At 63.1% G+C, this 55,234-nt stretch carries 56 protein-coding genes, 1 tRNA gene, 2 rRNA genes and 1 pseudogene (2 of these 60 cut by a window edge); 31 read left to right on the top strand and 29 right to left on the bottom strand.

Going from position 1 to position 55,234, the window contains the following annotated elements; genetic code table 11:
- The 5 genes from LB541_RS18875 to phnE (LB541_RS18855) all read left to right on the top strand — a co-directional run.
- On the top strand, nt 1–394 hold the 3' portion of the coding sequence (locus LB541_RS18875) for a DapH/DapD/GlmU-related protein (protein WP_140672222.1). Its footprint begins 224 nt before the window's first position; only the last 394 of its 618 coding nucleotides appear in the window; its start codon lies off the left edge, out of view; its stop codon occupies nt 392–394.
- A 259-nt stretch (nt 395–653) separates the two neighbouring features.
- Entirely contained in the window at nt 654–1,502 is an 849-nt protein-coding gene (gene phnC / locus LB541_RS18870) for a phosphonate ABC transporter ATP-binding protein (RefSeq protein WP_140500368.1), read from the top strand.
- A gap of 91 nt (nt 1,503–1,593) precedes the next feature.
- Nucleotides 1,594–2,502, top strand: a complete 909-nt coding sequence (gene phnD / locus LB541_RS18865; protein WP_140500369.1) for a phosphonate ABC transporter substrate-binding protein — start codon at nt 1,594–1,596, stop codon at nt 2,500–2,502.
- A gap of 58 nt (nt 2,503–2,560) precedes the next feature.
- Entirely contained in the window at nt 2,561–3,517 is a 957-nt protein-coding gene (phnE, locus tag LB541_RS18860; RefSeq protein ID WP_140558348.1) for a phosphonate ABC transporter, permease protein PhnE, read from the top strand.
- A 2-nt stretch (nt 3,518–3,519) separates the two neighbouring features.
- Nucleotides 3,520–4,878 carry a phosphonate ABC transporter, permease protein PhnE gene (gene phnE / locus LB541_RS18855; RefSeq protein ID WP_224619288.1) on the top strand — a complete coding sequence of 453 codons (1,359 nt, stop codon included), beginning with the start codon at nt 3,520–3,522 and terminating at the stop codon, nt 4,876–4,878.
- A 220-nt stretch (nt 4,879–5,098) separates the two neighbouring features.
- On the opposite strand, the gene LB541_RS18850 is transcribed toward phnE (LB541_RS18855), so the two are convergent.
- The 3 genes from LB541_RS18850 to LB541_RS18840 are packed head-to-tail and all read right to left on the bottom strand — an operon-like array spanning nt 5,099 to nt 8,288.
- Nucleotides 5,099–5,950 carry a sugar phosphate isomerase/epimerase family protein gene (locus tag LB541_RS18850; RefSeq protein WP_140676621.1) on the bottom strand — a complete coding sequence of 284 codons (852 nt, stop codon included), beginning with the start codon at nt 5,948–5,950 and terminating at the stop codon, nt 5,099–5,101.
- A 39-nt stretch (nt 5,951–5,989) separates the two neighbouring features.
- Nucleotides 5,990–7,177: a Gfo/Idh/MocA family protein gene (locus tag LB541_RS18845; protein ID WP_140500376.1), complete on the bottom strand. Its 1,188-nt coding sequence runs from the start codon at nt 7,175–7,177 to the stop codon at nt 5,990–5,992.
- A gap of 55 nt (nt 7,178–7,232) precedes the next feature.
- Entirely contained in the window at nt 7,233–8,288 is a 1,056-nt protein-coding gene (locus LB541_RS18840) for a sugar phosphate isomerase/epimerase family protein (protein WP_140513799.1), read from the bottom strand.
- Nucleotides 8,289–8,687: 399 nt separating this feature from the next.
- Here LB541_RS18840 and LB541_RS18835 point away from each other — a divergent pair, with 399 nt between their 5' ends.
- From LB541_RS18835 to LB541_RS18815, 5 genes are read left to right on the top strand one after another with little or no spacing between them, the layout of a single operon-like run.
- A complete protein-coding gene (locus tag LB541_RS18835) occupies nt 8,688–9,575 on the top strand; it encodes a sugar phosphate isomerase/epimerase family protein (RefSeq protein ID WP_140500380.1) in 888 nt (295 codons plus the stop codon).
- Nucleotides 9,576–9,631: 56 nt separating this feature from the next.
- Nucleotides 9,632–10,801, top strand: a complete 1,170-nt coding sequence (locus LB541_RS18830) for a mandelate racemase/muconate lactonizing enzyme family protein (RefSeq protein ID WP_140500381.1) — start codon at nt 9,632–9,634, stop codon at nt 10,799–10,801.
- Between the two features lie 2 nt (nt 10,802–10,803).
- On the top strand, nt 10,804–11,520 hold the full coding sequence (locus LB541_RS18825; RefSeq protein WP_140513801.1) for a FadR/GntR family transcriptional regulator: 717 nt from the start codon (nt 10,804–10,806) through the stop codon (nt 11,518–11,520).
- A 5-nt stretch (nt 11,521–11,525) separates the two neighbouring features.
- Nucleotides 11,526–12,506: a hydroxyacid dehydrogenase gene (locus LB541_RS18820; RefSeq protein WP_140560224.1), complete on the top strand. Its 981-nt coding sequence runs from the start codon at nt 11,526–11,528 to the stop codon at nt 12,504–12,506.
- 41 nt (nt 12,507–12,547) lie between these two features.
- Complete coding sequence (locus LB541_RS18815; RefSeq protein ID WP_140500387.1) at nt 12,548–12,937, top strand: hypothetical protein; 390 nt, start codon at nt 12,548–12,550, stop codon at nt 12,935–12,937.
- A gap of 18 nt (nt 12,938–12,955) precedes the next feature.
- On the opposite strand, the gene LB541_RS18810 is transcribed toward LB541_RS18815, so the two are convergent.
- On the bottom strand, nt 12,956–14,251 hold the full coding sequence (locus LB541_RS18810; RefSeq protein ID WP_140558341.1) for an amidase: 1,296 nt from the start codon (nt 14,249–14,251) through the stop codon (nt 12,956–12,958).
- Between the two features lie 120 nt (nt 14,252–14,371).
- Between LB541_RS18810 and LB541_RS18805 the strand changes: the two genes are divergently transcribed.
- Nucleotides 14,372–14,719 (top strand): GFA family protein, encoded by a 348-nt coding sequence (locus LB541_RS18805; protein ID WP_140513804.1) that lies wholly within the window; start codon nt 14,372–14,374, stop codon nt 14,717–14,719.
- Between the two features lie 120 nt (nt 14,720–14,839).
- Here the strand turns inward: LB541_RS18805 and LB541_RS18800 are convergent, their stop codons facing one another.
- The gene (locus LB541_RS18800) at nt 14,840–16,054 is read right to left on the bottom strand and encodes an MFS transporter (RefSeq protein ID WP_140664932.1); all 1,215 of its coding nucleotides are present in this window, start codon (nt 16,052–16,054) and stop codon (nt 14,840–14,842) included.
- Between the two features lie 91 nt (nt 16,055–16,145).
- Here LB541_RS18800 and LB541_RS18795 point away from each other — a divergent pair, with 91 nt between their 5' ends.
- The 3 genes and pseudogenes from LB541_RS18795 (at nt 16,146) to LB541_RS18785 (ending at nt 18,744) form a co-directional block, all read left to right on the top strand.
- Nucleotides 16,146–17,132 (top strand): AraC family transcriptional regulator, encoded by a 987-nt coding sequence (locus tag LB541_RS18795; protein ID WP_140500395.1) that lies wholly within the window; start codon nt 16,146–16,148, stop codon nt 17,130–17,132.
- Between the two features lie 106 nt (nt 17,133–17,238).
- Nucleotides 17,239–18,166 (top strand): annotated as a pseudogene (locus tag LB541_RS18790) (AraC family transcriptional regulator).
- A 146-nt stretch (nt 18,167–18,312) separates the two neighbouring features.
- A complete protein-coding gene (locus LB541_RS18785) occupies nt 18,313–18,744 on the top strand; it encodes a DUF4437 domain-containing protein (protein ID WP_224619286.1) in 432 nt (143 codons plus the stop codon).
- Nucleotides 18,745–19,071: 327 nt separating this feature from the next.
- Here LB541_RS18785 and LB541_RS18780 read toward each other — a convergent pair whose 3' ends face one another.
- The 7 genes from LB541_RS18780 to LB541_RS18750 all read right to left on the bottom strand — a co-directional run bounded on the left by LB541_RS18780 (nt 19,072) and on the right by LB541_RS18750 (nt 25,780).
- Nucleotides 19,072–20,157 carry an ABC transporter ATP-binding protein gene (locus LB541_RS18780; RefSeq protein WP_140513807.1) on the bottom strand — a complete coding sequence of 362 codons (1,086 nt, stop codon included), beginning with the start codon at nt 20,155–20,157 and terminating at the stop codon, nt 19,072–19,074.
- Nucleotides 20,157–21,260: an ABC transporter ATP-binding protein gene (locus tag LB541_RS18775; protein ID WP_140500402.1), complete on the bottom strand. Its 1,104-nt coding sequence runs from the start codon at nt 21,258–21,260 to the stop codon at nt 20,157–20,159. Before LB541_RS18775 ends, LB541_RS18780 begins: the two co-directional genes overlap by 1 nt.
- Nucleotides 21,257–21,490 carry a hypothetical protein gene (locus LB541_RS18770; RefSeq protein ID WP_140513808.1) on the bottom strand — a complete coding sequence of 78 codons (234 nt, stop codon included), beginning with the start codon at nt 21,488–21,490 and terminating at the stop codon, nt 21,257–21,259. Before LB541_RS18770 ends, LB541_RS18775 begins: the two co-directional genes overlap by 4 nt.
- On the bottom strand, nt 21,487–22,446 hold the full coding sequence (locus LB541_RS18765; protein ID WP_140500406.1) for a carbohydrate ABC transporter permease: 960 nt from the start codon (nt 22,444–22,446) through the stop codon (nt 21,487–21,489). Before LB541_RS18765 ends, LB541_RS18770 begins: the two co-directional genes overlap by 4 nt.
- Nucleotide 22,447: 1 nt before the next feature.
- Entirely contained in the window at nt 22,448–23,353 is a 906-nt protein-coding gene (locus LB541_RS18760; RefSeq protein ID WP_140500408.1) for a carbohydrate ABC transporter permease, read from the bottom strand.
- A 69-nt stretch (nt 23,354–23,422) separates the two neighbouring features.
- On the bottom strand, nt 23,423–24,739 hold the full coding sequence (locus LB541_RS18755; protein ID WP_140500410.1) for an ABC transporter substrate-binding protein: 1,317 nt from the start codon (nt 24,737–24,739) through the stop codon (nt 23,423–23,425).
- Between the two features lie 357 nt (nt 24,740–25,096).
- On the bottom strand, nt 25,097–25,780 hold the full coding sequence (locus LB541_RS18750) for a TetR/AcrR family transcriptional regulator (protein WP_224619284.1): 684 nt from the start codon (nt 25,778–25,780) through the stop codon (nt 25,097–25,099).
- A 121-nt stretch (nt 25,781–25,901) separates the two neighbouring features.
- Between LB541_RS18750 and LB541_RS18745 the strand changes: the two genes are divergently transcribed.
- The 4 genes from LB541_RS18745 to LB541_RS18730 are packed head-to-tail and all read left to right on the top strand — an operon-like array spanning nt 25,902 to nt 28,940.
- Nucleotides 25,902–27,098 (top strand): Tm-1-like ATP-binding domain-containing protein, encoded by a 1,197-nt coding sequence (locus tag LB541_RS18745; RefSeq protein WP_224619281.1) that lies wholly within the window; start codon nt 25,902–25,904, stop codon nt 27,096–27,098.
- A 10-nt stretch (nt 27,099–27,108) separates the two neighbouring features.
- Nucleotides 27,109–27,978: a phosphoenolpyruvate hydrolase family protein gene (locus LB541_RS18740; protein WP_140500416.1), complete on the top strand. Its 870-nt coding sequence runs from the start codon at nt 27,109–27,111 to the stop codon at nt 27,976–27,978.
- Nucleotides 27,979–27,980: 2 nt separating this feature from the next.
- Nucleotides 27,981–28,415, top strand: coding sequence for a cupin domain-containing protein (locus LB541_RS18735; protein ID WP_140522601.1), 435 nt, complete (start codon nt 27,981–27,983; stop codon nt 28,413–28,415).
- Between the two features lie 51 nt (nt 28,416–28,466).
- On the top strand, nt 28,467–28,940 hold the full coding sequence (locus LB541_RS18730) for a hypothetical protein (RefSeq protein WP_140500419.1): 474 nt from the start codon (nt 28,467–28,469) through the stop codon (nt 28,938–28,940).
- 123 nt (nt 28,941–29,063) lie between these two features.
- Here the strand turns inward: LB541_RS18730 and LB541_RS18725 are convergent, their stop codons facing one another.
- Nucleotides 29,064–30,251, bottom strand: coding sequence for a M24 family metallopeptidase (locus LB541_RS18725; RefSeq protein WP_140522602.1), 1,188 nt, complete (start codon nt 30,249–30,251; stop codon nt 29,064–29,066).
- Between the two features lie 367 nt (nt 30,252–30,618).
- Between LB541_RS18725 and LB541_RS18720 the strand changes: the two genes are divergently transcribed.
- From LB541_RS18720 to LB541_RS18695, 6 genes are all read left to right on the top strand, one after another.
- Entirely contained in the window at nt 30,619–32,229 is a 1,611-nt protein-coding gene (locus tag LB541_RS18720) for an ABC transporter substrate-binding protein (protein WP_140729262.1), read from the top strand.
- A gap of 258 nt (nt 32,230–32,487) precedes the next feature.
- Nucleotides 32,488–33,474 carry an ABC transporter permease gene (locus tag LB541_RS18715; RefSeq protein WP_140729263.1) on the top strand — a complete coding sequence of 329 codons (987 nt, stop codon included), beginning with the start codon at nt 32,488–32,490 and terminating at the stop codon, nt 33,472–33,474.
- On the top strand, nt 33,471–34,301 hold the full coding sequence (locus LB541_RS18710; protein ID WP_140560213.1) for an ABC transporter permease: 831 nt from the start codon (nt 33,471–33,473) through the stop codon (nt 34,299–34,301). Before LB541_RS18715 ends, LB541_RS18710 begins: the two co-directional genes overlap by 4 nt.
- Nucleotides 34,298–35,299: an ABC transporter ATP-binding protein gene (locus LB541_RS18705; RefSeq protein ID WP_318012623.1), complete on the top strand. Its 1,002-nt coding sequence runs from the start codon at nt 34,298–34,300 to the stop codon at nt 35,297–35,299. Before LB541_RS18710 ends, LB541_RS18705 begins: the two co-directional genes overlap by 4 nt.
- The gene (locus LB541_RS18700; RefSeq protein ID WP_224619279.1) at nt 35,296–36,087 is read left to right on the top strand and encodes an ATP-binding cassette domain-containing protein; all 792 of its coding nucleotides are present in this window, start codon (nt 35,296–35,298) and stop codon (nt 36,085–36,087) included. Before LB541_RS18705 ends, LB541_RS18700 begins: the two co-directional genes overlap by 4 nt.
- Nucleotides 36,084–36,590 carry an L-2-amino-thiazoline-4-carboxylic acid hydrolase gene (locus LB541_RS18695; protein ID WP_140500433.1) on the top strand — a complete coding sequence of 169 codons (507 nt, stop codon included), beginning with the start codon at nt 36,084–36,086 and terminating at the stop codon, nt 36,588–36,590. The genes LB541_RS18700 and LB541_RS18695 overlap by 4 nt, the downstream gene beginning before the upstream one ends.
- A 12-nt stretch (nt 36,591–36,602) precedes the next feature.
- Here the strand turns inward: LB541_RS18695 and LB541_RS18690 are convergent, their stop codons facing one another.
- From LB541_RS18690 to LB541_RS18670, 5 genes are all read right to left on the bottom strand, one after another.
- The gene (locus LB541_RS18690) at nt 36,603–37,349 is read right to left on the bottom strand and encodes an ATP-binding cassette domain-containing protein (protein ID WP_140672200.1); all 747 of its coding nucleotides are present in this window, start codon (nt 37,347–37,349) and stop codon (nt 36,603–36,605) included.
- Nucleotides 37,342–38,403 (bottom strand): ABC transporter permease subunit, encoded by a 1,062-nt coding sequence (locus LB541_RS18685; RefSeq protein ID WP_140500436.1) that lies wholly within the window; start codon nt 38,401–38,403, stop codon nt 37,342–37,344. The genes LB541_RS18690 and LB541_RS18685 overlap by 8 nt, the downstream gene beginning before the upstream one ends.
- 99 nt (nt 38,404–38,502) lie before the next feature.
- Nucleotides 38,503–39,480, bottom strand: a complete 978-nt coding sequence (locus tag LB541_RS18680) for an ABC transporter substrate-binding protein (RefSeq protein WP_140500438.1) — start codon at nt 39,478–39,480, stop codon at nt 38,503–38,505.
- 138 nt (nt 39,481–39,618) lie between these two features.
- On the bottom strand, nt 39,619–39,795 hold the full coding sequence (locus tag LB541_RS18675; RefSeq protein ID WP_181181933.1) for a hypothetical protein: 177 nt from the start codon (nt 39,793–39,795) through the stop codon (nt 39,619–39,621).
- Nucleotides 39,796–39,909: 114 nt separating this feature from the next.
- Nucleotides 39,910–40,815, bottom strand: coding sequence for a sugar-binding transcriptional regulator (locus LB541_RS18670; RefSeq protein ID WP_224619277.1), 906 nt, complete (start codon nt 40,813–40,815; stop codon nt 39,910–39,912).
- Nucleotides 40,816–41,100: 285 nt separating this feature from the next.
- Between LB541_RS18670 and LB541_RS18665 the strand changes: the two genes are divergently transcribed.
- Nucleotides 41,101–42,009, top strand: a complete 909-nt coding sequence (locus LB541_RS18665) for a tagatose-bisphosphate aldolase (RefSeq protein ID WP_140558312.1) — start codon at nt 41,101–41,103, stop codon at nt 42,007–42,009.
- Nucleotides 42,010–42,044: 35 nt separating this feature from the next.
- The gene (locus LB541_RS18660) at nt 42,045–43,499 is read left to right on the top strand and encodes an ROK family protein (RefSeq protein WP_224619275.1); all 1,455 of its coding nucleotides are present in this window, start codon (nt 42,045–42,047) and stop codon (nt 43,497–43,499) included.
- Between the two features lie 40 nt (nt 43,500–43,539).
- On the opposite strand, the gene LB541_RS18655 is transcribed toward LB541_RS18660, so the two are convergent.
- The gene (locus LB541_RS18655; RefSeq protein ID WP_224619273.1) at nt 43,540–44,151 is read right to left on the bottom strand and encodes an NAD(P)-dependent oxidoreductase; all 612 of its coding nucleotides are present in this window, start codon (nt 44,149–44,151) and stop codon (nt 43,540–43,542) included.
- Between the two features lie 36 nt (nt 44,152–44,187).
- On the bottom strand, nt 44,188–44,826 hold the full coding sequence (locus LB541_RS18650) for a DsbA family protein (protein ID WP_140558307.1): 639 nt from the start codon (nt 44,824–44,826) through the stop codon (nt 44,188–44,190).
- A gap of 134 nt (nt 44,827–44,960) precedes the next feature.
- Between LB541_RS18650 and LB541_RS18645 the strand changes: the two genes are divergently transcribed.
- On the top strand, nt 44,961–45,878 hold the full coding sequence (locus LB541_RS18645) for a LysR family transcriptional regulator (protein WP_224619271.1): 918 nt from the start codon (nt 44,961–44,963) through the stop codon (nt 45,876–45,878).
- 87 nt (nt 45,879–45,965) lie between these two features.
- Here the strand turns inward: LB541_RS18645 and LB541_RS18640 are convergent, their stop codons facing one another.
- From LB541_RS18640 to LB541_RS18625, 4 genes are all read right to left on the bottom strand, one after another.
- Nucleotides 45,966–46,262 (bottom strand): DUF982 domain-containing protein, encoded by a 297-nt coding sequence (locus LB541_RS18640; RefSeq protein WP_140558304.1) that lies wholly within the window; start codon nt 46,260–46,262, stop codon nt 45,966–45,968.
- Nucleotides 46,263–46,600: 338 nt separating this feature from the next.
- Entirely contained in the window at nt 46,601–46,912 is a 312-nt protein-coding gene (locus LB541_RS18635) for a hypothetical protein (RefSeq protein ID WP_224518917.1), read from the bottom strand.
- A gap of 72 nt (nt 46,913–46,984) precedes the next feature.
- Nucleotides 46,985–48,616, bottom strand: a complete 1,632-nt coding sequence (gene groL / locus LB541_RS18630) for a chaperonin GroEL (RefSeq protein WP_224619269.1) — start codon at nt 48,614–48,616, stop codon at nt 46,985–46,987.
- A gap of 57 nt (nt 48,617–48,673) precedes the next feature.
- Nucleotides 48,674–48,988: a co-chaperone GroES gene (locus LB541_RS18625; protein WP_140513826.1), complete on the bottom strand. Its 315-nt coding sequence runs from the start codon at nt 48,986–48,988 to the stop codon at nt 48,674–48,676.
- Between the two features lie 336 nt (nt 48,989–49,324).
- Here LB541_RS18625 and LB541_RS18620 point away from each other — a divergent pair, with 336 nt between their 5' ends.
- Both LB541_RS18620 and LB541_RS18615 read left to right on the top strand, forming a co-directional pair.
- Nucleotides 49,325–49,666, top strand: a complete 342-nt coding sequence (locus LB541_RS18620; RefSeq protein ID WP_224619267.1) for a hypothetical protein — start codon at nt 49,325–49,327, stop codon at nt 49,664–49,666.
- A 24-nt stretch (nt 49,667–49,690) separates the two neighbouring features.
- Complete coding sequence (locus LB541_RS18615; protein WP_140500453.1) at nt 49,691–49,969, top strand: usg protein; 279 nt, start codon at nt 49,691–49,693, stop codon at nt 49,967–49,969.
- 137 nt (nt 49,970–50,106) lie between these two features.
- Here the strand turns inward: LB541_RS18615 and LB541_RS18610 are convergent, their stop codons facing one another.
- Together LB541_RS18610 and LB541_RS18605 are read right to left on the bottom strand one after the other, a co-directional pair.
- Complete coding sequence (locus tag LB541_RS18610) at nt 50,107–50,529, bottom strand: DUF982 domain-containing protein (RefSeq protein ID WP_224619266.1); 423 nt, start codon at nt 50,527–50,529, stop codon at nt 50,107–50,109.
- Entirely contained in the window at nt 50,516–50,665 is a 150-nt protein-coding gene (locus LB541_RS18605; RefSeq protein ID WP_181165362.1) for a hypothetical protein, read from the bottom strand. Before LB541_RS18605 ends, LB541_RS18610 begins: the two co-directional genes overlap by 14 nt.
- Before the next feature lie 26 nt (nt 50,666–50,691).
- Between LB541_RS18605 and LB541_RS18600 the strand changes: the two genes are divergently transcribed.
- Nucleotides 50,692–51,174, top strand: coding sequence for an Hsp20 family protein (locus tag LB541_RS18600; protein WP_140500457.1), 483 nt, complete (start codon nt 50,692–50,694; stop codon nt 51,172–51,174).
- 78 nt (nt 51,175–51,252) lie between these two features.
- Complete coding sequence (locus LB541_RS18595) at nt 51,253–51,759, top strand: Hsp20/alpha crystallin family protein (protein ID WP_140685837.1); 507 nt, start codon at nt 51,253–51,255, stop codon at nt 51,757–51,759.
- Nucleotides 51,760–52,088: 329 nt separating this feature from the next.
- Here the strand turns inward: LB541_RS18595 and LB541_RS18590 are convergent.
- From LB541_RS18590 to LB541_RS18580, 3 genes are all read right to left on the bottom strand, one after another.
- Nucleotides 52,089–52,165 (bottom strand) — tRNA-Met (locus tag LB541_RS18590).
- Nucleotides 52,166–52,397: 232 nt separating this feature from the next.
- Nucleotides 52,398–52,512: ribosomal RNA gene (gene rrf / locus LB541_RS18585) — 5S ribosomal RNA — on the bottom strand.
- Nucleotides 52,513–52,784: 272 nt separating this feature from the next.
- A 23S ribosomal RNA gene (locus tag LB541_RS18580) occupies nt 52,785–55,234 on the bottom strand (it continues 361 nt past the right edge of the window).

Below are 55,234 nucleotides of genomic sequence, written 5' to 3'. Positions count from 1 at the left end.
CTGGCGACCGACGCTGCACCATTTCACCTACCGCGCATCGGACTATTGGGACGATGCCGAACACGAGAGCGAATTTTTCGCTGAGCGCCGCGCCAGGCGCGTCACAATCGGCCACGACACATGGCTTGGCCATGGCTCGACAGTCCTGCCCGGCATCACCGTCGGCGATGGCGCCGCCGTCGGCGCTGGAGCGGTGGTATCGAAGGATGTCGCTCCCTACACCATCGTCGCCGGCGTGCCGGCAAAGCCGATCCGCGAGCGCTTCGACCGCCGCACTGCCGAGCGCTACCAGGCGCTTGCCTGGTGGGATTGGGACCATGCGAGGCTGCGCGCCGCACTCGACGATTTCCGTCAGCTCGAGGCCGAAGCTTTCCTGGAAAAATACGGTGGATGACGGTGGTGAATGGAATAGGGCTGCTCACTATTCGCATCCCTTACATAGAGTTCGGGCAGGGGGCTGTCTTCTCAAGCCGCCTGCCTTCCGCAGTTTCAGGGACGTGGAGCATTTCGAGGAACTGATGGTCCTGGCCTGATCGCGCGCGACGCGGCTGTGGGTGGTAACAAAACTGACATCAATCCGACACCGCAGGTTCATGGCGCTGCGCTAGCGAGGGTCAACAGGACCTTCAACCGCGACTGGACGGGAACGCACCATGTCAGCCACGCTCGAAATCCGCGGCGTCACCCGACGATTTGGCAAGAACACCGCCGTCAACGATGTCAGCATCTCGATCCCGCAGGGTCAGATGGTCGGCGTCATCGGCCGTTCCGGCGCCGGCAAGTCGACCCTTCTGCGTATGATCAACCGCCTCATCGATCCCAGCCATGGATCGATTTTCTTCGACGGCGCCGAGGTCTCGCAATTGCGCGGTTCGCCGCTCAGGCGCTGGCAGCGCGACTGCGCCATGATCTTCCAGCAATTCAACCTTGTTCCGCGCCTCGACGTGCTGACCAATGTGCTGCTCGGCCGGCTGAACCATCGTCCGACCCTGTCGAACCTTTTCGGCATGTTCTCGCGAACCGAATGTGCGCAGGCGGTCGCCGCCCTCGAGCGGCTCGATATCGCCCGTACCGCGCTGCAGCCCGCAGGCACCTTGTCGGGCGGCCAGCAGCAGCGTGTCGCCATTGCCCGCGCCATGATGCAGCAGCCCCGGGTGATCCTGGCCGACGAACCGATCGCTTCGCTCGACCCGCTCAACGCCAAGGTGGTGATGGATTCGCTGCAGGACATCAATTTGCGCGAAGGCATCACCGTGGTCACCAACCTGCACACGCTGGACACCGCCCGTACCTATTGCAACCGCATCATCGGCATGGCCGCGGGCAAGGTCGTGTTCGACGGGCCGCCGGAGGAGCTTAACCGCGAGGCCGTCCGTCTCGTCTATGGCGCCGACAGCAATGGCGGCGAGATATCCGAGGCCATCACCTCGACCAGCGTTGCCTTCAAGCAAAAGATCGCCGCATCCGCCGGACCGCTCGAACCCGCATTCCCGGGTTACTGAGAGCGACCTGGATCGCCAGCCCGCGTCAGGGCACCCGTCAAAATCACCAACGCCGCCGGCGCGGGGCCGGAACCTACAGGAGAGAAATCAGATGTTCAGGAAAATGGTTTTCAGCGCCGTTTCGGTGCTTGCAATGGCCACCGGCGCGGCGCATGCCGCCGATATGAAGGAATTCCGCGTCGGCATCCTCGGCGGCGAGAACGAAACCGACCGGCTGCGCAACTACCAGTGCCTGGCCGATCACCTGAAGGCCGAATTCGGCTTCGAGAAGGTCTCGCTGTTCCCGGCCGCCGACTATGACGGCGTCATCCAGGGACTTCTCGGCGGCACGCTCGACTTCGCCGAACTCGGCGCTTCCGGCTACGCCAGCGTCGTCCTCAAGGATCCCAAGGCGGTAACCCCGATTCTCACCACCCAGCAGACCGACGGCGCGACCGGCTACTATTCGATCGGCCTGGCGCTGAAGTCCTCCGGCATCACCGACATCAAGTCGGCCAAGGGCAAGAAGCTCGGTTACGCCGATCCGGATTCGACCTCCGGCTACCTGATCCCGCTGACGCAGATTCCGAAGGACACGGGCGCGTCGAACGAGACCTTCTTCGCCTCGACCCAGTTCAATGGCGGCCATGAGAACAATGTGCTCGCCGTGCGTGACGGCAAGGTCGACGTGGCGGTGGACGATTCCTCCGGCATCGGCGACTTCAAGGACGGCTACACCTCCGGCACCTTCCACAAGGAAGTCGCCAAGGGCGCCGTCGACCCCAACGACTTCGTCGAGGTCTGGCGCTCGGGCCTGATCCCGAACGGTCCGCTGGTCGTGCGCACGGCGCTCGGCGACGAGATGACGGCCAAGCTGGCGGCCTTCTTCACCGACCTGCCCAAGAAGGACAAGGCTTGCTTCGAAGGCGTCGAAGGCGGTGATTTTACCGGCTACGTTCCGGTGAAGGCGGATTTCTATAACGTCATCGTCGAAGCCCGTAAGGCAGCCATCGGCGGCTAAAGGCAGAAGTCAGGAAGGGCGGCGTCGAGAAAACGCCGCCCTTCTTGCATCTCCGACCATGACCCTTTCCCTGACAGCTCCTTCCGGCGCCACGCACCAGATGGCCGACGCCTGGCGTCGCCAGACCTCCTTGCGCCGGCTCTACACCGCCATCGGCGTCGGCCTGCTGTTGGTCGCACTCGGCGGCACCATGTGGTTCGCCGACGATGCCAATGCCGGACACTTCTTCGACCGGCTTCCGCACATACTGGATTTCCTGAGCTGGCTCGTTCCCAAGGACTGGAACGATGTCTGGCGGGCGCTGTTCGACATCGCCTCCCCGCATGACACCGGCACGCAGGAATTCAACTTTCCGCTCGGCCGCGCCTATGTCTGGGGCGGCTTCTACATCCCCGAATATTTCGAGCTGATGCTGACCACGCTTAACGTGGCGCTGGTCTCGACATCTATCGGTTTCGTCTTCGCCGTGCCGTTCTCCTTCATCGCGGCGCGCAACCTGACGCCGCATCCGCTGCTGCGGCTTGTCGTCAAGCGCTTCATGGAACTGCTGCGGGCCTTTCCCGAGATCGTCATCGCCGGCCTGTTCGCGGCCATCGTTTCGATAGGTCCGATCGCCGCCATCATCGCCATCGGTCTGCATTCGATCGGCGCGTTGGGCAAGCTGTTCTATGAGATCAACGAGAACATCGACATGCGCGCCGAGGAAGGCCTGCGGGCCGTCGGCGCCAACTGGTTCGAACGGGTACGCTTTGCCGGCCTGCCGCAGGTGCTGCCCAATTTCATGTCCTATACGCTGCTCAGGATCGAGATCAACGTGCGCATCTCCACCATCATGGGCGCGGTCGGCGGCGGCGGCATCGGTGAGGAGCTGAAGCTGTCGATCTCGCGCGGCTTCGGCGCCAAGACGATAGCCTTGGTGCTGCTCCTGTTCACGACCATCTTCATCGTCGACCAGTTCTCCGCCTGGCTGCGCCGCAAGCTGGTCGGCGAACAGGCCTTTGTGATGAGCGCCTGATCATGACCGCCGCCGAAATCCAGTCGATCGAGGAACGCTTCCCGCAAGTGTTCCGCCGGCCGTTCCACAAGCGTTTCGGGCCGCTGCTGCTGCTTGGCGGCATCTTGCTCTACCTGCTCTACGCGCTGTGGTTCTTCAATCTGCCGCAAGTGCTGCGGGAATCGCATTGGGAGCGGCTGCCGCTGTTCCTGACCCAGTGGATCAGTTACGACGTACAGCCGATCTTCCGCCTCGACGAGCCGCAGATAACGGCCAAATACCCGCGCTTTTCGGTACTTGGCCCCAATCCCGACCCGGATTGGGTCAGGACCAACGCCGACGGTTCGGTGACGGTCCTGATCGACGGCATGGCGAAGTCGGTCACCTTCGACAAGACACGAGCGACGATCGTCGCCGCTGGCAAGAGCGTGCTGGTGGCGCTGGACAGCGGCAAGCCGCTGGTCTCGGGACCTGTTCCCGACTGGGTCACCGTGCATGAGAATGAGATCGTCGCCGACATGGGCTTCGCCGGCGAGGTCCGCGTCGCCCCCGACCGCGTCAGGATCCGCAAGCGCTTTCTCGGCTGGGCGAACTTCGTCTTCGACACACGCTCGCCCTTCTTCGGAAAATCGCCCGGCGAAGTGATATCGCTGATCACATCGGGGCCCGAGCTGAAACCGGGCACCTCCAATCTGGCGCTCGCCGGCGACAACATCTGGAACAATGCGCAGTGGCAGCATGGCGATGTCTGGACAAAGCTGTTGCAGACCATCGTCATGGCCTTTCTCGGCACCGCGCTCGGCGGCATCGTCGCCTTCCCGCTCGCCTTCTTCGCCGCCCGCAACATCACCCCCAACCGGCTGGTCAACCAGCTGCTCAAGCGCTTCTTCGACTTCATGCGCTCCATCGATATGCTGATCTGGGCACTGTTCTTCACGCGCGCCTTCGGACCGGGTCCGCTGGCCGGCAGCGCCGCGATCTTCTTCACCGAGATCGGCACGCTCGGCAAAACCTATTCCGAGGCGCTGGAGAACATCGATGACAAGCCGCGCGAAGGTGTTGTGTCGACAGGCGCCAACCGTCTTCTGGTGCAGCGCTACGGCGTACTGCCGGAAGTGGTGCCGGTGTTCATCAGCCAGACGCTCTATCAGTGGGAATCCAACACCAGGGGCGCAACCATTATCGGCGCCGTCGGCGCCGGCGGCATCGGCTTGAAACTGTGGGAAGCGATGCGCACCAATTCGAACTGGGCCAACGTCTTCTACATGGTGCTGCTGACGCTGGTCGTGGTCTTCATCTTCGACAACATTTCCAATTTCCTGCGCCGCAGGCTGAGCCGGACGATTCACGACTACAACAGGTTGCAGGCCGAGCAGGGCTAACCTTGTGACGCATAAGCACGGGCATCGTATGGTGCCGCGCCAAGGGTCGACCCCCACTCCGTCGAGCTGCGCTCGACACCTCTCCCCCGATCGACGGGGGAGAGGAATGGCGCCAGGCCGTCCTGGCTGACGCCTGTCGCCCTAGGCCGAGGCTTCTTTCTATCCGCCAAAGGTCGCCGACGCAGGTCTTGTTCGCGTCACTATCGCCCGACCAAGGCACCTAGGCGGCCTTCTTCCACCCGTTCTTGATATGCTTATATCCATCCCGATAAACCGCTTCCGGGCTCTCGGAAAAATCGCGCCACACCTTGGTCGCCGCCGCGAGATCCTTCAGCGAACGTCCAAACGCCTCGATCGTCAGCCAGTCGTCGTAGCCGCTCTTGCGGATGGCCGAGAATGTTTCCTTCCAGGGGATGTTGCCGCGCCCCGGCACGCCGCGATCGTTCTCCGATATATGGATATGCACGACATTCCTGCGATGCTTCGTATAGGCGCCGATCGGGTCTGCCTCCTCGATATTGGCGTGGAAGGTGTCGTACATCGCCTTGATGTGCGGCCGGTCGATGGCATCGATATGCTCCGACAGGTCGGCCATCGTGTTGAGGAGATAGCATTCGAAGCGGTTGAGCGCCTCGAGCCCGATGGTGACGTTCCTCTTGCCTGCATGATCGCCGATGGCGCGCTGCGAGGCGACGGAGCGTTTCTTCTCGGCCGCGGTCGGGCCGGACCCGGAAAAGGCGCCGAGCGTCGAATGCAAGGGGCCGCTCAGCGTTCTGGCGCCGAGGGCATCTGCGCAATCGATCGCCCATTTCATGTAGTCGACACCGGCCTTGCGCGTTGCCGCATCGGCCGAGATCAGGTTCATCGCCGGATCGCCCATCGCTGAAACGGCGGTCCGTTCAAGCCCTATGCGATCGAGCAGCTCGCCCAATTTCCTGTAGTCGTCCGGCATACCGGCAAAGATCGGTATCTCGACGCCGTCGAAGCCGGTGGCCTTGATGTCGCGAAGCAATGGCTCGTGCTTCTTCGATACGGCCGTCGTCCACAAGAACATGCACATGCCGATTTTCATCGACGCCCCTCCCCAAAATTGATCCCCCGCGAGGTCAATTTAAAGTTTCGTCCACGCTCCATTCTTCTTCGACGATTTCACGCAGGCCTCGATGAAGGCCATGCCCTCCACGCCGTCCTGAATGGTCGGGAACACGACGTCCTTGGCAGGCTTGCCGCCCTTGCGCCGCGCGGCGCGGATGGCGCGCGCGGCCTCCTGGTAGATGTTGGCGAAGCCTTCGAGATAGCCTTCGGGATGGCCGGAGGGAACGCGGCTGACACGGCCCGCCACCGGCAGCGCGCCGGCGCCGTTGCGGGTGATCAGCTGCTTGGGCTGGCCGAACGGCGTATACCAGAGATAGTTCGGGTCGGCCTGCACCCATTCCAGCCCACCCTTCGAGCCATAGATGCGCAGCTTCAGCCCGTTCTCATGGCCGGGCGCCACCTGGCTTGCCCAGATCATGCCTTTTGCCGCATGCGTCTTGCCGACCGGCTTGAAGCGCAGCATCACGTTGACATTGTCGTCGAGCTGCCGTCCCGGCACGAAGGCGTCGAGATCGGCCGACAGAGTGTCGAGTTCCAGCCCGGAGACAAAGCGCGCAAGATTGTAGGCATGCGTGCCGATGTCGCCGAGCGCGCCGCCGGCGCCGGCCTGCTTGGGGTCGGAACGCCACGCCGCCTGTTTTTGACCGGTGGCGGCAAGATCCTCCGTCAGCCAGTCCTGCGGATATTCCGACTGCACGATGCGGATGTCGCCGAGCACGCCCTTGGCCACCATCTCGCGCGCCTGGCGGATCATCGGATAGGCGGTGTAATTGTGGGTCAGCACGAACACCTTGCCGGTCTTCTCGACGATCGCCGCGAGCTTCTTTGCCTCGGCCAGCGTCGTCGCCAGCGGCTTGTCGCAGATGACATGGATGCCGGCTTCAAGAAACGCCCTGGCCGCCGGCACATGCACATTGTTCGGAGTGACGATGGCCACCGCCTCGATGCCATCCGGGCGCTTTGCCTCGGCCTTGGCCATCTCGGCATAGGACGCGTAGCTGCGCGAAGGGTCGAGCCCGAGCTCGGCGGCAGAGGCCTTGGCGCGCGCCGGATCGGACGACAGCGCGCCGGCGACCAGCACGAACTCATTGTCCATGCGCGCCGCGATCCGGTGCACCGCGCCGATGAAAGCGCCTTGCCCGCCACCGACCATGCCATAGCGGATCGGGCCGCCTCCCGTTTCCGACTTCGATGCACCAACCATGTCGTCTCCCTCGTGTCTGAGATACCTCCCCCTCGAGGGAGAGGGAAAACCCGCGCTAGATTCCCATCATGGCGCGCAGCACCTTCTTATCCGTGGCACCGCCGGCGAAATCGTCGAACGCCTTCTCCGTCACCCGGATAATGTGGTGCTGGATGAAGGGCGCGCCTTCGGCCGCGCCATCTTCCGGATGCTTCAGGCAGCACTCCCACTCCAGCACCGCCCAGGAATCATAATTGTACTGCGTCAGCTTGGAGAAGATGCCGCCGAAATCCACTTGTCCGTCGCCGAGCGAGCGGAAGCGGCCGGCGCGGTTCGTCCAGCTCTGGTAGCCGGAATAAACGCCTTGCCGCCCGGTCGGATTGAACTCGGCGTCCTTGACGTGGAAGGCCTTGATGCGCTCGTGGTAGATGTCGATGAATTCGAGATAGTCGAGCTGCTGCAACAGGAAGTGCGACGGATCGTAATTGATGTTGCAGCGCTTGTGGCCGCCGACCGCGTCGAGGAACATCTCGAACGTCGCCCCGTCGAACACATCCTCGCCGGGATGGATTTCGTAGCCGACGTCGACGCCATTGTCCTCATAGACATCGAGGATCGGCTTCCAGCGCTTGCCTAGTTCTGCGAACGCCTCTTCGATCAATCCGGCCGGCCGCTGTGGCCAGGGATAGAGGTAGGGGAAAGCCAGAGCGCCGCTGAAGCTCACCGAGACGTCGAGCCCGAGATTGCGCGACGCCTTGGCCCCGAACTGCATCTGTTCGACCGCCCATTGTTGCCGCGCTTTGGGGTTGTTGTGCACCGAAGCCGGCGCAAAGCCGTCGAATTGCGCGTCATAGGCCGGATGCACCGCCACCAATTGCCCCTGCAGATGCGTCGATAGTTCGGTGATCTCGACGCCGGCGTCGGCACAGATGCCCTTCACCTCGTCGCAATAGGCCTTGGAAGACGCAGCCTTCTGGAGGTCGAACAAGCGCGCGTCCCAGGTCGGGATCTGCACGCCTTTATAGCCGAGGCCGGCCGCCCATTTTGTGATCGATGCAAGCGAATTGAACGGCGCTGCATCGCCCGCGAACTGCGCCAGGAACAGTCCAGGGCCCTTCATCGTCGTCGGCATCGGCATCCTCCCTCATTGTTGTCGCGACCGAGCATAGCGCCGATTGAAGACAGGGCCAGCCACTTTGGTCTGTTCTCAACGGTCACTTGCGTGCATTGTCATTCTGGTATTACCAAACGTGGCGATTTGGTCAAGCCTTGCCACTCACATTCAGAGCCCTCCGCCGCGCCACGGGAGGGCAGCATAGTCCAATATAATCAATGGAGTAATCCAGAGAGAAAGTTGCCATCGCACAGTTCTTGCCGCGCGTTGGAAATTGCTGTAGACCTCGTCGTGGGCCCAATTGGTCGAACCAGTTTGCGAAGAAATGCTGGAACGCCTTGGGGAGGAACCGTCCGTCACATCCGGTGACGGCATGTTGCAGGCGAACCATTAGGGACGATCCGGGAAGGACAGACCATGCATCTTTCGACGCACAATTGGATGCGCGCGGAACCGTTGGAGACGACGCTCAAGCGCATCAAGAAATTCGGCTATGAGTCGATCGAGATTTCCGGCGAGCCCGACCAGTACAAGACCAAGGAGACGCGCGCGCTCCTGAAGGAGCACGGCATACGCTGCTGGGGCGCCGTGACCTTGATGCTGGGCGAACGCAACCTTGCCGCCCGGGACCAGGGCCAGCGCGAGCGCTCCGTGCAATACGTCAAGGACGTGTTGACCATGGTCAGCGAACTCGACGGCGAGATCATCACGCTGGTTCCCGCGACCGTCGGCAAGGTCGTGCCGGACGGCACTGAGGAAGAGGAATGGAAGTGGGTGGTCGATGCCACCAGGGAGTGCTTCACCCACGCCAAGAAGGTCGGCGTCAAGATCGCGGTCGAGCCGCTCAACCGTTTCGAGACCTACCTGTTCAATCGCGGCGCCCAGGCCTTGGCGCTGGCCGACGCTGTCAGCCCGGAATGTGGCGTCTGCCTGGACGCCTACCACCTCCATATGGAGGAATTTAACGTTTACGACGCGATCCGTAAGGTCGGGAAGCGCCTGTTCGACTTCCATGTCGCCGATAATAACCGCTTCGCCGCAGGCCTTGGCCAGATCGACTGGCCGAAGATCGTCGCGACCTTGCGGGAGGTCGGCTATGACGGGGCGCTGACCAACGAGTTCGTCGCGCCTGTCGACCGCACCCCGGCCGCGCCCTACCCCGACATGGTCGAACGCCACCCGGTCGACATCTCGCCCGAGCAGCTCAAATTCATCCAGGATCACGGCTCCAGCGTGCTGACGGAAAAGTTCTACACCGACCAGATGCGGATCACTGCCGAAACGTTGCTGCCGCTGATCAAGTAGCCGATCCGATTGGGAATGAGCCCTCCCGCCATCCGGCGGCAGGGCCGGGGAAGACCATGCGCATCAAAAGCGTCCAGGCCTGGTGGATTCGCATACCGATCGAGGCGGCCAAGCAGCACCGCAGCGATTTCGGTCAGGTGACGACCTTCGACGCCGCCATCCTGCGCATCGAAACCGATGACGGGCTGGTCGGCTGGGGCGAAGGCAAGAACGCCGCCGGCAGCGCCGGCAGCTATGGTGCGCTCGTCCATATGCTGAACCGCGAGGTCGGGCCGCAGCTCGTCGGCCGCGATCCGGCCGATATCGGCATCATCTGGGAAATGCTCTACAACGGCGTGCGCCACGACAGCGCGGCGCGCGCCGGCCATGCCATGCCGCAGCTGGCGCGGCGCGGCATGAGCGTGGCCGCCATCAGCGCCGTCGACATCGCGCTCTGGGACATACTGGGCAAATCGCTCGGGCAGCCGGTCTGGCGGCTGATCGGTGGGCGCAAGCTCGATCGCATGCCGGCCTACGCCTCGGGTGGCTGGGCGTCCGCCGACGCGATCGGCGACCAGCTCAAATCCTATGTCGCCAGGGGCGGCTTCAAGGCGCTGAAGATGCGCATCGGCGCCATGGATGGCGCCGCGCATGTGTCGGCCGCTCGCGTTCGCGCCGCCCGTGAGGCGCTCGGCCCCGACGTCGAGTTGATGGTCGACGCCCATGGCACCTATACGGTGGCGGAGGCCAAGCGTTTCATCCATCTCGCCGGCGATCTCGACCTTGCCTGGTTCGAGGAGCCGGTGATCGCCGACGACAAGTCCGGCCTTGCCGAAGTCCGTGCCTCCGGCGCCATACCGATCGCCACCGGCGAAAGCGATGCGACCCGCTATGCCTTCCGCGACCTCGCCGTGCTCAAGGCCGCCGACATCTTCCAGCCCGATCCCGCCTTCTGCGGCGGCATCAGCGAGGCCATGAAGATCGGAACCATCGCCAGCGCCTTCAACCTGCGCTTTGCGCCGCATCTATGGGCCGGCGCGCCCTGCTTCTTCGCCGGGCTGCATGTCTGCGCCGCCTCGCCGTCGAGCTTCACCGTCGAATACTCGCTCGGTGCCAATCCGATGATCCACGACCTTGTCGAAGAGACTGTCGAAGCCAGGGACGGTATGATAGCGATCCCCGAAAAACCCGGATTGGGATTCACCATTTCGGAGCGATTCCTGGAGGCGCACGCGCAACGCAATTGACGATGAAAGAAAACAACCTTCTCGCGGAGCTTGCCGCCTATCTGTTCTCCCATTCCGACAAGGAGACGGGCCGAACCCCGTCGGAACGCGAACTGGCGGAGCATTTCGGCGTCAGCCGCGGCCAGATCCGCGAGGCGCTGGCCATTCTCGAGGCCATGCGCATCGTCGAGCGCAGGGCCAAGTCCGGCATCTATATCGACACCAAGCAGGCCAGCGTCGAGGCGCTGGCGCTGTTCGCGCGCGCCGGCCTGCCGCTCGATCCCTTGCAGATCTACGAGACGGTCGAATTGCGCAAGATCCATGAGATCAAGGCGGCCGAACTTGCATGCTCGCGTGCCACCGAGGAGAATTTCGAACGGCTGCGCGAGATCCTGAAGGCCTCGGAAGAACGCATCGCGGCAGGCGAAGGCCTCGCCAAGGAGGACCGCGAATTCCATCTCGAGATCGTGCGCGCCACCAAGAATGGCGTCTTCCACAACATCTGCAGCGTTTACTATTTGATGGGCGAGCAGCGCCTGCCGATCTACTTCAACGATCCGGAGCGCAGCGTGCGCTCGCATGCCGAACACATCCAGATATACGAGGCGCTGCTGCGGCGCGACGGCAATCTCGCCCAGGCGCTGATGAGCGCCCACCTGCAGGGCGCGGAAAGCTACTGGAAGGGGCTGATCGAAGGCCTCGGGGCGGCGCCGCAAAACCCGACGCTCGAACAGGCCTGACGGGGATGACGCGCATCCTGTCGACGCACAGACTGCATCCGCGCGCCGCGGCCATGCTGGCGGGGGCGGGTGAGCTTGTCGTCGCCTCGGCCATCGATCCGGGCACGCTGGCCGCCGAGGCGAGGAATGCCGACATCGTCATTGTGCGCGCGCCCCTGCCGCCCCTGCTGTTCGAGGGTGCCACCAGGTTGCGGGCAGCGATCCGCCATGGCGCCGGGCTCGACATGATCCCGATGGAAGCAGCGACCGCGGCAGGTGTGCTGGTCGCCAACGTGCCGGCGGTCAACGCACGCTCGGTGGCCGAGCATGTGATGTTTGCAGCCCTCGCCCTGCTTCGGCAGTTTCGTGTCGTCGACCGCGACCTGCGCGCCAAGGGCTGGCTTGCCGGTCGCGAGCACGCCAATTCCAACATCGAGCTCGCCGGCAAGACGATCGGCATCGTCGGTCTCGGCGCCGTCGGACAGGCCGTTGGCCATATCGCCGTGCATGGGTTCGACCTGAAAGTGGTCGCAACGACCCGCAGCATGCAGCCGGCGCCGGACAAGGTCGGCTTCCTGTCGATCGACGCGCTGGTCGAGCAGAGCGACATCATCGTCCTGTGCTGTCCGCTGACGCCGGAAACGCGCGGCCTGATCAGCCGCGAACGCATATCGCGCATGAAACCCAACGCGCTGCTGATCAACGTGTCGCGCGGGCCCGTCGTCGATGACGACGCGCTGATCGAGGCCTTGCGGGAGCGCCGCATCGGCGGTGCCGCGCTCGACGTGTTCTCGACGCAGCCGCTGCCATCGGATCATCCCTATTTCAGCTTCGACAATGTCGTCATCACCCCGCACATGGCCGGCATCACCGAGGAATCGATGATGCGCATGGGCGTTGGCGCGGCCGGCGAGGCCCTGCTGGTCCTGGCAGGCAAATTGCCGGTCAATCTGCGCAACCCGGAAGTGGTCGGGCATTATCGGCGACGGTTTCCCGCCGACAGCTAGACCATCGCCGTTTCGCCCCAATTCTTCGCGACGCTGGAGCCATGTCCGTTCTCCGCCTCGCATTCCTGTGCCTTGCCACCACTTCAGCGGGCCTGCTGCCCTCGCTCGCCGCGGCCGAAAGCAGCTATGTCTATTGCGACAACGGGCTGCGCTGCTTCAAGGCTCCCTGCCCATCGAACAGCGTGCTCGACCTCGCCACCGGCAAGATCATCAAAGGCGTGTCGATCGACACCGGCGGATTGCCGACGAAGGACAAGGCGATGGTCGAGGCGTCGGATGCGCTCTCTGCCGGCAAGATTGTCGTCAGGGGATCGATCGAGCGACGCACCCAGACCATCACCGGCAAGCAATACAGCCTGCCGTGGCTGATCGCGACGGCCGTCGAGCGCGCCGCCAAGGACAGCGAACGCAAGCACTGCTCTTCACACTGACATTCGGTTCAGTCCCGATCAGCCGCCCAGCAATCTCTCCACTTCAGCGGCGATGCTCAGCAGACGGCGGTCGTGGCCGTGGCGCGCCACCAGCATCAAGCCGGCCGGCAGCGCCATGCCTGGTATCGGCAGCGAGATCGCGCAGAGATCGAACTGGTTGGCCACCTGCGTGTTGCGCAGCAGCAGGCCCTCCGTGCGATCGCGCAGACCGGCATCTTGCGCCAGGGAGACGATGGTCGGCGCTGTCACCGGCGTGGTTGGCAGGGCCAGCACATCGACCGACGTCAGCCGCTCATCCATGGCGGCGGCCAGCACGGCACGGCGACGCAGTGCCCTGATGTAAACCGGGGTCGGCAGCATTGCCGCCCGCGACAAGGGTCCGCTCACATGCGGGTCAACCGGCACCGGAGAGCCCGCCGCCAGCCAGTCTGCATGCACTTCGGCCCCTTCCATCGCGGCGATCGAACCGCGTTTTGTGACCGCGCGAAGGTCGGCGATCAGGTCGTCGATCGACAGGTCCGCGACCCGTGCGCCGGCCTGCTCGATCTTGCCGAGGCAGCGCTCGAACGCTGCTGCCACCGCGCCTTCAGTCTCTCCGAAAAGCACGCCGCGCGGGAGACCGATGCGCAGCCCCGCAAGGGCGAGTGGCGCAGGCAGCGCCAAGTCCTCGCCCGCCATCACCGCATCGGCCGCGGCGCATTGCGCCACGGTGCGGGCGAGCGGGCCGACCGAGTCCAGCGTGGCCGACAGCGGAAAGGCGCCTGTGAGCGGCACCCGCCGCGCCGTCGGCTTGAAGCCGACGACGCCGTTGAGTGCCGCCGGAATACGGATCGACCCGCCGGTGTCGGAACCAATGGAGATTTCGCTCGTCCCCTCGCCGACGGAAACGCCGGCGCCCGAGGAAGACCCGCCGGGAATGCGGTCGGCATCGGTCGCGTTGCCAGGCGTGCCATAGTGCTGGTTGTCGCCGATGGCGGTAAAGGCGAACTCGGTCATGTTGGTCTTGCCGATGATCACCGCGCCGGCTTGCCGCAGCCGGCGCACAATCATGGCGTCGCCAATTGCCGGCGCAGCATCCTTGAGCAGCAGTGATCCGGCCGTGGTCGCCTCGCCGCAGACATCGAACAGGTCCTTGATCGAAATGATCGTTCCGTCGAGCGGTCCGAGCCTCACGCCGGCCCTCCGCCGCGCGTCGGCGGCATCGGCTGCGGCTCGCGCGGCTTCGGTATAGAGTTTCGTGAACACACGTTCTTCACCGGCACGGGCGGCGAGACGCGCAAGGATAGTTTCCAGGTGATCGCGGACGGATTGCATCTTCGGTGTCGGACTCCGGACCTCTGGGACGTCTTAAGCTTAGCAGCCAGCGCGTGGCGTGCCGAGACTTAACCCGGCGCGGGCGGTTTTGCACCCCTGGCGGACGCAAGGAAGAGAACGATGCTCTACAAAGGCAGCTGTCATTGCGGCAAGGTCGCCTTCGAGTTCGAGGCGGAACTGACCGAAGCCGTGCGGTGCAATTGCTCGATCTGCTCGCGCAAGGGCGCCTTGCTGTGCGCCGTTCCGCATCAGGCGCTGCGGGTGCTGGCCTGGAGCGACGAGATCGGCACCTACACATTCGGCAACTGCGCCATCGCGCACCGCTTCTGTCGCACCTGCGGCATCCATCCTTTCGCCGAGGATGTGCGCGAGGGGAGTGAACGCAGCGCCTACATCAACGTCAACTGTGTCACCGATGTCGATCCGTCCGCCTTGTCGATCTTCGACTTCGATGGGCGTTCAGCCTGAGTTTCGCCGGCAGCCTGCCGCGTCTGCCTGTCAGCGACGCCGCCATCGCAAAGGCAACGGCCCGAGAACCATGATGGTTCTCGGGCCGTTGCGCAAGTCAGGGATGCTTGTCGGGAGAGCCTACTCGGCGCGTTTTGGGCCGAGCAGAAACACCACGACTGCCGCCAGCAAAGTCGCCACGCCGCAATAGGCGAAGGCACTGGCGACGCCGGCATGATCGACCAGCAGGCCGCCAAAGACGGCGCCGAGCGCAATCGCCACCTGGAAGGTGGAGACCATCAGGCCGCCGGCGCTCTCGGCTTGATCGGGCGCGGCCCGCACCAGCCATGTCTGCAGCCCGACCGGCACCGCGCCGAAGGCAAAGCCCCAGGCCGCCACGGCGGCGGCGGCGATCGCCGGCGAGGCGCCGAAGACCAGCATCGAGGCGGCGGCCACTGCGATCAGCAGGGGTGCCAGCGCGACGGCGGCCTTGAGATTGCGTTCGGCCAGGATGCCGCCGGCGATATTGCCGAAGAAGCCGCCTATGCCATAGGCCAGGAGCACCAGCGAGATTGTCTCGATGCCGAGCATCGGGATCTTCTCGAGGAAGGGGCGCACATAGGTGAAGCCGGCAAAGTGCCCCGAAGCGACCAGCAGCACGACCAGCAGCGCCACCCTGATCGACGGGCGCTCCAGCACCTCGAGCAAAGTGCGGAAACTTGCCACGCCCATCGGCGGCAGCTTCGGAATGGTGGCCACCTGCACCAGCAACGCCAGCGCGGCGACGACCGTGGCGATCATGAAAGCCGTGCGCCAGCCCCAGATATCGCCGACATAGGCGCCGACAGGGGCGGCGGTGACGGTGGCCAGCGAAACGCCGGTCAGGATGATCGACATGGCGCGCGGCATCAGCCGCATCGGCACCAGCCGCAACGCCATGGCCGCCGACATCGCCCAGAAGCCGCCCAGCGCAACGCCGAGCACGACGCGGGCAAGCAGAAGCATGGACAGCGACGAGGCAAAGGCGGCCAAAAGGTTCGAGGCGATGAGGAATGCCGTCAGCATCCACATCACCAGCCGGCGGTCCATGCGCCGTGTTATGATCGCCATTGTCGGAGCGGCAATGGCGCCGACGATCGCGGTCGCGGTGACCGCCTGTCCCGCAACGCCTTCGCTGACGCCGAGATCGCTCGCCATCGGCGTCAACAGGCTGGCGGGCAGGAATTCCGCCGTAACGAGACCGAAAACACCAAGCGCCAGCGAGACGACGGCGCCCCATGCCGGCTCTGTTCGTTCCTCCTGATCGACAGTGTTCAATAGGGCGGCGTCGACGACGCCCGTCGCGGGTTCGGCCATGGTCAGTCTCCGATGAAGTTGCAGCGCAACATTTGGCTGCACTGCAACATAGGGAGTGACGGCCTGGAGTTTCCATGCTAGAAACACCATTATGTTTGACCGTTCGTCCAAAATTCCGACCACTGGCGATCCGCTGACAGACATATTGCGCGGGCTGCGTCTCGACGGTGTCGACTACGCCCGTTGCGAAATGCGGGAGCCTTGGGGCATCCAGTTTCCGGCCCAGGCAGCGGCGCGATTCCACTTCATCGGCCGCAAGGGCTGCTGGCTGATGCAGCCCTCGGGCGAGTGGGTCGAGCTCAAGGCGGGCGACGCGGCACTGCTGCCGCGTGGCGCAGCGCATGTGCTGGCAAGCGAACCGGGCACCAAGGCTTGGCCGATCCAGGGCTACGCGGCCGAAGAAGTCTGCAAGAACGTCTATTGCATGTCCAATGAAGCCATGTGCCCCGATGGTCGCTGTCCGGGCACGCTGCTGTTTTTCGGCAGCATGTACTTCAACATCGATGGCCTGCATCCCCTGCTCGGCATGATGCCTGATGTCATGCGCGCGCATGAACTCGAAGCTTATGAGCCGGGTATTCCGCATCTCCTGGACTCGATGGCGCGTGAAGTGACGATGGAGCGCGTCGGCTCCGGCGGCATTCTGGCGCGGCTCGCCGACGTCCTTGCCGCCACCGTGATCCGCTCATGGGTCGAGCGCGGCTGCGGCGATTCCAGCGGTTGGATCGCGGCGGTCAGGGACCCGGACATCGGGCGCGTTCTGGCCGCCATCCATCTCGAGCCGGACCGTGACTGGACCGTCGAGGCGCTCGCCAGGATGATGGGCGCCTCGCGATCGGGCTTTGCCGAGCGTTTTGCCACCATTGTCGGCGAGACGCCGGCCAGGTACGTCACCCAGGTGCGCATGCACCAGGCCCGACAATGGCTGGTGCGCGATCGCCAGAAGATTTCCGTCGTCGCCACACGCCTGGGTTATGAGTCGGACGCCGCCTTCAGCCGGGCCTTCAAGCGCGTCATCGGCTCGGCTCCCAGCCACCTGCGTGCCGAGGAACATGCTGAGATCCGCCAGGCCGGCTGAAGCGCCAGGCCGTGACTCCAGGCTGGAGCAATTCCGTCCGGAATTGCCCGAAGAGATACAGCAGTTCAGCGTTTCCGTGGGACGCTGAACTGCTGTAGGAATCGGCATGGACTTGACCTCGCCCAACGACACTGTGCCGGCCCCGGGGGGTGCGTTGACCGAGATGTTGCGCGCGCTGCGCCTCGAGGGCGTCGACTATGGCCGCTGCGAACTGGGCGCGCCTTGGGCCGTGCTCTTTCCGGTGCAGAAGGCGGCGCGGTTTCACTTCATCGGCCGTGCCGGATGCTGGCTGCTTTCGCCACCAGGCGAATGGATGGAATTGAAAGCCGGCGATGTATTGCTGTTGCCGCGGGGCGCCGAGCATATCCTCGCCAGCGCACCCGGTGTGCAAGCCGAACCGCTCGAAAGCTACGGCGTCGAGCCCCTGCAGGACAATGTCTACAGCGTCGAGCCCCTGCAGGACAATGTCTACGCCGTCTCGAACGGCGGCCATGGTGCAAAAACGCTGCTGTTCTGCGGCAGCATGCACTTCAACCACGATGGCTCGCATCCACTGCTGGCCATGATGCCGGATATGCTGCGCGCGAAGGAGCTGATGGCCGGCGAGCCAGGCATCCCGCATTTGCTGGAAGCCATGGCCGACGAGGCGACGAGGAACCGGGCCGGCTCCGGCATGATGCTGGCGCGGCTGGCCGATGTATTGGCCGCAGCCATCATCCGCTCCTGGGTGGAGAACAGCGCCGGTGACATCACGGGTTGGATCGCGGCGATCAAGGATCGGGACATCGGCCGCGTGCTGGTCGCCATTCATCGGCAGCCTGACAGGAACTGGACCGTCGAAGCGCTGGCCCGCGAGATGGGCGCGCATGCATCAGGCAAGGCGGTGGCTCGAGGAAGAAGGGATGCGGGTGTCGGTGATCGCCGCCAGATTGGGCTACGATTCGGAAGCGTCGTTCAGCCGGGCCTTCAAGCGCATCGTCGGCAGCGCGCCCAGCCATTTGCGCGCCGCGGGCGGCGCCTCGGGAAAAGGCTAAATCAACGCTGTTTGCAGTGGCGATTTCCGGCCTGGATGAATTGCCAAGTGTTCCGGACAGAATGCCATTCCCGGCTTGGCCATTTGCAATAGCTTGTCATCCAACAGACGAGCGCTGGCGGCAAGTCGGCCCGAAGAGGAGAAGCGATGCCAAATCACTTAAAAATCCTGACGCTGGCCGCAATGCTCACTATCCCCGGCCGTGCCTTCGCCCTTGAGGACAGCTATCTGCCAGCCAGCAAGATTCCCTATGTTTCTGAGGCGCCGGACCAACCGCAGCGTCTCGGACCGCTATGGGGAGAAAGGGCCAAGGGCCCCGCGGGTACCTTGCTGAAAGTCCCGGGCAACTGGCGCGCTCCTGTTCACGCGCACACCGCCGATTATCGCGCCGTGGTGATCCAGGGTCTATGGGCGCACTGGCGGATGGAAGGCGGCGAGGCGAGCAAGGTCGAGTTGCCTCCCGGATCCTACTGGACCCAGAAGGCCAACGAGATGCATGACGACGCCTGCCTCTCGGACACGGAATGCGTGATCCTGCTGATCAACACCGAGCCCTATGAGACCTACCTGCCGAAGTAGAGGTGCGGGACGGCTGTCCGGCCGGCATTGCTCGGAGGCTCAGAACTCGGGTTAACAAGACCTGACCACAGCCAGTCCCGCTGTGCCAGTTTCCCATGATAGGAATTTTTTCTTGACTGGGTGAAGGCAACTATGGTAGATATTTGGTTATGGTGCTGAGTTGCGCCAAGGACCCGCCGCACAGGCGGGTTTTTCCGTTCAATGCTTCATCAACAGCGCACCGACGAAGGCTCCGGAGGGACCCGTTAACCCGGATTCCTTGCCCTGCCGCAAGGCGGGCTTTTTGTTTAGGGCGCTGTCCGGAACATCGCATTCGCGATATTCGCCTCATCCGGCGTGCCGCAAACTCACGCCGCTGCCCTTGTCGAACAGCACCACCTTGTCCGGATTCCAGGCAAAGCGCACCGGCTGCTCGATCGCGACATCGGTCCGCGCCGGCACCGTGGCGCGCAGCGTGGTCTCGCCCACGCGCAACGTCAGGATCTTTTCCACGCCATGGTTTTCGACGTCGTGGACGCGCGCCTCGACCGGCGCACCGCTCTCGAGATAGACGTCCTCGGGGCGGATGCCGAAGACGAGCGGGCGACCGTCGGTCGCCGCACTCGCCTTGGCTCCCCCTGAAAGCGGCAATTCGAAATTCAGCGGCGCCATGACCGCACGATCGTTGACCACCCTGCCGTCGATGAGGTTCATCGGCGGCGAGCCCACGAAGCTCGCCACATAGGTGTCGCGCGGATTGTTGTAGATCTCATGCGGCGTGCCGGTCTGGACGATGCGGCCATGGTTGAGCACGCCCACCTTGTCGCCCATGGACATCGCCTCGATCTGGTCGTGGGTGACGAACAGGAAGGTGGCGCCGAGCTGCATCTGCAGGTTCTTCAGTTCCGTGCGCAGCGCCTCGCGCAGCTTGGCGTCGAGCGCCGACAGCGGCTCGTCCATCAGGAACACGCGCGGCTTGCGCACGATGGCCCGGCCGATCGAGACGCGCTGCATCTCGCCGCCCGACAGCCGGTCGGTCTTGCGGTCGAGCAGATGCTCGATCCTGAGCGTCCGCGCCGCGCGGTCGACGCGGTCCTTGATTTCGGCGTCGGGCAGCCGCCGGATCTTCGGCTTCAGCGGGAATTCGAGGTTTTCGCGCACCGTATAGCGCGGGTAGAGCGAATATTGCTGTAGCACCAGCGCCACGTCGCGCTCCGCGGCGCCCCAGTCGGCAACGTCGATCCCGTCGATGAAGACTTGGCCCTCGCTCGGTTTTTCCAGTCCGGCGATCAGCCGCAGCGTCGTTGTCTTGCCCGCGCCCGTCTCGCCGAGCAGGACGAAGAACTCGCCATCGGCGATGTCGAGGTCGAGCCCGGTCAGGGCCGTGTGATTGCCGAACGTCTTGGAGATATTCTTGAGCTGGATATGGGCCATCAGAGTCTCACTCCGAGCGACTTGCCGCTCGCCGCGTCGAAGAAATGCGCCTGTGTCGGATCGATCCTGGCGAACACCCTCTCGCCGGGACCTGAAATGAAGCCGCTCTTGGTGCGGGCGCGCAGCATCTTGGAGCCGACTTTCAGGTCGACGATGTCGAACGAGCCGAGCGGCTCGACGATCTGCGTCTCGACCGCCATGAAGCCCTCCGCCGCCTCACGGCTGATGAGGACGCCTTCCGGCCTGATGCCGAGTGCCAGCCGGCCGCCCGCATGGCCGTTCAGCTTCGACAGGAGCGCGCGCGGGAATTCGAAACCGGTTGGCGCATCGCCCACCGTCACCGAGGCCGACGAGGCTTTTTCGGCCACCGCCGCGTCGGCCACGTTCATCACCGGACTGCCGACGAATTGCGCGACGAAGAGGTTGGCCGGGTGCGAATAGACCTCGTCGGGGGAGCCGACCTGCTGGAGAACCCCCTCATGCATGATGACGATGCGATCGGCGAGGCTCATCGCCTCGATCTGGTCATGGGTGACGTAGATGGTGGTCGAGCCTTGCTTGATGTGCAGCCGCTTGATCTCGGCCCGCATCTCCTCGCGCAGCTTGGCGTCGAGCGCGCCGATCGGCTCGTCCATCAGCATCGCTTTCGGCCGCCGCACCAGTGCCCGGCCGATCGCCACGCGCTGCATGTCGCCGCCCGACAGCGCCGACGGTTTCTTGCCGAGCAGGTCCGTGATTTGCAGCGTCTTGGCGACCGAGCGAACTTCCTGGTCGATTTCGCTCTTGCTCTTTCGCGTGGCGCGCAAGGGAAAGGCGATGTTCTCGTAGACGCTCATATGCGGGTACAGCGAGAACGACTGGAAGACCATGGCGATGTCGCGATCGGCGGCCTTCAGATGCTGGATGGGCTTGCCGTCGATGAGGATGTCGCCCTCGTCGATCGTCTCCAGCCCGGCAATGGCGCGCAGCGTCGTCGTCTTGCCGCAGCCCGACTGGCCGAGCAGCACGATGAACTCGTTGTCTTCGATCTTGAGGTTGAGGTCCTTGATGACCTGGACGGCGCCGAAGAACTTCTGGACGCCGCGAAGCTCGATCTGGGTCAATGCTGCGCTCCCGGATTTCGCTGCGGATCGCCTGACTGGCCGGTTCCGGCTTCCTCTTGCGGTGCGATCTTGGAGGTGATGTTGAAGCCGATCAGGCCGATCAGGATGATGGTCAGCCCATAGCTGTGCAGCAGCAAGTTCCAGGGTTGGCAGAGCGCAACGATGCCGAGCACCATCAGCACCTGGCTGCCTGGTTCCAGATATTTCTGGTTGATGGCGCGAAAGCTCATTTGCGGATCGCTCCGAAGGACATGCCGCGCAACAGGTGATTACGAAGCAGGAAGGTGAAGATGGCGACAGGAAGCAGGAACAGGAAAGTGCCGGCGGCGATCACCGTCCAGTCCGGCAGCCCGGAGCCGACCTGGCTCGGGATGAACGGCGGTGCGGTCTGGGCGCGGCGATTGGTCATGATCAGCGCGAAGGCATATTCGTTCCATGCCGTGATGAAGCAGAACACGGCCGTCGCGGCGATGCCGGTGGCGGCTTCGGGCAGCACGATCTTGAAGAAGGCTTCCATGCGCGTATAGCCGTCGACGAGCGCCGCTTCCTCGTACTCCTTCGGGATCTCGTCCATAAAACCCTTCATCAGCCAAACCGAGAAGGACAGGTTGAAGGCGGTGTAGAGGATGATCAGCCCGATATGGGAATCGTTGAGGCCGACCGCCCGGTACATCAGGAACATCGGGATCGCCACCACCACGGGCGGCAGCATGCGGGTCGACAGGATGAAGAACAAAAGGTCCGCCTCGCCTTTGACCCTGAAGCGCGAGAAGCCATAGGCGGTGAACGTACCCATGCCGACCGCCAGCACCGTCGAAGTGATCGCGACGATCAGCGAATTCATGAAACGGTTCGGATAGCCCGACCATTGCACCTGGCCCTTGCCGTCGCGCACGATCTTTTCGCCGCCGTCGAAGACGACGCGTTCCCACCAGGGCGCCGCCGCGTATTCTTCCGGCGAAGGCGGGCTGCGCAATTGCGAGCGCTTGGTGAACAGCTTCACGAAGGGCGATATCTCCGGCTGGAACACGACCGTCGGCGGGATGGTGGTGGCAAGATTGCGCGGCTTGAACGCCGTCGAGGCGATCCAGTAGATCGGCGCCAGGAAGATCACTGTCGCCACCAGCACGGCGACGATTGCGACGCGGTTGAGGGCGATCTCGGAAGAAGTGCGGACGGCGGCCATCTCAGCGCTCCTTCACTTTGTTGAGATATTTGACGTAGATGTTGGTGATGGCCAGCACCATGATCAGCACGATGTAGGCGAGCGCGCAGGAGCGCCCGGTCTGCCATTCCTGGAACGCCATCTTGTAGAGCCGGATCGAGATCAGTTCAGCCGTCGGCTGGGTGGTCAGGATGTAGGCCAGATCGAAGGTCTTGAACGCTTCCATGGTGCGGAAGATGACGGCGATCATGAGGATCGGCGCGACCAGCGGCAAGGTGATGCGGAAGAAGGTGTAGAACGGACCGGCGCGGTCGATAGCGGCGGCTTCGTAGAGGTGCTTCGGCACCGCCGAGAGGCCGGCCAGCGACAGCAGCATGACGAAGGGCGACCACATCCAGATGTCGGTCAGCGCCACCGCGTAGAGTGCCATCTTGGGGTCGGCCAGCCACTCGAAATTGCCAAGCCCAAGCGCATAGTTGATGACGCCCCATGACGGATCGTAGAGCAGTTTCCAGAACAGGCCGACGACGGCCATCGACAGCATCATCGGCAGCAGCAGCAGGGTCGTCAGCAGCCCCTTCAGCGGAATATCGCGGTTGAGCAGCATCGCCACGCCGAAACCGACCAGCAACTGTCCGGCGACCGAGATGATCACGTATTTGGCGGTGATCGCGAAGTTGGACCAGACATAAGGATCGCTGAGCAGGTCGCGGTAGTTCTGCAACCCGACGAAATTCGCCGGCGCGTTGGTCGAGGCGCGGAAATCGGTGAAGGAATAGCCGAGCGAATAGATCAGCGGAAAGATGTTGAAGACGATCAGGAACAGGATCGTCGGGATGATGAAAAGATTGCGGATCGAAATATCGCTAAGGCCACGCGCGGCCGCGCGTGAAGATCTGTCCAGCGTGGTGATCATCGTGGTCGCCAAGACCCTGCTCCCGCTTGAAGAAAAAGAAACGGAGGAGGCATGAGCGCCCCCTCCGTGGGACATGAACGATTATTGGCCGCGGCCGTATTTCTTGAAGGTCGCGTTCCAGTCGGCGGCCAGTGCGTCGAGCGTTTCCTTGGCGGTGCCTTCGCCGCCGATCATGTAGGGATAGACGCGCTGGTTGAGCTGCTGGAGCAGTTCGGCATATTCCGGCACCGCCCAGAAATCCTTCACCTTGAACATGGTCTCGTAGAAGGCCTTGTTGTAGGGCGTCGCATTCTGGAACTCTTCCGACTTGAGCACGGCTGCGCTGCAGGTGTAGCCGCCGAGTGCCGCCCACTTCTTCTGGGTCTCGTCCTTGATGAACCATTCGAGGAACTTCATCGCCTCGTCCTGCTTCTGCGAGTAGGAGACGACGGAGATGCCCTGGCCACCGAGTGCGGCGAACTGGTCGCCGTTCGGCCCGGGAGGATTGGCGAAGAAGCCGGTGTTCTTGGCGTTCGGGTTCGACGCCTCGTTGATCAGCGAGGGGAAGAACGCGAAGTAGTTCATGCTCATCGCGGCCAGGTTTTCGGTGATCGCCTGGTTGTCCTCGACGAAGAACGACTTGGCCCAGCCCGGAGGCGTGAACTTGTAAAGCTCCTTATAGGCGTCGAGCGCGGCGACAGCCTTGTCGGAGTTGATGAAACCGTCGACCTTGTAGGTCGAATAGTCACCCAGTTCGCCGCCATAGGAGAACAGCGCGTTCTCGAAGCCCATCGCCATCGCGTCATAGGAATTGTCGGTGTAGATGGCGATGCCGTATCTCTTCTGGTCCGGCCGGTGGAAGAATTCGGCGATGTCGCGCAGCGCCTTGAAATCCTTCGGCACGTCGAGGTCGTAGCCGTATTTGGCCTTGAAGGCTTCCTTCTCCTTGGGATCCTCGAACCAATCCTTGCGATAGGACCAGCCTACGGCGTCGCCTTCGAGCGGGATGGCCCAGTACTTGCCGCTGTTGCCAGGATATTCGGCGTAGTACTTCACCGTCGCCGGCGCCATCACCTCGCCGAGCTTGTGCTTGTTGAAGAAGTCGGTGAGGTCGACATAGTGGCCACCGGTCGACCCGGCGCCGAGCCACTGCGAGTCGCCGACGACCAGGTCGTAGGCATCGCCATGAGCGTTGAACTCGGTGAAGGCCTTGGTCTGGAAGTCGGCCCAGGGCGTGGTTTCCACCGTGATCTTGACGCCGGTTTCCTTCTCGTACTCGTTGCCGAGTTCCTGGAGGTAGTTGGCAGGATCCCATTCCGCCCAGAAGATGGTGAGCGATTTGTCCTGGGCGTAGACGGATGTTCCGCAGGCAAGTGTCAAGCCGATACCAGCAAGCAAGCTGGTCACTATCTTGCGCATGATGTTTCCTCCCTTGTGCGCATTCTACCGTATCAAGCGAGCCGGCAAACGGGGCCGGCCCTGGTAGTTCCTCCCTTGGTCGCGCCTTCCGGTTTGGAGCCTCCTCGCCCGTCCGGAAATGGATCGCAGCCCTCACTTTCGATCCGCTTTTCTCCTTTGATCTGGTATTACCAATTTTGAAGCTTCGTCAAGCCCTTTCTTGAGCAATGGTGACAGCTCGAAGTCTCGAATTCCAGCCTTATCTGCCTGTTTTTCCTAAATTTTCCTACTCATTGATAGACATCAGCCTTGTTCATGCTTCAGCATTGCGGTTAATATCAGCAGCCGGCATGCAAATCTGGTAGAACCAGATACCTGCTATTTCGTGACCCTTGTTGGTTCGATCGCTTGTGCTTCGGAGACTGATTCCGCGATCGCCGCGCGCACCAGGGCGACCGCCGCCCACTGGGCGACAGACATCATCCGGCGACCGTCCAGTCCCCAGATGTCCTTCAGCACGATAAGCACCTCGACGCCGAAGATCAGCGACAGCGCCTGCGCCAGCCGCTGAAGGTCGCGCGGCGGCAGCCGGCCCTTGAGCGGAGCGAGCGCGTCCTGAAGCAACTCGACGCGGTGGCCGCGCTTGAAGGTCGGTTCGCTGCCCAAAGTGCCGGCCTGGCGCCGCGCCCACTGATCGAGCGACAGTTTCAACGCCGCCTTGAATGTGGCCTCGAAAGCCTCGATGCGCGGCATGGCCGTATCGAAGAGCTCGGCGACGCGGCGCTCGGCATCGGCAGAGGTGGATTTCCAGGTGAGGATCGGCCCGAGCCCCTCGTTAACCACTGCCTGCACCAGTGCCGCCTGGCTCGGAAAATACCGGTAGGCGGTGGCGCGGGACACCTGCGCCGCCTCGGCAACCTCGCTGACCGAAGGTGTTGCGCCTGCCTGCATCAGCTTCGTCGCCGTCTCCAGCATCAGCCGTTTCGTGCGCGCGCGCGGTCCACGCTCTGGTCCCCCGGCGGTGTCGTCGCTTGCTGCGGCGTGTTGACGTGAGACATCCATACCAATATGATACGCGCGTCTCAAAAAATTGCAATGACCTCCTCGTTTTCGGAATGGCTAGGTTGACGCTCTGTAGAGCACTGAGCCTCTGGGTGACTTGGACCGGCAGAGGGAGGCATCGATGAAGCGCATTTATGTGGTGGGCACCGCGGACACCAAGGGTGAGGAACTCGCCTTCCTGGCCGACGCGATCGCCGCCACGGGTGCCGCTGTCTGCCGGGTCGACGTCGGAACGCGCGGCGCGAGCGTGCCGGTCGACATTGCCGCTGAGGATGTGGCAGGCCACCATCCCGGCGGGCGAGACGCGGTGCTCGCCGGCGATGACCGCGGCACCGCGGTCGCCGCGATGGGCATTGCCTTCGCTCGCTTTGTCCAATCGCGAAACGACATTGCCGCCATGATCGGCATCGGCGGCGGCGGCGGCACGTCGATCATTAGCGCAGGCATGCGCGCGCTGCCGCTCGGCCTGCCCAAGATCATGGTCTCGACGCTCGCTTCCGGCGACACCGCGCCCTATGTCGACATCTCGGACATCGTCATGATGCCGTCGGTGACCGACATGGCCGGGCTGAACCAGCTCTCGCGTGTCGTTCTGCACAATGCGGCCCAGGCGATATCGGGCATGGCCGCCAGACCGCCGCCGCCGCCCGAGGGGAAGCCGTCGATCGGCCTCACCATGTTCGGCGTCACCACGCCGTGCGTGACGGCAATCGCGGATCAGCTCCGTTCGACCTATGACTGCATGGTCTTTCACGCGACCGGCACCGGCGGCCGCAGCATGGAGAAACTGGCCGACAGCGGCCTGCTGTCCGGCGCCATCGACATCACCACCACTGAGGTCTGCGATCTCCTGTTCGGCGGCGTGCTGCCGGCGACGGAGGATCGTTTCGGTGCCGTTGCCCGCACCGGCCTGCCTTATGTCGGCTCGGTTGGCGCGCTCGACATGGTCAATTTCTGGGCGCCTGCGACCATTCCGGACCATTATCGCGGGCGGCTGTTCTACGAGCACAACCCGAACGTCACGCTGATGCGCACGACGGCGCAGGAATGCCGCAAGATCGGCGAGTGGATCGGCACAAGGCTCGCCCACTGCAAGGGGCCCGTGCATTTCCTTGTCCCGGAGAAAGGCGTCTCGGCGCTCGACATCGAAGGCGGCGCCTTCTTCGACCCGCAAGCCGATGCCGCCCTGTTCGAAGCCATTGAGCGCACGATTAAGCCGAACGCGACGCGCCGGCTGACACGCCTGCCGCTGCACATCAATGATCCCCGATTCGCCAAGGCCGCGGTCGCGGCTTTCCTCGAAATCGCCAGACAGTGAGATCCAAGACATGCCGGCAATACCGCGCAAGGACATACTGAAGAAATTCAGGGGGATGATCGACAAGGGCGTGCCGATCGTCGGCGGCGGCGCTGGCACCGGCCTGTCGGCCAAGGCCGAGGAGGCCGGCGGCATCGACCTCATCATCATCTACAATTCCGGCCGCTACCGCATGGCCGGTCGCGGCTCGGCCGCCGGCCTGCTTGCCTATGGCAATGCCAATGAGATCGTCAAGGAGATGGCCTACGAGGTGCTGCCGGTGGTCAGGAAGACGCCGGTGCTGGCTGGTGTCAACGGCACCGATCCGTTCGTCATCATGCCGCTGCTGCTCTCCGAACTGAAGACGATGGGTTTTTCCGGGGTGCAGAATTTCCCCACCATCGGCCTGTTCGACGGCAGCATGCGACAGAGCTTCGAGGAGACCGGCATGGGTTTTGGGCTCGAGGTCGACATGATCGCCGAAGCCCGCAAGCTCGACCTTCTGACCACGCCCTATGTCTTCAACCCGGACGAGGCGCGCGCCATGACCAGGGCCGGCGCCGATATCGTCGTGGCTCATATGGGCGTGACGACGGGGGGCTCGATCGGCGCCACCTCTGCCAAGTCGCTCGACGATTGCGTGGTCGCCATCGACGCGATCGCCGAAGCGGCCCGTTCGGTGCGCAAGGATGTCATCCTGCTTTGCCATGGCGGACCGATCTCGATGCCGGACGACGCCCGCTACATCCTCGAACGCTGCAAGGGCCTGCACGGCTTTTATGGCGCGAGCTCGATGGAGCGGCTGCCGGCGGAAGCGGCGATCGCCCGGCAGACCGCCGATTTCAAGGCCGTTACGCTTGGCGGCCTGAAGACGACCACGAAGAAAAAGAAGGGATCATGAGAATGACCGACAAGAGCAAGGTGTTCGTCTACCCGAAGGATGTCAGCGCCTTCGGATTCGACTGGGGAAAATTGTCGCTGACGGTCGCTCCGGAAGTGAACGGCGCGACCCGCTTTTCCGGCGGCGTCGTCGACCTGCCTTCCGGCAAGGGCCATACCCGTCATAACCATCCGGGCGCGGAAGAAATCATCTTTGTCATTTCGGGCCATGGCGAGCAGATGGTCGAGGACGAGCAAGGCAATCCGGTGGTCGAGAAGGTCGGCCCCGGCTGCACCATTTACGTGCCGGAGAGCCGCTTCCACTCGACGCTCAACACCGGCGACGGGCCGATGCAGCTGTTCGTCGTCTATTCGCCGGCAGGGCCGGAACTGGGATTGCGCGAACTGCCGGATTTCAGGTTGCTGCCGGCCGGGAACTCCCCTCCCTCGCGACTTTGAGGCGCCCTTCCGATATGCTATCGTCCAGCATGCCTCCTTGAGAGAGAAGCGATGACGCGTTTCAGTCCCCAGGAATTCGTGGAAAAGCTCGCAACGGGCAGCCTGCCGGATGGCAACCCGGCCATGACGGTTGGCGGTATTGTCAAGGCCAACGACGCCGACCCGTCAACGCTTCTCTTTTCGACCGATTTGTCCTGCGAATCCTGGATACCCGTGCCGCTGAGCTTGATCCAGACGGTCGAGCAGGTACGGACGGTCAACTGCAAAGACCATAAGCATCCGCTGGTCAAGATCGCTTTTACACCGCCCTCGCCGGATCAACGTGACATCAATGCCCTGCTTATGATCATGGCCGGGCTTCAGAGCCAACTCTCCTGGTTCCATCGCAACGCCAAGTCCGGCAGTCCGTGGGCGTCAACGTTTGCATCCGATTGCGCCGTCGTCTCCGCATCCGAGGGGCTTACCATATGCTGCACCCAGACGATCGACGGAAGATTGGAAGTCGTCTGCACTGGAATGGTTTAGTGCCTGTCGCGCAAAAGTGACTTCTGTTTAGCGGCAACGGCAAAGCGCCGCGCATGAATTCGTTTCGACGCGACGCGCCTTAGAGACAATCGAGACCGGCACGCTCATTTGTAACGTGGCAGGTTACATGCCACCCCGGTTCCATGCCCGACCCCGATCCCCGAACATCACATAGCCGGTATCGGTAACCGCCACCGTATCCTCCAGCTTGATGAAGCCGCGCGTCGGGTGAAGCATGGTCGTCTCCACCGATAGCACCATGTTCCTCTCCAGCGGCTTGCCCGCATAGGTGCCTTCATAGGTCACCGGATGGTTGGTCATCAGGAACGGCGCCTCATGCGTGATCAGCCCCATGCCGTGAGCGAAGAAATCCGTGTAGGGCGCGACCTTGGATTTTTTCAGCACGCCTTCGGCATGGGAAATCATGTCACCACCCAGCGTACCCGCCTTTACCTTCGAGAACGCCGCCTGCTGCACCGCCTCGACTTCGGCCAGCAGGTCCTCCAGCTCGGCATCCGGGTCTCCGAGAACCCCCATGCGGCAGAGGTCGCCGATATAGCCATGATAATTGCCGCCGGAATCGATCGACAGCACTTCACCCTTTTTCCACGCCTGCGGCGACGCCGCGCGGTTGTGGCTGGAGCCCAGCGTCAGCAGGCAATATTCGAAATGCGCGCCGCGATTGGTCTCCTCGCGGCGAAGCTGTTCGATCATCTCGCTCTTGGTCGTGCCTTCGCGCGCCCATTGGATGGTGGCCAGCATGGAATCGGTGATCAGTTCGGAGGCGATCCGCAGTTTCTCCAGCTCGGCCTCGGTCTTGATGGCGCGCATGCGCTCCAGCATGTCGGTGGCATCGACCAGCTTGGCGTCGGGGAGCGCTTTGCGGATCAGGGCATAGGCGTCCGACGGCAGGAAACCCGGCTCGATGCCGATGCGAGCGTCGCCCTTGCCGATCTTGCGCACATGCTCGACAGCGAGATTGGCGGCATCGAGCGTGCCCCAGCAGGCGGCATGCAGCGTCGGCGTCCAGAACGGGTGGTTCTGGTGTTCGCCACCCTCCATGCGGTTGCCGATATAGGCGGCGTGGTCCGGTCCGCCTTTTTCGTAGATCACGATCGGCAGGTACCGGCTGTGGCCGATCGCATCCATGGCGGCGAAGAAGATGAACTTGTAGCCGCCGAGCAGATATTGGGTGTTGTGCTTGGATGTCGCGAGCAGGACGTCGATATCAGCCTCTTCCATCAGGCCATCGACCCTGGCGTGGTCGAATGGGATGTCGCCGACGGCACTCTTCCCCGGAGCTATGTTCATTGTCTCTCTCCCTGAATGTCCGCGCGGATCGGCTGGACCGCCGGATGCCCGATCCCGATAGGTCTTCCGACTTCGGGTCAAATCTGCACCATTTTCGCCCATCTGGTCCAGCCAGAAACAGGCTCGCCCAGCTGAATGGCCGTCGCCGGTGCCGATAATGTGAGGTGCATCGGATGACCTGGTCTTACCAGGTCAGGTTTATCGACCACTCTCCCGTAACTGGTCCAGCGAACAAAAATTTCAAAGCCACGCCACGATGCGCCAATTCCGTCTCTGGCGAAAGCCACGGCAAGGCCCATAATCAAACGTGCATGGAAACGCCCGAAAGGCCTCCGTGCAAGATATGAGATAGAGGGGGAATAGGATGATGTCGGAGTTCAGGATTTCACGCCGCACGGTGCTTGCGGGCTCTGCCATGCTTCTGGCCTCCACCGCGATGCCGGCCTTGAGCTGGGCGCAGACGCCGAAGAAGGGTGGCCGGCTGGTGCTCGCCGCCGATTCCGAACCGCGCAACCTCAACCCGGCCATCGTCGCCTCCAACGGCGTCTTCTTCATCTCCAGCAAGATCGTCGAAACGCTGGCCGAAGCCTCCTTCGATGGCAAGGACGGGCTTGCACCACGCCTGGCGGTCAGTTGGGAAGGCGCCGCCGACGGGCTGTCGGCGACCTTCAAACTGCGCGAAGGGGTCAAATGGCATGACGGCAAGCCGTTTACCTCGGCCGACGTCGCCTTCTCGGCGCTGCAGATCTGGAAGCCGCTGCAGAATCTCGGCCGCACCGTGTTCAAGGATCTGGCCGCGGTCGATACCCCTGATGAATTGACCGCCGTGTTCAAATTCGCCAAGCCGACGCCCTTCCAGCTGATCCGCAACGCTCTGCCGGCGCTGAGCAGCGTGGTGCCGAAGCACGTTTACGAAGTTGGCAAGATCGAGGACAACCCGGCCAACAACGCGCCCATCGGCACCGGCCCGTTCAAGTTCGCCGAATACAAGGCCGGCCAATACTACCGGCTGACGAAGAACACGGATTATTGGGGCAAGGGCGAGCCCTATCTCGATGAGATCATCTACCAGGTGCTGCCCGACCGCACTTCGGCGGCGAGCGCGCTGGAAGCAGGAGAGATCCAGCTCGCCGCCTTCTCCGCCGTGCCGCTGGCCGATCTTGACCGCATCTCGAAAGTGCCGGGCCTGAAGGTGATCACCAAGGGCTATGAGGGACTGACCTACCAGCTCGTCGTCGAGATCAATCACCGTCGCAAGGAGCTCGCCGACCTGAAGGTGCGCCAGGCGATCGCGCATGCCATCGACAAGGATTTCGTCGTCAAGACGGTGTTCCTCGGCTATGCCGCCACCGCCACCGGCCCGGTGCCGAAGAACGACCCGCAGTTCTATACCGCCGACGTCCCGACCTATGCCTTCGACGTCGCCAAGGCCAATGCGCTGCTCGACGAGGCGGGTTACAAGAAGGGCGCCGACGGCAAGCGCTTTTCGCTGAAACTGTTGCCGGCTCCCTATTTCAACGAAACCAAGCAGTTCGGCGACTATCTGCGCCAGGCGCTCGCCGCCATCGGCATCGACGCCCAGCTCGTCAACAACGATTCCGCCGCGCATATCAAGGCCGTCTACACCGACCACGCTTTCGACCTCGCCGTCGGCCCGCCGGTGTTCCGCGGCGACCCGGCGATCTCGACCACCATCCTGGTGCAGAGCGGCATTCCGGACGGCGTGCCGTTCTCCAACCAGGGCGGCTACAAGAACGATGCGCTGGACGCGCTCATCGCCAAGGCGTCCGAGACGCTCGATACATCGGCCCGCACCAATCTTTACAAGGAGTTCCAGAAAGAGGTGGCCGCCGACCTGCCGCTGATCAATGTCGCCGAATGGAGCTTCATCAGCGTCGCGCGCGAGACGGTCGGCAACATCGCCAACAATCCGCGCTGGGCGGTATCGAACTGGGCGGACACATATCTGGAATCGTGACAGTATTTCGCGGATGAACGTTCGCGAAATCATCGTAGGCGTTGAGTTCTACGAGGCCCCCCTCTGTCCTGCCGGACATCTCCCCCTCAAGGGGGGAGATTGGCAACTTGTCTGTCCCGCGAATTTTCCGACGTTGGGGATTGGCGAAGCCAAAAATGACAGCCAATCTCCCCCCTTGTGGGGGAGATGTCCGGCAGGACAGAGGGGGGTGCCCAGGCGCGGTCCTAACCAACGTATCGCCAACCCATCGAGGGCCGCATGAACCGCGCCCTCGCGCTCCTCCGCCGTCGCCTCGTCGGCAGCATCTTCGTGCTTTTGATCGTCGTCATCGGCACGTTCCTGCTGCTCGAAGCCGCCCCGGGCGACGCGGTCGATGCCTATATCGTCTCGACCGGCGGCGATGCCGGCATGATCGAGCTGTTGCGCCATCGCTGGGGCCTCGACCAGTCGGAGCTGACGCGGCTCGCCAACTATCTCTGGGCGCTGCTGCATCTCGATCTCGGCCAGTCCGTCACCTTTTCGCGGCCGATCCGCGACGTGATCCTCGACCGCCTGCCGACCACGCTGTGGTTGATGGGCAGCGCCACCGCGCTTTCCTTCGGCCTCGGCTCGGCGCTGGGCATCTATGCCGGCGCCAGGCCGGGCAGTTTTCGCGACCGTTTTCTCTCCATCGGTTCGCTGGCGCTCTACGCGGTGCCGGGTTTCTGGCTCGGCCTGGTGCTGATCGTCGTCTTCGCTGTCGACCTGCGCTGGCTGCCAATCGGCGGCATCGAGACCATCGCCTCCGGCAAGGCCGGCCTCGACCGCGCCGCCGACATCGCCATCCATCTCGTCCTGCCGGTCTCAGCCCTCGGCTTCATCTACCTGGCGCTCTATTTGCGGATGATGCGTGCCGGCATCACCGAGGTCTGGCGGCAGGATTTTGTGCTGGCCGCCCGCGCCAGGGGCTTGTCGCGCCGCCGCATCGTGCTTGCCCATGTCGCCCGCAATGCGCTGCTGCCATTGGTCACGATGCTCGGCCTGCAGTCGGCGCAGATGCTGGGCGGTAGCGTCGTGATCGAGAGTGTTTTTGCCGTGCCCGGTCTGGGTCGGCTGGCGCAGGAGGCAGTGGCCGCGCGCGACACGCCCTTGCTGCTCGGCATCATTCTCGTCAGCGCCGTCCTGGTCATCGTCATCAATCTTCTCGTCGATGTCGCCTATGCCTTTCTCGACCCGCGCGTCGGCGCCAGCGAGGCCGGCACATGAGCACGCTCCGCCGCTTTCTGCGCACGCCGGAGGCGGTCGCCGGCGCCATCCTCCTGGCGGCATTGTGCGTCACGGCCCTGTCAGCGCCGCTGCTGTTTCCGGGCGACCCGCAAGCCATCGCCGGCCCGGCGCTGCTGCCGCCCTTCCAGGACTGGTCGCTGCCGCTCGGCACGGATCGCCTCGGCCGCGACGTGCTGGCCGAGCTTTTCCACGGCGCTCGCACGTCGCTTGCCGTCGGCCTTGCGGCAGCGGCCGCCGCACTGGCCATCGGCTCCGTGGTGGGCACGGTGGCCGGGTTTGCCGGCGGCCTCACCGACGAGGTGCTGATGCGCGTCACCGATGCCTTCCAGACCGTGCCGGGCTTTTTGCTCGCTCTGGCCTTCGTCAGTGTGGTCGGCCCTTCGATCGGCGTCGTCGTGGCGGCAATAGCGCTCGGCACCTGGACCGGGCCCGCGCGCGTGGCCCGCGCGGAAGTGCTGTCGATCCGCGAGCGCGACTACGTCGCCGGCGCGCGCGTCATCGGCATGCATCCGCTGGAAATCGCCTTTCGCGAGGTGCTGCCCAATGCCTTGCCGCCGGTGCTGGCGCTGTCCTCGGTGATCGTGGCAGCGGCGATCCTCACCGAGGCGGCTTTGTCCTTCCTCGGCCTTGGCGACCCCAATCGGGTCACCTGGGGCGGCATGATAGCGGAGGGCCGCGCGGTGCTGCGCACCGCGCCCTTCCTGTCGATCGCGCCCGGCATAGCGCTGGTCCTGACGGTGCTCGGCGTCTATCTCGCCGGTGAAGGCATCGTTGAAACCACGGCGGTCAGAAGAGGCCTGTCGTGACCGCGCTGGCTTCGATCCGCAACCTCGCGGTGACCTACCGCCGTGACGACGGCGAGGTGGTGGCGCTGAGGGACATCAGCCTCGACATCAAGGCTGGCGAGCGGCTGGCCGTCATCGGCGAAAGCGGTTCGGGCAAAAGTACGCTGGCTTTGGCGATTGCGGGGTTGTTGCCGGCGAGCGCCAGGATTGACGGACGTATCGATTGGGTTTTGCCAGCGTTGGGTGCGAAGGCACCCCCCTCTGTCCTGCCGGACATCTCCCCCTCAAGGGGGGAGATTGGCAGCTTCGCCGATGGCTCCCCTACACCATTGGGGATTGGCGAAGGCCGAGATGAAGGTGCAATCTCCCCCCTTGAGGGGGAGATGTCCGGCAGGAGAGAGGGGGGCCTCATAGAACGCAGCGTCCAAAAGACCACTTCCAAACCAAGCCCCACACCCCTCCTCGGCCGCGATATCGGCTTCATCTTTCAAGACCCGTCCGCCAGCCTCGATCCTGTCATGACTGTCGGCAAACAGATCGCCGAAGTCTCCCGCACCCATCTCGGTCTCACATGGCCTCAGGCATACGCCAGGGCGAAGGACCTGCTCGAACGCGTCCGCCTGGCCGACCCGGACTCCGCCCTGCGCGCCTATCCGCATCAGCTGTCCGGCGGCCAGAAGCAGCGTGTGGCGATTGCAGCCGCGATCGCAGCCGGCCCAAGACTTTTGATCGCCGATGAGGCGACCAGCGCGCTCGACACCATCGTGCAGGCCGAGATCGTCGCACTGATCCGGCGGCTGGTGGAAGAAGACGGCATGACGCTGCTGTTCATCAGTCACGACATTGCGCTGGCCGCCGAGCTGGCGGACCGCATTGCCGTGTTCCGGCATGGCGAATTGATCGAACTTGGCGCCACGCAACAGATCGTCAGTGCGCCAACTGAAGCCTACACGCGCGCGCTGCTCGAGGCCCATATCGGCCTCGACGCCGAACCGCTGCACCACGGTGTGATGGCATGAGCGCCCCTGTGCTGGCGGTTTACAACCTTACCAGGCATTACCGCCGTGGCGGCAAGACAGTTACCGCGGCCGACGACGTTTCTTTCGAAATCGGGCCCGGCGAGACGCTGGCGCTGGCCGGACCCTCCGGCAGCGGCAAGTCGACGATCGCCCGGCTGGTGTTGCGGCTGATCGAGCCGGATGCCGGCCGGATCGAGTTTGAAGGCCATGATTTCCTGGCTCTGGGCGGCGCCAGCTTGCGTGCGCGTCGCGCTCGCTTGCAGATGGTGTTCCAGGATCCGCTTGCCGCCTTCAATCCGCGCGCCACGGTGGCGCGCGTGCTTGACGATCCTTTGCGCATCCACGGCGTCGCCTCCCGTTCCGAGCGCCCGCGCCGTATCGCCGCCCTGCTGGAGCGCGTCGGGCTTACGGCGGAGCTCGCCTCTCGCGCCATCCACGAAATCTCGGGCGGCCAGCGGCAGCGGGTGGCGATTGCCCGCGCCATGGCCACGAAACCCTCGCTGATCGTGCTCGACGAAGCGGTGTCGGCACTCGATGTTTCGGTGCGCGGACAGATCCTTGATCTTTTGCTCGACCTGCAACGCCAGGAACGGATCGCTTATCTCTTCATTTCGCATGATCTCGGCGTGGTCAGGGCCGTCGCCCACCGCGTCATCCTTCTCGATGGCGGGCGGATTGCCGAGCGCGGCGATGCCCGTGCCGTCATCGACGCGCCGCGATCGGCTATCGGCAAGGCGCTTGTGGCCGCCGCACCAAAGCTCAGAAGAACCACGCAGGAACCATCATGATCGACCCCGAAGCCAGAGCCGAGAAACTGTCGCGCGAACTCGATTCCGCATTCCGCAACCGGGCCGACCTCTATCGCCTGTTCCTGGATGAGTTGACCGGAGAGCTGGGCGCCGAACGAGCCGAGGCGATAATGACCCGGACCATCGAGCAGCGCGGCAAGGAAGTGGCCGCAGCCGCCTTCGCCGCATTCGGTCCCAACGACGCGCGCTCAATTGGCGAAGCTTTCCTGTCGGTCAGCCCGGATGACGGCCGGATGTATCCGACCGATGTCGAACGAGGTCCCGACCGCATCGCCTTCAAGGTGAAACGCTGCCCTCTCAAGGATGCCTGGGTCGAGGCCGGCGTCGGCGAGGAAAAACTCGCCACGCTCTGTCGCATCGCCGGCGCCTTCGACCGTGGCCTGTTCGAGGCGACCGGCGTGCGTTTCGACAATGTCACCTGGACGCCCGGCCACGGCAGCGGCTGCTGCCACATCGCGCTGACCAACCGCGATGCCGGCTAGCAATTGACGGCCTTAGCCGCCGACCATCAGCCTGACGACCTCGTCATGGTTGGTCTCGGAAATCCTGCGCTCGCCGGCCTGGATCCCGCGCCGCAGCACGACGATGCGATCGGAAACGGCGAAGATGTCCTGCAGATTATGCGAGATGAAGATCACGCCGCGCCCTTGCGCCTTGAGCTGATGGATGAGCGAAATCACCTTGCGCTGCTCCGGCACGCCGAGCGCGGCCGTCGGTTCATCCATGATCAGGATCTGCGCATCCCAGTAGACGGCGCGGCCGATGGCCACGGCCTGCCGCTGGCCGCCGGAGAAATTGCTGACCGGCGCGTTCAATCGGCTGACGTGGAAGTCCAGCCGCTTCATCGTCTCCCTGGCGGCCTCGGCCATGGCCTTGCGGTCGAGCACCGGCAGAAAGCCGAACGCCTTGCGCATCGGTTCGCGGCCGAGGAAGATGTTGGCACCGATCGACAGATTGTCGGCCAGCGCGAGATCCTGGTAGATCGTCTCGATGCCCTTTTCGCGCGCCTCCTGCGGTGTGGCGAAAGCCACCGGCTGACCTCTGAGCAGGATTTCTCCGCCCGTCGGCTGGAACACGCCCGATATTGCCTTGATCAGGGTCGTCTTGCCGGCGCCATTGTCGCCGGCAAGCGCCACCACTTCGCCCGGCCGCACGGCCATGGAGAAATCGTTGAGCGCCCGTACCGCACCGAAGTGCTTGGAAAGGTTCCGGACTTCGAGGAGGGGCTCGGTGCTATTCATCCTGACGGGCTCCACTGAACCGGCGCTGCGCCTGGTCGATGAGAACGGAAATGATGATGACGACGCCGACGGCGATGAACTGCCAGAACGGCTCCACATTGACGAAGACCAGCCCGTATTGGATGACCGCGATCACCAGCGCGCCGGCGACGGTGCCGAAGATGGTGCCGGAGCCGCCGAACAGGCTGGCGCCGCCGATCACCACCGCCGCGACGCTGTCGAGCAGCAGCGGTTCGCCGGCCTGCGCTGCCCCCGCCGTGAAGCGCGCGGCATAGAGCGCGCCGCCAAGGCCGGCGCACATTGCCGACAGCACATAAAGCCGCAGGATATGGCCCCTGATGTCGATGCCGGCGCGGCGCGCGGCCTGCACATTGGCGCCGATAGCGTAATTGTGCTGGCCGAACCGGGTCTGGCTGAGCAGATAGTGCATCACGACGACGAAGACAGCGGCGATCATCACCAGATAGGGCACGCCATGGAACTTGCCGTTGCCGAGCAGTGCGAACCAGGAATTCTGTACCGGCACCGTCGTGCCGCCGGCAAGCAGGAAGGCGACACCGCGGGCGACGCCGAACATGCCGAGCGTGCCGATGAAGGGCGGGACCCTGAGCCGCGAGATCAGCAAGCCGTTGATGACGCCGGGCACGCCGGCCACGATCACCGCGGCAAGGATGCCGGCCAGCATGGCCAACGGCAACGGAATGGCGGCGCCCGCCATGTTGGTGGCATGCGCGGCGATGACCGCCGCAAGGCCCATGATGAAGCCCAGCGACAGGTCGATGCCGCCTGAAATGATGACGAAGGTCTGCCCGGTCGCCAAAAGCAGCGGCGCCACGGCGAAGATCGCGATGGATTGAAGATTGAACGGATTGAGCACGAAAGTGGCGCCGAAGGCGCTCCGCGACCAGATCTCGAAACAGATGATCAGGCCGGCGAGAAACAGCCAGGCGCGCCCCTCGGCGATGCGTGCGATCCAGCTCCTGGCGGGATCGCCGTGGTCAGCCTGGGGGGCGACATGCTTCTCGGCTGGCTGTGCTGGTGATGTCGAGGTCATGAGTACTCCGCGGCGCGGCTGCCTTCAAACAGGTCCCGCCCTGGCGGGACCGGCACAGGCTCCTCCCGGCGCACCGGGAAGAGCCAAGCTGGTCCGGACTTACTCGGAGTAGAGATACTTCGAGATGTTCGGATCGGCGATGTTGGACTTGTCCATGATCGTGAAGCCGGTGCCGATCGTGACCGGGATGGATTGGCCGGTCAGGTGGGCATAGGCCGAGACGACGCCGAAATAGCCGATCTCTGCGGGATGCTGGGCGATCGCCACATCCACAAGGCCGGTGTTGATGTTGTCGACGATGCTGGTCGGAGCATCGAAGGCAACCACTTTGACGGTGCCCGTCTGCCCTGCCTGCTTGACGCCATTGGCGGCGCCCAGCGCCGAGAACAGATTGGCGCCGAACACGCCGACGAGGTCGGGGTTGCGCGCGAACACCGCCTGCAGCTGCGAGGCCGCCTTGTTGGCGTCGTCGTCATTGAACTGGGTCTCGAGAACGGTGATGCCGGGATGGTTGGCCATCTCCTTCTTGAAGCCTTCCTCGCGCTGGTCGGTGGTCGAGATGCCGGGCTTGACGTTGGAGACGTAGACTTTGCCCTTGTCGCCGACGGCCTTGGCAAGCGCCCGCGCCGCGATTTCGCCGCCCAGCACATTGTCCGAGGCGATGTAGGCCAGCGGGAAATCGGCGTCACCCGCGCCGGTCTGATAGGCGCCGGTGCCGATGAACGTATCCACGGTGATGACCGGAATGCCTGCGTCATTGGCCTTGCGCAGCGGCTCGACCAGCTGGACCTTGTCGGTCGGCGCGATCAGGATCGCGTCCGGCTTCTTGGCGATGACCGCGTCGAGCACCGGCACCTGGGTGACCGGATTGAACTCAGGAGCGCCCTGGAAGACCAGGTTCACGCCAAGCGCGTCGGCCGCGGCCTGGGCGCCCTTGCGCATGGTGATGTAGAAACCGTCGGTGGTCAGGCCCGGAACGAGCGCGATGGTGTATTTCTTGTCCTGCGCCTGCGCGGGCGCGATAAGCACCGTCGCGCTGACGGCGAGAGCCGCGAGCGCGGCAACGATCTTCTTCATGACATCCTCCTCATTGTGTTGGCAGATCTGCCGTTGCAAGTGACATCGAATGGCCGTCGTCCGCTTGGGACAAGACGGCCGGGAACGCCTGTTTGCTTTTCGCGGGCAGCTCCTCCCAAGCGCCCTCCAGTCGATATGTCAGCCGGTCCAGCCGACCGCTACGATAGCCGTGGTCACTTCCTCGCCCTCCGCGAGGTCAGAGAACCACAGCACCTGGCATGCGTCGCACGCCAAGTTCACAAACTTGTAACACTTTGCAGAAATAAATTGCAACTCGGTTTTCCGGGTCGCAATGCCGGATTTTTCACGCAACATCCGACTGCTCCACAAAGTCCCGGCGAACTATTGCCTCGACTTCTCGGCGGCACAACCGATTTCGTAAAATCGCCCTCGCGAACTGGAACGCGGCGGCGGCGCGTCGGGCGGGCACTATCGCGGCGGCAGGGTTGCGAGGATGGCTTGCGCCGTCTTCGTATCCGTTATCACGGCGTTGATCAGCCGGGCGCGAGCGGCGCCGATGATGGCCGTCGCCTTTTCCGGCGACGCCGCGACACCGATCACCAGCGGCACGGCGCGGAGCTGCGCCGGCGACATAGCGATCATCCGGCCCTCTCCTTCCCAGGCGATCAGCGCGCCATCGGCATCGAAATAATGCCGAAGGACATCGCCGGCCGCATGGACCAGCGCCTGCTCGCTCGGCGTGGCTGCGCTCGCCTCGGGTGCATTGATGGCATGCGGCAGGCCGATGCCGACGATCGCCACATCGGTCCTGTCCCACAGCGCGACGGCATCGCTGATGGCGGCATCACCAAGGAAGACTTCACGCAATTCACTGGAAGGCAGATAGGGCGCATGAATGAAGTGCGGTATCCCGCCGAACTCCTCGGCGGCGAGGCGGACGAATTCGTTGACCTGAAAATGCGCCGCGTGCTGCTGCATGCCGCCGGTGGCGGCAACGGTCAGCACGCCCGGAATGCGCGGCAGGCCGGTGCGGATCACCTCGCGCACCGCGCGCCCCCAGCCGATGGCGACCACGGAGCCGGCCACCAATTGCGCCTGCTTGAGAAGGCCGCCGAGCGGGCCGGCCAGCGCCGTCAGCGCGCCTGCGGCCGGCGTCTCGACCACCGCTGCGTCACGCAGGCCTAGCCTATCGATCAGCTGTCCGGTGATCTCCTCAGGTGCCGCCAGGTCGAGAACCTCGATACGGACGATCCCTTCCGCCCGCGCCCGCTGCAAGAGGCGCGATATGGTCGCGGTGGAGACGCCAAGCTGCCGCGCGATATCGACCTGCGACATCTCCGCCTCGTAATGCAGTTTGGCGACCGTGTGCAGCATCGTGCGCGATGCGGTCGCATCCTGAATGGGAGGGACAGCCAGCTTGCAATTCCTTTCAGCAACGTGTTACACACGTATACGCCGATGGGAGTTATCGCGCAAATCCGGCGAACTCGCAACTTGAGGCCGTCCTGCCCAGGCGCCGGCAAGGTGTGCTTTTCCGGGCAATCGACGGCGCATCAAGACGGCAATTCTCCCCTGCCGGCAGGCGGGCAAAAACTGAACATTCTTGTTTCCACGGGATCCGCGCCCTCGGCCAGAGAGCGCCAACATCGGACAGAGACCATGACAAAGATGACCACCGCGGAGCTGCGCGGCTATCAGCAGATATGCGGCAAGGACGGGGCCATGCTGGCCATCGCCTGCGACCAGCGCGGCGGCATGCGCACCTTGCTGGCGTCGGATCCGGCCGAACAGGCCAGGATCACCAACGACATGCTCGGCGACACCAAGGCCGACATCACGCGCTACCTTGCAAGTGCCGCGTCCTGCGTGCTGCTCGACCCGCTCTGCGCGGTGCCGCGGGTTGTCGAGGAGGGCGTGCTGAACCGCGATACCGCGCTGCTTATCGGCCTCGACGCCTCGGGTTTCGACGTCTCGCCTGAAGGCTATCGCCTGTCGCGCCTTGTCCCCGGCATCGATGCGCGCCGCGTGCGCGAACTGGGTGGCACGGGCGGCAAGATCATGGTGTATCTGCGGGCCGACAAGCCCGAAGCGAATGAGCACAACATCGCCATCCTGCGCCAATGCATCGCCGATTTCGGGCAGGAAGATTTGTTGCTCGTCGTCGAATTCCTGACCTATCAGCTCGAAGACGAAAGCCCGGAAGATTATGCGGCGAAGACCCCCTGGCTCGTCGAGGAAGGCACAAGGATATCGCTGGAGTGCGGGGCAAAGGTGCTGAAGCTTCCGTATCCCGGAACGCCGGAAGCCTGCGCCAACATCACCAGAATGGCCGGCGAGGTGCCGTGGGCGGTGCTTTCGGCCGGCGTCAACCACGCCACCTTCCTCGGCCAGGTCGAGATTGCCATGCAGAACGGCGCCTCCGGCGTCATCGCCGGCCGCTCGCTGTGGAAGGACTGCATCTCGCTCGATCGTGACATTCAGCGCGAAAGGCTTAAGACCATCGCGGTGCCGCGATTGCGTGAGATCCAGGCGGTGATCGGGTATCACCGGCGCAAGGCCGCCGCCTGATATCTGCCTTGGATCACCGGCACCTGCAGGACATCATGCCTCTCAGCATAGGGATAGATATAGGCGGCACCAATCTGCGGGCCGCCCGCATTTCGGGCACCGGCGAAATCCTCGAACGTCTGTCCGAAAAGAGCGCGCCAGACCCGCAGGCTGTGCTCTCGCGGATCGCCGGGATGGTGCGCCGGCTCGATACATCTGAGGTTTCGGCCATCGGCATCGGTGTTCCCGGTCGCGTCGACGCGGATCGCCGCGCGGTCCTGTCCGGCGGCTATGTCAATCTGGCCTCCGTCTCGCTGGCGCAGCGCCTGGAAGACATGGCCGGCAAGCCCGTCGTCATCGACAATGACTGCAACATGGCACTGGTCGCCGAGATGGCGCTCGGCGCCGGCCGGGGCCATCACGACGTCGCCATGTTCACCATCGGCACGGGCATTGGCGGGGCCGTCGCTCAAGATCGGCGGATCATGCGTGGCCGGGCAACGGCAGGGCAGCTCGGCCACATCACCGTCGACGTCAATGGCGAGATCTGCGCCTGCGGCCGGCGCGGTTGTGTCGAGACCACCAGTTCGGGCACCGCGCTTGGCCGTCACATCGCACGGGCCGGCTTGCGTCCCGACCTTTCGGTCGACCAGCTCTTTGCCCGCGACGCCGCCGGAGACGTCCAGGCGCGCGCTATACTCGAAGCCTGGGCAATGCCTTTGCGTGCCGCCATCGATACCAGCGTCGCCATGTTCGACCCCGGTGTCGTCCTGCTCGGCGGCGGTCTTGGCTGGGCGGCACACAAGGCGCTCGGCCGCGCGCCGGCCCTGGCGCCGTGGTACCAGTGCCCGGTCGAGCCGGCGCAGCTCGGCGACGAGGCCGGCGTGATCGGGGCAGGATTGCAGGCGCTGGCCGGAACAGACATGGCGACAGCGCCGATTTTTGGCCGGCATTTTGTGCAAGCCGGCGCGGCAAGGCGCGCCGTGCTGGTCAACGGCATCCCGGCCAGCGGCAAGAGCACGGTGTCGCGCGGCATCGCCGACCGCATGGGATGGCCGTTGCTTGCGCTCGACACAATCAAGAATCCGTTTCTCGAGGTGCTCGGCGGCGGCGACCGCGCCTTCAACCGCACGCTCGGCCGCGCCAGCTATCAGGCGATCTGGTCAGTCGTCGGCGAAGCCCCAGCGGGTTCCACATTCATCGTCGACGCCTGGTTCGGTTTCCAGCCGCGCGAGCTGCTCGAGGATCATCTCAGGAATGCCGGGGTCGAACAGACCGTCGAAATCTGGTGCCATGCGCCCGGCGAAGTCCTTGCCGAGCGTTACGGCGCCCGGCTCGGCCAGCGTCTCCCCGGCCATCCAGGCGCGGCCTATATCCCCGAACTGATCGAACTCGCCAGGCGCGCCGAACCGCTGCGGCGCGGCCCGCTCTTCGACGTCGACACGACGAAACCGATCGACCTCGATGCCATCACGGCATGGCTGCGAGCGACGATGACGGGCGACGTTTAGAATGTTGGTGGACAAGAAGCAGCTGGCCTGGCCTGCCTAGTCAATAACCGACGGTGAAGCGCTGCTTTATGTGGGCGGGCTTCTCGATCTCGTCGACCATCGCGATGGCGTAATCCTCGAAGGAAATGCTGCTGCCCTTGTCCGAAGCCAGAAGCGTGTCCTTGCCGAGGCGGAACTTGCCGGTCCGCTCGCCCGGGATGAACATGGCGGATGGCGACAGGAACGTCCAATCGAGGTCATCGATGGTCTTCAGCTTGTCGAGGAAGTCGACGCCCTTCTGCGCCTCGGCCTTGTAGATGTCGGGAAATTCGGGCGTGTCGACCAGCCGCTTGCCGGGCGCGACCTCAAGGCTGCCCGCACCGCCGACGACCAGGTAGCGCTTCACGCCGGAGGCTCGCACCGCGGCGATCAGCGTGTCGGCATCGCTGTCGAGGAAATGCACCGAACTGATCACCACATCATGGCCGCGGATCAGCTTGGCCAGGCCTTCCATGTCGAAGACATCGCCCTTCCTGGCCGTCACGCCAGGCAGCGCCGCGATTTTTTCAGGATTGCGGGCGATGCCGGTGACTGTGTGGCCACGGCCGGAGAGTTCCTTGAGCAGGCGCGAACCGACTGCGCCCGATGCGCCGATGAGAGCGACTTTTGCCATGTCTTTTTCCATTCCTTGTTGGAGGTCGGTTGGGGATCACGCGGCCGCGATATGAGCGAAGAGATTGTCGAAACTGCCGAACAGCGCGTTCGAACCGATGAGGCGCGGCGCATCGTTGCTGATGATGGCGAGCGAAGGCACGCCATTGGAATGCAAGCGCTGGAACAGCGCGCGGCCTCGGCCGACCAGTTCGCGGTGAGCTGTCAGCAATCCTTCGGTTGGCGCCTTCACCAGTTCGCCGGCATCGGCCATGCCGGCGGCGGCGAGCACCTCGGCGACACCGCCGACCGTGACGATATCGCGCCCATCGACATAGCGCGCGTTCTGGATCGCCTTCAGCGCGGCGAGCCGGCGCTCGGGATCTTCCAGGCCCGCCGCGGTGATCGCGAGGGTCGCGGCATGGGAATCCAGCAACGTGCCGCGAACATTCAGCACGTTGTCCCGATAGCCCTGCGTGAAAACCTGTCCGGTCAAGCGCTCGATGCGCTGGTCGTTCGCCCAGGCATGGGCGGCAAAACCGCCATCCATCGGCCGGGCGCCTGCCCCCGAAAACAGGCCGGTCGGCAAGAGCTCGATGCGCACGCCGCTGGCGGACAGTTTTTCGAGCATCGGGCTTGCGCCATAACACCAGCCGCAGAGCGGATCGAAAAGGTAGGTCACTTCTGGATTGCCCACGGTCGCCCGGTCTCCGTTGCGGTGGCATTAGCTGCCCCGTCCGCCAAATGTCTTGGCTTACATGTGGCAGGTGATGGTCTTGCAATAAATGGCGTCCAATAATACAAACTGTCTGATCTAATCAGACAAAGCATGTGACCGAACTCCTCAATCTCAATCGGCTTGTCTATTTCACCACGGTGATGGAGACAGGCTCGTTCACCACGGCGGCGGACCGGCTTGGCGTGGCCAAGGCCGTGGTCAGCCACCAGATCGGCAGGCTTGAACAGGAATTGTGCGCGACGCTCATGCGGCGCACGACGCGGCGTGTCACGCCGACCGAGGAGGGTCGCCTCTTCTACGACCGCGCGATGATCATCCTGCGCGAAGCCGAAGCGGCCTATGGCGAGATCTCGCACGGGGCAGTCGAACCCAAGGGAATGCTGAGGCTGACCGCGCCGCTCGACTATGGCACGAAGATCGTTGCGCCGGTCATGGCCGCCTATCTCCGAACTTATCCGCATATGCGCGTCGAGGCGATTTTCGATGACGCCGTCAGCAATCTGGTGGACGAGCAGATCGACCTCGGCATCCGCGTCGGCTGGCTTGCGGATTCGTCCAATCAGGCGCGGCGCCTGGGCACGATACAGCAGGTCGTGGTGGCGAACCCGACCTTCGCCGCAAGCCTGCCGCCCGATGTCGCCCCGCGCCAGGCAAGATCGCTTGCCTGGGTCGGCAACGCCCAGCTGCGCGGCATCGGCCAATGGCTGTTTTCAAGAGAGGGAGAAACGGTGTTGACCGAACTCAACCCGGTCATCATGTGCGACAAGAGCCCGGCGGCTCTTGCCTGCGTGCTCGCCGGTATCGGATTGGGCGTATTTCCCGACTACAGTGTCGGCGACGATATCGCCGAGGGACGTCTCGTGCCGGTATTTGCCGACTGGATGTTGCCTGCCGGCGGCATCCATGCCGTTTTCCCTCCGGCCCGGTTCCGGCCAGCCAAGGTCCGCGCCTTCGTCGAGTTGCTGGCGGCCGCCGAGAAGAAACGCTCGCGTCTCGTCGAAACGGCCTGAGGCGACGAGACAGCCCGCCAGCTCGAGGCTGACGGGCCGATCATTTTGGATCGCCGGGGCGCTCACCGATAGGTCGCAAATAGATACTCAATCCGCTCGCACGGCGCGGCTACCGGATGCGATACTGGCAGGCGAGATCATATTCGGCACCAGAATGTCATTGCGGCGCGCGAAGGCGATCAAGGTCGCCCGCACGGTTTCCGCATCGATCTCGCCGGCAATGCCGGCTTTGCAAGCGTTGAGGGCGACGGCATGGGCGCCGTTCCGGCTGGCAACGGGCCAGTCCTGTAGCATGGCATATGCTTCCATCGCAGTCTCGATCGTCACCGGAAGCCCCATTCCGACCAAGATGGTCACGGGTTCTTCAAAGCGCATCTGTGCCATGATTTAAACCTCCATTCGATGGCAAACGAACCGAAGCATGTCGGGCAGCCTGGTGCGAGAAGACAGGTCGGCGCGGATAGGGCGGGTGCGCCGGTGTCGTCGGATTTCCGGCAGCCGCGAGCCTGATCTCGGCTGGCTCGACCGGGCTTGGCTTGAGCACTGGCGAGCCTCGGCCAGGCGCCGGTAGCGCTCTATGCGCCCTGGCGAGCGCCTCGAGCCAGGCAAGGACGGAAAGCGGCGGAAGCGCCCGCCCATCGAGCCAGGCGGCGACCTGGCTTTGCGGGCAACCAAGCTCGTCGACGAGGTCTGCCGCTTTCCACCTCAACGTTTTCAGGCATTCACGCAATTGGCCCACGATCATGTCGGTCCTCTTCCCAACCGGACATCGGTCCATCGTTTGCTGTGGGGCTCCGATGATCGCGTCCTCCATCCCTGGTTGAGCCGCCGGAGCCTTCCGAGGCTGCCGACACATGCTGCGCGGCCAGGAACATCAGCGTCGACGCCGCCGTACGGCGGCTCCAGCCTGCGGACTCGGCCATGTCGAGAACGCGCATCAACAATGGCCCCAGCACGCTCCTGCATTCTGCCTCGTAGGCGAGAAATTCGTTTGCCGGATGCGTGGGCGCCGAAACGGAACCGATACCGGTCATAGTGGTCTCTCTCCAAACTTTCCCCGGGAAGCGCCCCCGCCCACTTGTGGGAGCGGGCGGCCTCCCGGCGTCCTAGAAGTCCATGCCCGCGCCGGCGGGCATGGCAGGGGTCGCGGCCTCCTTCTTTGGCTTCTCGGCCACCATCGCCTCGGTGGTGACCAGCAGGCCAGCGACGGAAGCGGCATCCTGAAGCGCGGTGCGCACGACCTTTGCCGGATCGATGACGCCTTGGCCGTAGAGATCGCCGAACTCGTTGGTCTGGGCGTTCCAGCCCCAGCCGAACTCGCTCTTCTCACGCAGCTTGCCGACGATGATCGAGCCCTCGGCTCCGGCGTTCTCCGCGATCTGGCGCACCGGGGTCTCGATCGCACGCCGCACGATCTCGACACCGGTCTTCTGGTCGGCATTGTCGATCGGCAAGGCATCGAGCGCCTTGGCGGCCCGGAGCAACGCGACGCCGCCGCCCGGGAGTACGCCTTCCTCGACCGCCGCACGGGTCGCATGCAGCGCGTCGTCGACACGGTCCTTGCGCTCCTTCACCTCGACTTCCGTCGAACCGCCGACACGGATGACGGCGACGCCACCGGCGAGCTTCGCCAGCCGCTCCTGCAGTTTCTCGCGGTCGTAGTCGGAGGTAGTCTCCTCGATCTGCGCTTTGATCTGGGCGATGCGGCCCTGGATCTCTTCCTTGCGGCCAACGCCGTCGACGATGGTGGTGTTTTCTTTTTCGATCACCACTTTCTTGGCGCGGCCCAGCATCTGCAGCGTGACGTTCTCGAGCTTGATGCCGAGATCCTCGCTGATCGCCGTGCCGCCGGTGAGGATGGCAATATCCTCCAGCATCGCCTTGCGGCGATCGCCGAAGCCGGGCGCCTTGACTGCCGCGACCTTCAGGCCGCCGCGCAATTTGTTCACGACCAGCGTGGCGAGCGCCTCGCCCTCGACATCCTCGGCGATGATCAGCAGCGGCTTGCCCGACTGCACGACTGCCTCGAGGACGGGGAGCATGGCTTGCAGGTTGGACAGTTTCTTCTCGTGGATCAGCACATAGGGCTCTTCGAGCTCGACGCGCATCTTGTCCTGGTTGGTGATGAAGTACGGGCTGAGATAGCCGCGGTCGAACTGCATGCCTTCGACCACCTCCAGTTCGGTCTCGGCGGTCTTGGCCTCCTCCACCGTGATGACACCTTCATTGCCGACCTTCTCCATCGCCTCGGCGAGGAACCGGCCGATCTCGGGATCGCCATTGGCCGAAATGGTGCCGACCTGGGCGATCTCATCGTTTTTCGTCACCTTGCGGGCGTTGGCCTTCAGTTCGGCGACGACCGCTTCCACGGCCTTGTCGATGCCGCGTTTCAAATCCATCGGATTCATGCCCGAGGCGACGGCCTTGGCGCCTTCCTTGACGATGGCTTGGGCCAGAACGGTCGCGGTTGTGGTGCCGTCGCCGGCGATGTCGTTGGTCTTCGAAGCGACTTCGCGCACCATCTGCGCGCCCATGTTTTCGAACTTGTCTTCCAGTTCGATCTCCTTGGCCACCGTCACACCATCCTTGGTGATGCGCGGCGCGCCGAAGGATTTATCGATAACGACGTTGCGGCCTTTGGGACCGAGCGTCACCTTCACCGCATTGGCCAGAATGTCGACGCCGCGCAGCATCTTCTCGCGGGCTTCGGTATGGAATTTCACTTCCTTGGCAGCCATTGGATCACTCCTTCAATTTAGGCAGCTTTCGTTGACTGATAACTTGGCAAGAAGCCGTCAGGCGGCCTTCTTCACGGTCGCGGTCTGCTCGATCACGCCCATCACATCGCTTTCCTTCATGATGATCAGGTCTTGGCCGCCGAGCTTGATCTCGGTGCCGGACCATTTGCCGAACAGAATGCGGTCACCCACCTTGACGTCGAGCGGCTGTAGCTGCCCGGCTTCGTTTCGGGCGCCGGGGCCGGCGGCGATCACCTCGCCTTCCTGCGGCTTTTCCTTGGCTGTGTCGGGAATGATAATGCCGCCAGCCGTTTTCTCCTCGGCTTCGATGCGGCGGACCAGGATACGGTCGTGCAATGGGCGGAACGTCATGTCGTTCTCCTTCAAGGACAAACAGTTTTTGAGGTTCCTCCGCGCCGGACCGGCAATATCGGCCCGGCAAGAGGTGCCGCGACCCTTGTTCAGGCATCGCGCGCGCATATCGAGCTAGTTTTGGAATTTTCCGGTTTCAAGAGGTCCGCGCAAAAATTTTGGCACTCGTCGCATGAGAGTGCCAACGCGTTGTTATCATGCAGGGATTCTCGCCAGGTCGACGATTTCACCGCTTGAATTTTGGTGAAGAGCCAACAAGATTATCCGGGCCGGCGCTGCCAAAGCACAGCCGGAAACTGGACGCTATCGAGGAGTTTTTGCAGACGGAGGACAGCGATGGACCGACAGAAATTTTCGCCGATCATGCCTTCCCTGACTGACACGCCCGACACCTCGCTTGACCGGCTGCTTTCGCCGGCGAGGCACTTCAAACATCCTGACGAGGTATTGGAAGACGACGCGCTCGACCTCTGGGAAAAGCGGGCGATCCTGTCGTCTTGGGCCTCGGATGCCTGCGCGGTGGAGTCGATGCCGGAACTGCGCCTGCCGCCGGGAGTCGAGCGGCCGGTTTCCTTCGACCACGTCATGGAGGCCTTGTGCAAGCTCGACATCGACGTGCCGGCGCCGCGGTCCACGCCGGATGACTTCCGGCACGACTTCGCCAGGATGAATGCATGAGGTCGTAAGCGAAAGGAGAAACATATGGTGACTGCGGTCAGCAGAGAATTCCGCCTGCAGATGGACGGCTACGGCCTGACCACGGCCGAGATTCACTATCATATGCCTGACTACCCCAACCTGCTGCAGCTCTATGTCTGGCAGGAATACGACCTCGCTCCCGATTTCCCGGAGCTGAAGGGCTTCCTTGGCTATTGGGAAAGCGAACTGGACGGCACGCTGCATTCCGTGCGCGTCGCACATCATCGTCTAATCACACCGTCGGAATGGCGCGCCGTTGACGGCATCGTTGCCATCCATTGAGCGGATCACATTGAGCGGATCACATTGAGCGGATCAAAAAACCTGAAGCGCGTCGCCTGCAACGCGGCGCGCTCAAAGGCTCGATTGAGCATACCTAAAATCAGAGTTCCCGAGCAGGATGAGTGATGGGATTCGTGTCATCCTGCTCTGACAGCCATCGGCTGGGCCGTCCTTGACATCGCCGCGGAACGGAATTGCTGGGGCGAAGCGGAGCGGCCCCTCGTCAGGCCGGCTCGCTTGGCCGCCTTCAAGAAGGCCTTGTAGGCGGCACGCCCGCTGCGCCAGCCATCCAGCGCATCACGGCATGCACGGCCGGCGGCGCGCCAGCTTGGTCCGCGCGCCCATTTCGGCCATTGTTGATCCAGGCATTCCAGAGCCTCGAAGCTGCTGGCGACCTTGCGTGGGGCGTCCGACAATTCGAGGGTAATCGGCTGGGGAAACCGAATATCGTTCATCACTTCCTCCGTTTTTTGACGTCTTTTTGCGAGTAAGCAATCGGATGGCGTCACCGGCGACCGTCCATCCGTGATCGAGATGGTCAGCCGTTCAGGCCGCGTCAAGGGCCGCCGGAATCTCGACGAGACGTTCGATCAGGCCTCTTGACGCCACGCCCGTCAGTTCCCAGATCGATTCCGCCGGCGCCGGAAGGGCCGGCAGGTCAAGGAGTGCCGCATCCTTGGCACTCCTCGTACCCATGTTGCTCAGCGAAGGAGGATATGGCTATGAGAACCGCTTTCGACTTTTCACCGCTCTATCGGTCGAGCATAGGCTTCGACCGCATTTTCGACCTGCTGGAGAATGCCAGCCGCACGGCGAACGTCGACAACTGGCCGCCCTACGACATCTCCAGGACCGGTGACGACGCCTACCGCATCACCATGGCGGTAGCCGGCTTCGGTCAAGACGAATTGAGCATCGTGCATGAACCCAACATGCTCGTCATCGCCGGCGAGCGTGCCGGAGAGGACAATGGCGAATACCTGCATCGCGGCATCGCCGGACGGCCGTTTGAGCGACGCTTCGAACTTGCCGACCATGTGAAGGTGACCGGCGCCGGCCTCGTCAACGGTCTCCTGACCGTCGATCTTCAGCGTGAGATTCCCGAAGAGATGAAACCGCGCAAGATCGAGATCGGCACCAGCATGGCCAAAGCCAAGGAAAAATCCGCGGCAAAGCCCGTGCAAGTGGAAAAACAGGCCGCGTGAGGCAATTCGGGTCAGGGCTTCCACCAACCGGACGCCGGTCGCCCGGTGGTGGAGACGCAAGCAAAGAGGAGAAAGACAATGAGCGTACGTGATCTCATTCCTTTTGGCCGGGAACGCGGACAGGTGCCCAGCCTTTTGCGCGATGGCGAACGTGATCCGTTCATGTCGTTGCACCGCGAGGTCAACCGTCTTTTCGACGATGTTTTCCGTGGTTTCGGTTCGGGGCTGCCGTCCTTGTCTTCCGTTGCCGCCGACGGCGCACGCTGGCCAAGCGTCGAGATCTCCGACACTGGAAAGGAGGTCCGTGTCACGGCCGAAGTGCCCGGCATGGAGGAAAAGGACATCGAGGTCCTGCTCGATGACGACGTGCTGATCCTGAAGGGCGAAAAGCGGTCCGAGACCGAGGACAAGGAGCGCCAGTTCTCCGAGCGCTATTACGGCCGTTTCGAGCGCCGCATTCCGCTCGGCGTCGAGGTAGAGCAAGACAATGTCGAAGCCCGCTTCAGGAACGGCGTCCTGACGGTTACATTGCCGAAGACTGCGAAAGCGCAAGCGCAGGCAAAGCGGATCGAAATCAAGAGTTGAACCACCTATGCCGGCGGTTGGACAAACCCACCCGCCGGTTCAGGTCGAGATGTTGACGGCTTACACTGCGGACGCCATTGCTTTGCCGGCTGGATTATTTTCGGCGACAGGTCTGTCTTTTGTGCGGTGGCCCGGCTTGCCCGCCCCCCTGGTCGCTTTGGCTTGGCTTGGCTTTGGCGGGCGGATTGTGTTTGGTTTTGCGGGATTTGTTTTTGACCCTCTGCGTCGGCTTTGGGTATTTGCGGGCCCGTGATGAGGGTTCTCAAATGAGCGGGCGGCCATCAGTCGGATACAAGAACAGCCCGGGGTGAGCCGGGCTGTTTTGTATTTGGTTGCGGGGACAGGATTTGAACCTGTGACCTTCAGGTTATGAGCCTGACGAGCTACCGGGCTGCTCCACCCCGCGCCACCTATGAGCAAGCGTGAGCTTGCTTCGACCTCTGGAAGCAGGTGTTTTCTGCTTCGATTTCTGGAAGCAGGTGTTTCTGCTTCGATGTTTGGAAGCGGGCGTTTGCCTGCTTCGCGCCGCCAAATTGAAAGGGCCGCTTACGCGGCCCGTTGTCCCGTTGGCGGGCCTGTTCGTGAAGAGAAGATTTCACATCCATCCGATGGATGTGAGTTTAACGTGCGTTTGGCAGACCTGGCAGCGACCTACTCTCCCGCGTCTTGAGACGAAGTACCATCAGCGCTGGAGCGTTTCACGGCCGAGTTCGGAATGGGATCGGGTGCAGCCGCTCCGCCATAACCACCAGGTCGGCAAAACGCACGTTATTCGAGAAGCTGGGTTAGGGATTGGGCAGAAGGCAATAGTGAATAGGGGATGCCTATTCACTATTGGCTCGTTGCTCTTCACCTGTCTTTTTGTGCCTGAGCGACATCCACAGTTTGCTTTCGGGCAAAGCCCGCAAGCGCGACTGCGCGTCGCCGGTCGTCCGGCGCCCTCGCGGAGCATAGGCCCGTAAGGGCCGCTCATGCGTGAGCGCTGGCCAGACCATCGTGTTTCACGATGGGCATAAGGAATGAGAACGATCAAGCCGATCGAACTATTAGTACCGGTAAGCTTCAAGCGTTGCCGCTCTTCCACACCCGGCCTATCAACGTGGTCGTCTTCCACGGTTCTCAGGGAATACTCGTTTTAAGGTGGGTTTCCCGCTTAGATGCCTTCAGCGGTTATCCCGTCCGGATATAGCTACCCTGCTATGCGGCTGGCGCCACAACAGGTCCACCAGAGATCCGTCCATCCCGGTCCTCTCGTACTAGGGACAGATCCTTTCAATATTCCTACACCCACGGCAGATAGGGACCGAACTGTCTCACGACGTTCTGAACCCAACTCACGTACCGCTTTAAATGGCGAACAGCCATACCCTTGGGACCTGCTCCAGCCCCAGGATGCGATGAGTCGACATCGAGGTGCCAAACAACCCCGTCGATATGGACTCTTGGGGGTCATCAGCCTGTTATCCCCGGCGTACCTTTTATCCGTTGAGCGATGGCCCTTCCACGCGGGACCACCGGATCACTATGACCGACTTTCGTCTCTGCTCGACTTGTCAGTCTCGCAGTCAGGCAGGCTTATGCCATTGCACTCAGCGAACGATTTCCGACCGTTCTGAGCCCACCATCGCGCGCCTCCGTTACTCTTTAGGAGGCGACCGCCCCAGTCAAACTACCCACCATACATTGTCCCGGACCCGGATAACGGGCCGCGGTTAGACATCCATAGTGATAAGGGTGGTATTTCAAGGGTGGCTCCACCTGAGCTGGCGCCCAGGTTTCAAAGCCTACCACCTATCCTACACATGCCACTACGAATGCCAATGTAAAGCTATAGTAAAGGTGCACGGGGTCTTTCCGTCTAACCGCAGGAACCCCGCATCTTCACGGGGAATTCAATTTCACTGAGTCTATGCTGGAGACAGCGGGGAAGTCGTTACGCCATTCGTGCAGGTCGGAACTTACCCGACAAGGAATTTCGCTACCTTAGGACCGTTATAGTTACGGCCGCCGTTTACTGGGGCTTCGATTCAGAGCTTGCACCCCTCCTCTTAACCTTCCAGCACCGGGCAGGCGTCAGACCCTATACGTCGCCTTGCGGCTTCGCAGAGCCCTGTGTTTTTGATAAACAGTCGCTACCCCCTGGTCTGTGCCACCCTCCTCTGCTTGCGCAGAAAAGGGTCACGCTTCTTCCGAAGTTACGCGTGCAATTTGCCGAGTTCCTTCAGCATAGTTCTCTCAAGCGCCTTGGTATACTCTACCAGACCACCAGTGTCGGTTTCGGGTACGGTCTATAAGGAGGAGCTATTTCCTGGAACCACTCCGCTGCCCGTTCAATCCGATAAGATTGGACAACTTGTGTGATCCGTCACTACCTCCAGGCCCACGAATATTAACGTGGTTCCCATCGACTACGCGTTTCCGCCTCGTCTTAGGGGCCGGCTAACCCTGCTCAGATTAGCTTTAAGCAGGAACCCTTGGTCTTTCGGCGGGGGAGTCTCTCACTCCCCTTACGTTACTCATGTCAGCATTCGCACTTCTGATACCTCCACCACCCCTCACGGGTATGGCTTCATCAGCTTACAGAACGCTCCGCTACCGCTCGTGATTGCTCACGAACCCTAAGCTTCGGTGTATGGCTTTAGCCCCGGTACATTTTCGGCGCAAAGACCCTTATTTAGACCAGTGAGCTGTTACGCTTTCTTTAAATGATGGCTGCTTCTAAGCCAACATCCTGGTTGTTTTGGGATCCTCACATCCTTTCCCACTTAGCCATAACTTGGGGACCTTAGCTGTAGGTCAGGGTTGTTTCCCTTTTCACGACGGACGTTAGCACCCGCCGTGTGTCTGCCGACTAGTACTCCCAGGTATTCGGAGTTTGGTTAGGTTTGGTAATCCGGTGAGGACCCCTAGCCCATCCAGTGCTCTACCCCCTGGGGTATTCGGTCGACGCTCTACCTAAATAGATTTCGCGGAGAACCAGCTATTTCCGAGTTTGATTGGCCTTTCACCCCTAGCCACAAGTCATCCCGAACTATTGCAACAGTTATGGGTTCGGTCCTCCAGTAAGTGTTACCTTACCTTCAACCTGCTCATGGCTAGATCACTCGGTTTCGGGTCTAATGCGACGAACTGAACGCCCTGTTCAGACTCGCTTTCGCTGCGCCTACACCTAGCGGTTTAAGCTTGCTCGTCACACTAAGTCGCTGACCCATTATACAAAAGGTACGTGGTCACCCTTGCGGGCTCCCACTGTTTGTAGGCAATCGGTTTCAGGTACTCTTTCACTCCCCTTGTCGGGGTGCTTTTCACCTTTCCCTCACGGTACTAGTTCGCTATCGGTCATGCACGAGTACTTAGGCTTGGAGGGTGGTCCCCCCAATTTCAGACAGGATTTCACGTGTCCCGCCTTACTCGAGGACGATTGATCGCATTACGCGTACGGGGCTGTCACCCACTATGGCCCTACTTTCCAGAA

This window comes from Mesorhizobium sp. BR1-1-15 (genome assembly GCF_020165475.1).
Classification (GTDB): Bacteria; Pseudomonadota; Alphaproteobacteria; order Rhizobiales; family Rhizobiaceae; genus Mesorhizobium.
This window is presented reverse-complemented; position numbering and strand designations above follow the sequence as displayed.

Excerpts from the sequence above, each read along its gene's own strand:
- LB541_RS18765 (WP_140500406.1), bottom strand. The coding sequence starts at position 22,446 with ATGGCCGCCGTCCGCACTTCTTCCGAGATCGCCCTCAACCGCGTCGCA.
- LB541_RS18740 (WP_140500416.1), top strand. The coding sequence starts at position 27,109 with ATGCCGGCAATACCGCGCAAGGACATACTGAAGAAATTCAGGGGGATG.
- LB541_RS18625 (WP_140513826.1), bottom strand. The coding sequence starts at position 48,988 with ATGACGTTCCGCCCATTGCACGACCGTATCCTGGTCCGCCGCATCGAA.
- LB541_RS18710 (WP_140560213.1), top strand. The coding sequence starts at position 33,471 with ATGAGCACGCTCCGCCGCTTTCTGCGCACGCCGGAGGCGGTCGCCGGC.
- LB541_RS18835 (WP_140500380.1), top strand. The coding sequence starts at position 8,688 with ATGCATCTTTCGACGCACAATTGGATGCGCGCGGAACCGTTGGAGACG.
- LB541_RS18685 (WP_140500436.1), bottom strand. The coding sequence starts at position 38,403 with ATGACCTCGACATCACCAGCACAGCCAGCCGAGAAGCATGTCGCCCCC.
- LB541_RS18600 (WP_140500457.1), top strand. The coding sequence starts at position 50,692 with ATGAGAACCGCTTTCGACTTTTCACCGCTCTATCGGTCGAGCATAGGC.
- LB541_RS18810 (WP_140558341.1), bottom strand. The coding sequence starts at position 14,251 with ATGCAATCCGTCCGCGATCACCTGGAAACTATCCTTGCGCGTCTCGCC.
- LB541_RS18725 (WP_140522602.1), bottom strand. The coding sequence starts at position 30,251 with ATGAACATAGCTCCGGGGAAGAGTGCCGTCGGCGACATCCCATTCGAC.
- phnE (WP_140558348.1), top strand. The coding sequence starts at position 2,561 with ATGACCCTTTCCCTGACAGCTCCTTCCGGCGCCACGCACCAGATGGCC.
- phnC (WP_140500368.1), top strand. The coding sequence starts at position 654 with ATGTCAGCCACGCTCGAAATCCGCGGCGTCACCCGACGATTTGGCAAG.
- LB541_RS18840 (WP_140513799.1), bottom strand. The coding sequence starts at position 8,288 with ATGCCGACGACGATGAAGGGCCCTGGACTGTTCCTGGCGCAGTTCGCG.
- LB541_RS18675 (WP_181181933.1), bottom strand. The coding sequence starts at position 39,795 with ATGTTGCGTGAAAAATCCGGCATTGCGACCCGGAAAACCGAGTTGCAA.
- LB541_RS18795 (WP_140500395.1), top strand. The coding sequence starts at position 16,146 with ATGTTTGACCGTTCGTCCAAAATTCCGACCACTGGCGATCCGCTGACA.
- LB541_RS18820 (WP_140560224.1), top strand. The coding sequence starts at position 11,526 with ATGACGCGCATCCTGTCGACGCACAGACTGCATCCGCGCGCCGCGGCC.
- LB541_RS18620 (WP_224619267.1), top strand. The coding sequence starts at position 49,325 with ATGGACCGACAGAAATTTTCGCCGATCATGCCTTCCCTGACTGACACG.
- LB541_RS18755 (WP_140500410.1), bottom strand. The coding sequence starts at position 24,739 with ATGCGCAAGATAGTGACCAGCTTGCTTGCTGGTATCGGCTTGACACTT.
- phnE (WP_224619288.1), top strand. The coding sequence starts at position 3,520 with ATGACCGCCGCCGAAATCCAGTCGATCGAGGAACGCTTCCCGCAAGTG.
- groL (WP_224619269.1), bottom strand. The coding sequence starts at position 48,616 with ATGGCTGCCAAGGAAGTGAAATTCCATACCGAAGCCCGCGAGAAGATG.
- LB541_RS18695 (WP_140500433.1), top strand. The coding sequence starts at position 36,084 with ATGATCGACCCCGAAGCCAGAGCCGAGAAACTGTCGCGCGAACTCGAT.
- LB541_RS18825 (WP_140513801.1), top strand. The coding sequence starts at position 10,804 with ATGAAAGAAAACAACCTTCTCGCGGAGCTTGCCGCCTATCTGTTCTCC.
- LB541_RS18800 (WP_140664932.1), bottom strand. The coding sequence starts at position 16,054 with ATGGCCGAACCCGCGACGGGCGTCGTCGACGCCGCCCTATTGAACACT.
- LB541_RS18715 (WP_140729263.1), top strand. The coding sequence starts at position 32,488 with ATGAACCGCGCCCTCGCGCTCCTCCGCCGTCGCCTCGTCGGCAGCATC.
- LB541_RS18750 (WP_224619284.1), bottom strand. The coding sequence starts at position 25,780 with ATGGATGTCTCACGTCAACACGCCGCAGCAAGCGACGACACCGCCGGG.
- LB541_RS18815 (WP_140500387.1), top strand. The coding sequence starts at position 12,548 with ATGTCCGTTCTCCGCCTCGCATTCCTGTGCCTTGCCACCACTTCAGCG.
- LB541_RS18690 (WP_140672200.1), bottom strand. The coding sequence starts at position 37,349 with ATGAATAGCACCGAGCCCCTCCTCGAAGTCCGGAACCTTTCCAAGCAC.
- LB541_RS18850 (WP_140676621.1), bottom strand. The coding sequence starts at position 5,950 with ATGAAAATCGGCATGTGCATGTTCTTGTGGACGACGGCCGTATCGAAG.
- LB541_RS18595 (WP_140685837.1), top strand. The coding sequence starts at position 51,253 with ATGAGCGTACGTGATCTCATTCCTTTTGGCCGGGAACGCGGACAGGTG.
- LB541_RS18700 (WP_224619279.1), top strand. The coding sequence starts at position 35,296 with ATGAGCGCCCCTGTGCTGGCGGTTTACAACCTTACCAGGCATTACCGC.
- LB541_RS18655 (WP_224619273.1), bottom strand. The coding sequence starts at position 44,151 with ATGGCAAAAGTCGCTCTCATCGGCGCATCGGGCGCAGTCGGTTCGCGC.
- LB541_RS18660 (WP_224619275.1), top strand. The coding sequence starts at position 42,045 with ATGCCTCTCAGCATAGGGATAGATATAGGCGGCACCAATCTGCGGGCC.
- LB541_RS18735 (WP_140522601.1), top strand. The coding sequence starts at position 27,981 with ATGACCGACAAGAGCAAGGTGTTCGTCTACCCGAAGGATGTCAGCGCC.
- LB541_RS18720 (WP_140729262.1), top strand. The coding sequence starts at position 30,619 with ATGTCGGAGTTCAGGATTTCACGCCGCACGGTGCTTGCGGGCTCTGCC.
- LB541_RS18680 (WP_140500438.1), bottom strand. The coding sequence starts at position 39,480 with ATGAAGAAGATCGTTGCCGCGCTCGCGGCTCTCGCCGTCAGCGCGACG.
- LB541_RS18830 (WP_140500381.1), top strand. The coding sequence starts at position 9,632 with ATGCGCATCAAAAGCGTCCAGGCCTGGTGGATTCGCATACCGATCGAG.
- LB541_RS18730 (WP_140500419.1), top strand. The coding sequence starts at position 28,467 with ATGACGCGTTTCAGTCCCCAGGAATTCGTGGAAAAGCTCGCAACGGGC.
- LB541_RS18845 (WP_140500376.1), bottom strand. The coding sequence starts at position 7,177 with ATGGTTGGTGCATCGAAGTCGGAAACGGGAGGCGGCCCGATCCGCTAT.
- LB541_RS18615 (WP_140500453.1), top strand. The coding sequence starts at position 49,691 with ATGGTGACTGCGGTCAGCAGAGAATTCCGCCTGCAGATGGACGGCTAC.
- phnD (WP_140500369.1), top strand. The coding sequence starts at position 1,594 with ATGTTCAGGAAAATGGTTTTCAGCGCCGTTTCGGTGCTTGCAATGGCC.
- LB541_RS18665 (WP_140558312.1), top strand. The coding sequence starts at position 41,101 with ATGACAAAGATGACCACCGCGGAGCTGCGCGGCTATCAGCAGATATGC.
- LB541_RS18635 (WP_224518917.1), bottom strand. The coding sequence starts at position 46,912 with ATGACCGGTATCGGTTCCGTTTCGGCGCCCACGCATCCGGCAAACGAA.
- LB541_RS18770 (WP_140513808.1), bottom strand. The coding sequence starts at position 21,490 with ATGAGCTTTCGCGCCATCAACCAGAAATATCTGGAACCAGGCAGCCAG.
- LB541_RS18805 (WP_140513804.1), top strand. The coding sequence starts at position 14,372 with ATGCTCTACAAAGGCAGCTGTCATTGCGGCAAGGTCGCCTTCGAGTTC.
- LB541_RS18640 (WP_140558304.1), bottom strand. The coding sequence starts at position 46,262 with ATGGCACAGATGCGCTTTGAAGAACCCGTGACCATCTTGGTCGGAATG.
- LB541_RS18785 (WP_224619286.1), top strand. The coding sequence starts at position 18,313 with ATGCCAAATCACTTAAAAATCCTGACGCTGGCCGCAATGCTCACTATC.
- LB541_RS18745 (WP_224619281.1), top strand. The coding sequence starts at position 25,902 with ATGAAGCGCATTTATGTGGTGGGCACCGCGGACACCAAGGGTGAGGAA.
- LB541_RS18605 (WP_181165362.1), bottom strand. The coding sequence starts at position 50,665 with ATGGGTACGAGGAGTGCCAAGGATGCGGCACTCCTTGACCTGCCGGCC.
- LB541_RS18670 (WP_224619277.1), bottom strand. The coding sequence starts at position 40,815 with ATGCTGCACACGGTCGCCAAACTGCATTACGAGGCGGAGATGTCGCAG.
- LB541_RS18780 (WP_140513807.1), bottom strand. The coding sequence starts at position 20,157 with ATGGCCCATATCCAGCTCAAGAATATCTCCAAGACGTTCGGCAATCAC.